We start from the raw sequence: 55,825 nt of genomic DNA on the forward strand, positions 1-55,825 counted from the left end.
AACGTCCCCCCATGAGGTCAGGTTGGGGGATTTGAGCAAAATTGCCCATCGCTGCGTCAAAAGGTCTTGAAATATTGATATATTCCTGCGCCCTTTCTCCTTGCGCTGAGCCATTTTGCTTCAAACCTCAATGGTGCCAGCAATGAGTCCTGAGCCTAAGGGCTTTCGCCCGGCGCCCGGCGGCGCTATGGGCGTGGCCATGCACCCTATGCCTTCCTTCGCAAATGCTGCGCCGCGCCGGTTTTCCGTGCGCGGCCGGGCGGCCTGGCGATGGCTTTGATCGCCTGACTCCGATTATTCTGCTGCGCCTGAGCGGCAGCTATTCACATTTGCGATTTATCCATTTTTCAAAGGCATAATTTCATGCGTATTGTTTCGGGCATTCAGCCCACCGGCAACCTGCACCTCGGCAACTATCTGGGCGCGATCCGCAACTGGGTTCGCATGCAGGACGATCTCGAACCCGGCAGCGAATGCCTGTTCTTCCTGGCCGATCTTCACGCCATCTCGATGCCGCACAGCCCGGCGGAACTGCGCCGCGCGACATTGGAAATGGTGGCTGCACTGGTCGCTTGCGGGATCGATCCGAACCGTTCGGTGCTGTTCAATCAGGCACAAGTGCCCGCCCACGCCGAACTGCAATGGTTGCTCAACGGCACGGCACGCATGGGCTGGTTGAACCGCATGACGCAGTTCAAGGACAAGTCCGGCAAGAACCGCGAAGGTGCCAGCGTTGCGCTGTTCACTTATCCCGTGCTGCAGGCGGCGGACGTGCTGCTCTATCAGGCGACACACGTTCCCGTCGGTGAAGATCAGAAACAGCACCTGGAACTGGCGCGCGACATCGCACAGAAATTCAATAACGATTTCTGTTCGGAAGACGCGCCGGTGTTCACTCTTCCCGAAGCGTTCATCCCCCCTGCCGCCGCCCGGATCATGAGCCTGCGCGACGGCACGAAGAAGATGAGCAAGTCGGACCCCAGCGAAATGAGCCGGATCGAACTGGCCGACGATGCCGACACGATCATGAAAAAGATCAAGAAGGCCAAGACCGATCCCGAACCGCTGCCCAGCGAGATGGCCGGTCTGGAAGGTCGGCCCGAAGCATTGAATCTGGTTTCGATCTACGCCGTTCTGACCGATGAGAAGCCCGAAGCAGTGCTGGCGCGCTTTGCCGGTCAGGGTTTCGGAGTGTTCAAACCGGCGCTGGGCGAAGTGCTGGTGGAAACGCTCAGCCCGATTTCGCAGCGATTCCGCGAACTGGTGGAAGACCGGGAAGCTCTGGACGCTATTCTCGCCAAGGGTGCGCTGCGGGCGCGCGAGATCGGCATCCCCACTCTCGACGCGACTTACAACGCGCTGGGTCTGGTGCGGGCCCGCGAACGCGGCTGAATATATGCGTGGCGAGGCTTGTACCTCTTGCAAGCCTCGCCATATTTCCCTGTGAACCGGCTTGATGTTCAAACTCGGTTCACCGCGCGTAGTTTACAACTCGCCGTACCAATGACAGCATGTGTGCTCATCGAAGGGGTAGGCAGCATCACGCGCAGGTCAGAACACAAGAGGACCGCTCTTATGAATACGCCCAATAAGTGGAGCCGCCGCATCAAGCTTCTCGCCGCGCCTTTGGCGCTTGGTGTGCTGGGAGCATGCGCCACACCCTTCAACGCGGATGTTTCGCGTTTCCAGACTCAGCTGCCTGCGCCGGAAGGGCAGACATTTGCTATCGTCACTTCGGACGCCGATCTTAAAGGCGGGCTCGAATTTTCGATGTACGCCAATCAGGTAGCGGCTCAGATGGAGAAGCTGGGCTATGCCCGTGCATCCTCGCCCGACGCGGCGACACTGCTGGTCGATTTCGATTATGGGGTCGACGATGGCCGCCAGCGGGTGCGCCGCACCGGCTTTTCCGATCCGTTCTACGATCCGTGGTACGGTTATGGCCGCTTCGGCTACAGCCGGTTCTATCGCCCTTATCCTAGCCGTTACTGGGGTGGTCCGTGGAGCTATGGCTTCTACGATCCGTTCTTTGACAACGGCTTAGACGTGTACACCGTGTACAAGAGCGGGATCGAACTGAAGATCAGCCGTGCATCCGATGGGGAACGTCTGTTCGAAGGTCGGGCAGAAGCGCTGTCGACTTCCAACCGGCTGCAATATCTGGTGCCCAACCTGATCGAAGCGATGTTCACCGATTTTCCTGGCGACAGCGGGAAGACCGTCCGCATCTCGGTCGCGCCGGAAAATATGCCAGCAAAGCGTCGCTGACAGCCATATCATTGACTTAACTGAAGGGCGGGTCCGATTTTCGGCTCCGCCCTTTCTCTTTTCGGTCGCTACATATGCAGGCACCGGCGCGGCGATGGCTATCAACTGCTCAGTTTCAGCCTGATGTGATCGAATGTCGGACCATACAGTTCATCACTAAATTGCACGCCGACATACCCGGCATCAACCCAGCGCACCGTTGCATCGAACGGACCAAGATTCTCAATTCGCAGAGTAATTTCATCGCCCGACTGCAGCCCGGTGAACCGATCGTAGAACTGGCATCCCGTTTCGGAGAGGTTTTTCAGCTGGATATCGCGACGAACACCGTTCTTTGACCGATAACGCCCCCATACAGACACATTGTGCCGCATTTTCGATCGCTGTTCATCGTTCATGGCGATCCCCTACCCAAATGGGTCAGATGGAGCCCCGGCGGGCCGCCGGACTTTTCGATACCCGCCCAAATACCCCCATCGGGAGACCCGATGCAAGCGAGCAGCGAGACGCGCCACGTCAGGAATGAACGCTGGGCCCGATCAGCGCGCAGGCCGAACCCGCGCCATAACGGCAGCTATACCAGCGCCGCGTGCCCGCCGGTCGAACCGAAGCCGCCAGCGCCGCGGTCGGTTTCATCCAGTTCATCCACTTCGCACCACCCGGCCTGTGTAACCGGCGCGAGAACGAGCTGCGCCACCCGATCCCCCCGCGCAATCGCGAACGGTTCCGCGCCGTGGTTGATAAGGATAACCTTCAATTCGCCGCGATAATCGGAATCGATCGTCCCCGGCGTATTGGGCACAGTGATGCCGTGCTTCAACGCCAGACCGGATCGCGGACGAACCTGAATTTCGTAACCCGCAGGGATTGCCACCGCCAACCCGGTGGCAACCGCATGGCGCGCACCCGGATCAATCGTCACATCTTCCGCCGCCAGAACATCCATCCCCGCCGCGCCCTGAGTGGCATAGGCAGGCAGGGGCAACCCTTCGCTGTGGGGCAGGCGTTTGAGCTTCACGGACACCATATCAGTCATCGCGCGGGTCGATCCGGTTGAGCGTTTCGGCAATGCGTTCGGCCAATGTCATCGCAACTTTCTCCTTGGGCATTTCGGGCAGGTTTTCGACACCATCGGCGGAAACGATGTGCACGGTATTGCTATCGCCGCCCATGACCCCGCCCGATACATCGTTGGCCACGATCCAGTCGGCGGTTTTGCGTTTCCGTTTCGCAGTCGCGTTTTCGATCACGTCCTGCGTTTCGGCTGCGAAGCCGATCAGCAGTCTGGGGCGCAACTTACCGGCGGCGACCGAGGCAAGGATATCGGGATTTTCCGCCAGCAACAGAGCCGGTGGGGCAGAGCCGCGCTTCTTCATCTTTTCCTGCGCGTAGTCCCGACTGCGCCAGTCAGCCACAGCGGCGACCATCACAGCGGCATCGGCGGGCAGAGCGTGTTTCACCGCATCGGCCATTTCACGCGCGGATTCGACATCGATCCGGTCCACACCGGCCGGCGTCTTCAGATGAACCGGCCCCGCCACCAGCGTGACCCGCGCACCCAGAGCTGCCGCTGCCGCAGCAATCGCGAAACCCTGTTTGCCGCTGGAGCGGTTGGCGATGTAGCGGACCGGGTCGATCGGTTCATGCGTCGGCCCGGCAGTGACCAGCACATGCCTGCCGAACAGCGGCCGGTGCGCCGGATCGCTGTCGAAATCGGGCTGCCCGTCCAGCGGGTCTTCTTCGACCAGCACTTCATCGGTGGCGGTTCTGGCAACAGTGCGGCCAATCGCAGCGGGATCGGTCGGCGGAACTGAGCGCGCTTGCCCCTTCTGTGCCATTAGCGGGCCGCTGAGGTCGGGTTCAGGCAGAGGTGCATCCTCCGCCTCGACCTCCGCTTCATGCTCAGACAGTTCTTCGATCTCGCGCTCTTCGACCGATTCTGCGCGGCGTGCGTGCGAACGCGGGATCAGTGCGGAGAGCAGACTGCCAAATCCGCCCCGGCCCGGCGGTTCGGGCACATCTTCCGCTTCCGCCTCTTCCTCCACTGGCGACGATGCCACGGGGGCCACAGACGGCAAAGGCAGATCATTGCCCGGATCGATGGCCAGACGGTTGGCAATCGCCGCCCATATCGCAGGCGGTTCGGGCAAACGCCCCGGTCCGAATTCGCCGCAAGCCATCGGCCCCTCCTCCGGGTCGATCACTGTCACACCTGCATCGCGCAGCCACGCGACATTGCGCTGCGTCGCCGCGTGGCCCCACATGCGGACATTCATCGCCGGAACCGCCATCACCGGCTTGTCGGTCGCTAGGATCAGCGTCGTCGCCAGATCATCGGCAATGCCCGCGGCCATCTTGGCCATCAGATCGGCTGTGGCGGGGCATACGACCACCAGATCGGCCTGACGCGACAACTGGATATGCCCCATCTCAACCTCGTCCTTCAGGTCGAACAGGCTGGTATAGACTTTGTTTTCGCTCAGTGCGGCGAGCGTCAGCGGGGTAACGAACTGGCTGCCGCCGTCGGTCAGCACGCAAGTCACCTCGCCCCCGTGTTTGCGGATCAGGCGCACCAGTTCGCACGATTTATACGCTGCAATACCCCCACCGACGATGAGCAGGATTTTCGGCCCGCTCATGTCAGTAACCCCACGCGCGGCTCGATATCCGGCGCGTGCATGACAAATTCCGTCGTTTCATGAATTCAGCCTAGCGCCCAGCGATACCAGTTGCCAATCCTCAACCCGCAATGCGGGCCGCTTTGCCCGCCGGTTTCGTGCCTGAAATGCATGGGCGACGGACACAGGCCGACACTGTCCCCGGTTTGAAACCGGATTTCGCCATCGCGGATCGTGCAATTTGCGGGATATGGCCCTAAGCACATCAGCGAAATCAGGAGAGATCACTCTATGCGCTTTATCGTCACGGCCCTGTTGTTCGCTATCGGCCTGCTGTTTCTGGTTCTGGGCGCGAACTTTCTGGTATTTCCCGCCGATGCGGGACTGGGCTTCGGATTGACCACCAGAGGGGCACAAGGTCTGGCTGTGCTGCGCGCCGATTTCCCCGCGCTGTTCTTCGTTGGCGGTGCCACGATGCTGTGGGGTGCGTGGAAGCGGAACGGGGAACTGCTGCTGGTGCCGGTGGCCATCTTCGGCATTGCCTTTGTCGGGCGTGTCGTATCGCTGGCCATCGATGGCACGTATGAAGCGTTTGCCTTCCCGATGATGGTGGAAGCCCTGGCGGTGGCTCTGTCGCTGATCGGCAGCCGGGTATTGCCGCACAAGGTCGTCTGAACAGCCTGAGCGTTCAGGCGAAGATGTCGGTATCGATTCTGCTGGTCAGTTGCGCGATGGCCGATTTGAGCATCGCGCGGTTGGCCCACGCCGCGCAGCCACCGGCAAAGGCGCCGAATGCCGCCACTGCGACAAACGATCCTACGGTGGAATCGCTGCCTTCCGCAGACAGCGCCCAGAATATCGAAACCACCACTATGCCAACCGGCGCACCCACCGCGATCCAATAGCGCCTCCGCGCCCAACGTGGGTTTCGGGCGATCTGGCGCAGCATCGTCGCTGAACAAAGCAACGAAAGCGGTGTCGCTATTATCAGGCCGAAAAGCACGGCAAAAACCGCGCCGATCGCCATGACAACAATCATCTCTGCTCCGTTATCGTTGAACAGCATCGCCACCAGCATGATCGCGAAGAACGTAGCGATTCCGCTGAACGGCCCGGCGATAAGTGCCGGGCGCAAGCTCCGCCGCAAGGCCTGCCCGAACGTCACGCCCGGCTAAAGATGGAGAAACCCGGTGGCGAGCGCACCCGCCACTGCCACGGCGCCAACGCCGAACCCGGCCAGCACCTGCAACCAACGCACGCCGCTCTGCCCGCGCCGTTCCCACATCAGCGGGACATCGGGCAGCGGCGGCTGTTCGGGCGCGCCGCCCTTGGGCGGGAAGCGTTCCTCCACCCGGCGCACAAGATCGGGCAGGCGCAGCAACGTTTCCAAATCGCTCTTGATCCGGCCCGCCAGCGCAGCCTCTGGCCCCAGTTCGTCGCGAATCCAGTTGCGGACAAATGGCGCGGACACATCCCACATGTTGATCTGCGGGTTGAGGCTGGTGGCAATCCCTTCGACCATCACCATTGTTTTTTGCAGCAGCAGCAAATGCGGCTGCGTCTCCATGTCGAAATCGCGGGTGATCGCGAACAGCCCGTCAAGCATTTGCCCGACCGACAGTTCGCTCACCGGCTTGCCGCGCATCGGTTCGCCCACCGCGCGCAGGGCCGTCGCGAATTCGTCGACCGAGTGGTAGCTGGGCACATATTGCGCTTCGAAATGGATTTCCGCCACGCGGCGATAATTGCCCGTAGTCAGCCCATAGAGGATTTCCGCAAGCCATTGACGCGCGCGCCGGTCGATCCGGCCCATGATGCCGAAATCGATGGCAGCAATCGTGCCGTCCGAACGCACGAACAGATTACCCTGATGCATATCGGCGTGGAAGAATCCGCCACTGATCGCTTGCCGCAAAAATGCCAGCACCAGCCGTTCGGCCAGTTCGGGCAAATCGTGCCCCGCTGCGATCAGCGCTTCGCGGTCGGATATCTTGATGCCATCGATCCAGTCGACAGTCATGACCCGGCCATTAGTCCGGTCCCAGTCGATGGCGGGGATGCAGTATCCTTCCATCCCCTTCATCGATTCCGCCAGTTCGCTGGCCGATGCCGCTTCGCGCCGCAAGTCCAGCTCGCGATTGGTCCAGCGTTTGAAATTGGCGATAGTCAGCCGGGGGCGCAGCCGACGGGCTTCTCCGCCCAAAGCCTCCAGATGGGCGGCAGCCCATTCGTAGGTCGCGATATCGCGTTCGAGCCGCTTACGAACACCGGGGCGGAGGACTTTGACCGCCACTTGCCGCCCGTCGGTCGTCACCGCCTTGTGGACCTGTGCGATCGATGCCGCGCCAACCGGGACAGGATCGATTTCAGCGAACAGATCGCTCACCGGTCTGCCGAAACTGGCGGCCATCGCCTGCTCGATCTCGCTGTAACGGACCGGCGGCAAATCGTCTTGCAGAGTGAGCAGGTTGGCCACTGCCGCTTCGCCCACCAGATCGGGCCGGGTGGCCAGCGATTGCCCCAGCTTGATCGCCGCCGGGCCGATATCCTGAAACGCCCCGGCATAATCGGGTTCGCGTGGCTGGATCGTGCCGAACCGGGCGATGCGCGCCAGCCGCTTTACCTGCGGCGGCGTGTTCGGATCGCGCTCGATCCCGCGCAAAGCTCCATGCCGCGCCAATGTGCGGCCCCATTTGAGCAGCCGGAAGATATGCGTGATCGGACGAGTCATAGGCGTGGGAGGGGCGCAGTGGCCCCGCTATCTCCGTGTCCGCAAAGGAAGCAGGCGACGCGCGGCACCGTCAGGCCTTCCATCCCGAATGGATCGCCACCAGCCCGCCCATAATCGGCTCTACCCGTGTGCGGGTGAAACCGGCATCGCGGATCATCGCTTCGAATTCGGGCATCGGCGGGAACCGGCGGATCGATTCGATCAGATAGCGATAGGATTCGGAATCGCCCGCGATCAGTTTACCCAGGTGTGGCACCAGCTTGTGCGAATAGGCATCGTACACTTCCTTGAATCCGGGCCATTCGGTGGTCGAGAATTCGAGACAGAAGAAACGTCCGCCATATTTGAGCACCCGGTGTGCTTCGGCCAGCGCCTTGTCGATATGGGTCACGTTGCGGATGCCGAACGCGATTGTGTACGCATCGAACAGGCGGCTGGGATACGTCAGTTCTTCCGCATTCTGGCGCGACCAGCTCAGGCCGTCGATCCCGCGATCCATTGCCCGCTCGATCCCGACATCCAGCATTTCCTGATTGATGTCGGCGACGGTCACTTCCGCACCGCGCGCGGCCATGCGAAACGCGATGTCGCCCGTGCCGCCTGCCATATCGAGAATCGCTTCGCCCGGCTGCGGCTTCACCCGGCGGACGAAGCGATCTTTCCATAGCCGGTGCATCCCGCCCGACATGGCATCGTTCATCACATCGTATTTCGCCGCGACATTGGAAAATACCGCGCCGACACGGCGGGTCTTTTCCTCTGGGGCAACGTCTTCGTATCCGAAGGAAACCTGCTCGTCTGCGTGTTGGGTCATGCAACGCGCCTTAGGGGAGTTTCAGGCGGGCGCAAACACTGTTAGCAGCCAATGCGATGCCAGAACTCCCTGAAGTCGAAACCACTGTGCGCGGGCTCGCGACATTCCTCGAAGGGGAAACGATTGCCCGTGTCGTGCTCAACCGGCCCGACCTGCGTCGCCCCTTCCCCGCCGATCTGGTGCAGGCGATGACCGGCGCCACGGTCAGCACACTGGGGCGGCGGGCGAAATACGGCCTGATCCACACCGACCGCGAGCGGACGCTGGTGTTCCATCTGGGGATGAGCGGCCGCTGGCGGATCGATCCCGATACGCCCGACAAGCACGATCACCTCATCATCGAAACCGCCAGCCACCGTTTCGCGCTGAACGATGCGCGGCGGTTCGGCTCGGTCGATCTGGTGGATACGCCTCTGCTTGGCGAATGGCCCGCTTTCGCTGCGATGGGGCCGGAACCGCTCGGCCCCGGCCTGACCGCCGCGCATCTCAAGGCAGCGTTTGCCGGACGCAAGCAAGCGATCAAGCTATTGCTGCTCGATCAACGGATCGTGGCGGGCCTCGGCAATATCTATGTGTGCGAGGCACTGTTCCGCGCCGGGATCGATCCGCGCAAACCCGCCGGGCGCGTCGGCATGGCCAAGCTGGAATTGCTGGTGCCCGCGATCCGCGCAGTGCTGGAACAATCGATTCTCGACGGGGGATCGACCTTGCGCGATTACGCCCGACCCGATGGCCAGCTAGGCTATTTCGCCACGCGCTTTGCCGTTTACGGCCGCGAAGGCGAAGCTTGCGTTCATGAAGACGGCGGCACTATCCGTCGCATCGCGCAAGGCGGGCGCAGCACGTGGTTCTGCCCGGTGTGTCAGCGATGATCGGATTTGCCGCGCTTTCCCTTGACGATTCGCCCCTCTCCCGCTAGGGGCGCCGCTTTCCGGCGGATACTCCGCCACTTATTGACATTTGACGCACAGGATTCCGGTCGCCCCGAGCGGGCGGCCCGCAGTAAGGACAGACATGGCCAACACGCCGCAAGCCAAGAAGCGTATCCGCCGCAACGATCGCCGGGCGGAAATCAACACCTCGCGCATGAGCCGCATCCGCAGCTACCTCAAGAAGGTTGAAACTGCGATCGCCGGTGGCGACAAGAAGGCCGCTGCCGAAGCGCTGAAGGAAGCACAACCGGAACTGATGCGCGGCGTTGCCCGCGGCGTGCTGCACAAGAACACCGCCAGCCGCAAGATGAGCCGGCTGAGCAAGCGAGTCGGCGCTCTCTGAGACGCGACTCGCGGGGGTCATAATCCCCCGCCAACCTGTCACATCAGGATCAACGCCGGTGCGATTGCGCCGGCGTTTTCGTGTGCGATGTAACCGAATCGTCAAAAAGCTAGGAAATCCGCCGATTCGCGAGGCTGTAATATTTAAGTCTTTTATTTTCAGTACTTTACATGCAGCGCTTAGGTTTTTGACGAGTCAACCGGGTTTATTTCAAAAATTTTGCGCCCCTGCCCTTGCCAGCAGGCCCGCGCTGTTGAATTGAAGAATGCATCAGCGGTTGGACAGCGCTGATTCACATCACTGGATCAGGCTTCCTAGCCCGGCGTCGGGGGATTCCGGGCAACGGCGAAGCTGTGTCCGAATTGAAGCTGATATGGGGCCGACATTCAGTCGGGCACCAATTTCGTGGGGGCTGAAACCAATGGCCGAATTGAATGGCGTTGCAGGCACGCCGCGTCGTAAAAAGGGTGAAGACGGAATGGAAGATCTGGAGGCAGTAAACCTTGCGGCTGATTGGGCAGACATCAGCCTGGGACTGCGGAAAGATCTTGGCCACCAGCTTCACAGCCAGTGGATCAAGCCGATTCAGGTCGGCGGCTTCGAAGAAGACACCGGCACGCTCAACCTGTACCTGCCCACCGAATTCTCGGCCAACTGGGTCAACGACCGATTCCATGATCGGCTTTCGCTCGCGTGGAAGATCGCCCGCAGCGAAGTGCGCCATGTGAAAATCGCGGTCCATCCGGGCCGCCGCAAATTGCCCGAGCTGAGCTTCGGCGAAGGGCATCGCGCTGCCAACGATGGCGGCGATCCCAACATGATCGCGGTTGCGGCCGGTACGATTGGCGATCGCGGCTTTACGTCGTCTGTCGGGCTCGACCCGTCACTGACTTTCGCAGCCTTCGTTACGGGCGAAGCCAACGTGCTCGCCTGCAATGCCGCTCAACGGATGGCGGCCATCGAACAGCCCCAGTTCAGCCCGCTTTATCTCAAGGCCGCGACAGGACAGGGCAAGACTCACCTGCTCCACGCCATTGGCCACGCCTATCTCTCCGCCCATCCGCGGGCGCGGATTTTCTACTGCAGCGCCGAACGGTTCATGGTCGAATTCGTGCAAGCGCTGAAATCGAACCAGACGATCGAATTCAAGGCGCGCCTGAGAAGCTTCGATCTGCTACTGGTGGACGATATTCAGTTCATCATAGGCAAGGCGAGCGCGCAGGAAGAACTGCTCTATACAATCGACGCACTGCTGGCCGAAGGCAAACGACTGGTCTTCGCCGCCGACCGTGCGCCACAGGCGCTCGACGGGGTCGAACCGCGCCTGCTCAGCCGCCTGTCGATGGGACTGGTCGCGGATATCCAGCCCGCCGACATGGAACTGCGGCGCAAGATTCTCGAATCCAAGCTGACCAAGTTCGCGCCGCTGGATGTGCCGGCGGACGTGATCGATTTCCTCGCTCGCACCGTCACGCGCAACGTGCGCGAACTGGTTGGCGGTCTTAACAAGCTGATCGCCTATGCTCAGCTGACCGGGCAGGAAGTGTCTCTCCAGCTTGCCGAGGAACAGCTTACCGATATCCTGTCGGCCAATCGCCGCCGGATCACGATCGATGAAATCCAGCGCACGGTTTGCCAGTTCTATCGCATCGACCGCGCAGAAATGGCCAGCAAGCGACGCGCCCGCGCTGTGGTTCGTCCACGACAGGTGGCGATGTATCTCTCCAAGGTACTGACTCCGCGCTCTTATCCTGAAATTGGCCGCAAGTTCGGCGGACGCGACCACTCGACAGTCATTCACGCGGTCCGCCTGATCGAAGACCTGCGGCAGCGCGATGCCGATATGGATGGCGACGTCCGCAGCTTGCTGAGACAACTGGAAAGCTGAGCGTATTGCGCTATGGGGGCTGAATGACCCCCACAGACTCCACGGCCATCGACCACGCCCATCCCGCCGAACTGCCTGCATCCTACTGGCAAGCAGCGCGGCGCGGGGCGAGCGGACATTGTCCACGCTGCGGCGGTGGGGAGCTGTTTCGCAAATGGTTGAAACCGGTGGATCGCTGCCGCGCTTGCGGGCAGGACTGGACCCTTGCGCGGGCGGACGACATTCCCGCCTATATCGCGATCTTCGCCACCGGGCATTTGCTGGCCCCGCTGATGATTATGCTGATCCTCGATTTCGACATGTCGTCGTGGGCGGCGTCGGCAATCATCATCCCACTGGCAACGGCAATGGTTCTGCTTGGCCTTCAACCGTCCAAAGGCGCTGTGATTGCCCTGCAATGGTGGCTGGGAATGCTTGGCTTTCAACGCGAACGCCCTGAAACCAACCCGCTGCCCGACCGGAAATGACCCTTAGCGCAGAGCGTCTGAGTCGCTTCGCGCGGCATATCGTCCTGCCGGAAATCGGCGGTGTCGGGCAGGTCGCGCTGGCAGACGCGCATGTTGTGATCGTCGGCCTTGGTGGCATCGGCAGCCCGGCCCTGCAATATCTTGCCGGGGCAGGCATCGGCAAGCTGACCCTGGTCGATGACGACACTGTCGATGCCAGCAATCTGCAACGCCAGACAATCTATGCCGAACGCGATGTCGGGCATGGCAAGGCCGTATCGGCGCGGCGATGGCTGGCCAATTTCGATCCAAAGATTGCAGTGGATCTGGACGACCGGCGGATCGATATCAACCGCGCGCCGCAAATCGTGGCCGGGGCCAGCATCGTGCTGGACGGCACCGATAACTTCGCCACCCGCCTCGCTGTGTCCGATGCCTGTGTCGCAATGAGCGTCCCGCTGCTGAGCGCGGCGGTCGGGCGGTTTCAGGGGCAAGTGGCCGCTTTCGCCGGGCACCTTGCCGACTCTCCATGTTACCGCTGTTTCGTAGGCGATGCGTTCGATGCGGAGGATTGCGATACTTGCGCGGACGATGGAATGCTGGGAGCGATGGCAGGCTGGGTCGGCACGTTCGCGGCGATGCAGGCGATCCGCGCCCTGCTGGCCCCTGTCGGCGCGATGGGGCCTGCACAGTGGGGCACCGTCCATCTGCTTGACGGTCTGCAGCCGGGAATGCGGTCGATGACCATCCCCAAAGACCCGCAGTGCAAGACATGCAGCGCAACTGCATAAGCCAGCCCACACGCAAAACTCATCGCAGTGCGCGATGACGATAGAGGGCTTCATCGCGCAATACGGGCTGCTGGCTGTTGGTCTGGGCGCAGCTTTCGAAGGCGAAGCTGTCGTCGCCACCGGCGGATTGCTGGCCCATCGCGGGCTGATGCCGCTCGATCAGGTGATGCTGGCCGCAGCAGCCGGTTCGTGCATGCTCGATCAGTTGTACTTCTTCCTTGGCCGCTATCTGCGCGATTCATGGCTGGTCCGTCGCGTTACCTCGCGCGCAACCTATGGCCGGGTGCTGGCCATGATCGAGCGTAACCCGACGCCCTTCATACTGGCGTTCCGCTTCATGTGGGGCTTGCGAACCGTCAGCCCGATAACGCTCGGCACCTCTCAGGTCGCGTGGCCACGCTTCGCCATCCTCAACGTGATCGCCGCCGCGCTCTGGGCAGTCATTGTCAGCTCAGCCGGATATTTGTTCGCAACCGGCCTAACTGCGGCGGGGGCGGAACTGCACCGGATAGAGCACCTCGCACTCGCAGTCGTGGCGATTACGGTGATCGGCGCGATTGTCGGCCTGGCTCTGCGCCGCATATTCATGCCAATGCCGTGATATACAGGCAGGCCAGCACTCAGTTCTGCTGGCTCAGTACTTCATCCACCCACGAAGGCACGAGCTCGCTCGCCGGGCCAAGCCGCGTTTCGTCGAACCAGCCGCTTCTCTGGCTGCGTTCGAGATTCAGTTCGAGCGTCTTCGCGCCCAAACTACGCGCATCGCGCACGAAACCTGCCGCTGGATAGACGGCCCCGCTGGTGCCGATAGACACAAACAGATGCGCCCCTCGCATCGCCGCGTAAATATCCTCCATGCGATAGGGCATTTCGCCAAACCACACGATGTCAGGGCGCAGGCACGGCTCGCCACAAGTGGGACAGTCAGGTCGGTCGATCAACGGACCGGTCCAGCGGCTGCGCGTATCGCAGGCGGTGCACCATGCGTTGAGGTGTTCCCCATGCATATGCAGCACTCGCTCCGCCCCGGCGCGTTCGTGCAGATCGTCGACATTCTGGGTCACGATCAACAGCCCCCCTTCCCATTCGCGATCAAGCCGCGCCAGCGCCCGATGCGCGGGATTGGGCGCTTTGGTCTGGATGGCCTCGCGCCGCATGTCGTAAAACCGCAGAACGAGGTCGGGATCCCGTGCGAACGCCTCTGGCGTGGCGACGTCTTCCACCCGGTGCTGTTCCCACAGGCCACCGGCGTCGCGAAAGGTATCGATGCCACTTTCGGCGCTTATCCCCGCACCGGTAAGGATGACGATGTTGCGGATGTCTGCCATGCCCGGCAATGAAGCACGAGCTATCGGGGACTGGCAATGGCACGAATTGGAATTATCGGCAGTGACGGCCGCATGGGTCACGCTTTGGTGAGTGCGGTGGAGGCCGCCGGCCACACAATGGCAGGCGGCGTGGATCGCGGCGGCGATACGGCAGAGCTGGCGGATGAGTGCGACGTGCTGGTCGATTTCTCCTCTCCCGCTGCGTTGGAGGGTAATCTGCACGCTGCAATCGGCGCGGGCGTTCCGATCCTGATCGGCACCACCGGTCTGGAAGAACGGCATCATGCCGCGATCGACGCGGCGTCGCAGGCGATTGCCGTGCTTCAGACAGGCAACACATCGCTTGGCGTTACGCTGCTCGCGCATCTGGTGCGCGAAGCGGCGGCGCGTCTCGGGCCGGATTGGGATATCGAAGTGCTGGAAATGCACCACCGGATGAAGGTGGATGCCCCGTCGGGAACTGCCTTGCTGCTGGGCGAAGCGGCGACCGAAGGGCGCGGGATCGATCTGGCGGGCCATTCCGAACGCGGTCGCGACGGACAGACCGGGGCCCGTGCCAAGGGGGCAATCGGTTTCGCATCGCTGCGCGGAGGCACTGTGGCCGGCGAACACAGCGTCATTCTGGCGGGGGAGGATGAGCGTATCACTCTGTCGCATAGTGCAGAGAACCGGATGATTTTCGCGCGCGGCGCGGTGAAGGGGGCCGTGTGGCTCGTGGATCGGGGTCCTGGGCGCTATACGATGCCACAAGTTCTGGGCCTGTGATCCGCAAGCGATGACCAAGGATCAGATTTTCGAATTTTTCCGCCGTCTGGCGGAGGATAACCCCGAACCGGAAACCGAACTGGAATATGGCAACGCCTACCAGCTTGTCGTCGCGGTGGCGTTGTCGGCACAGGCGACCGACGTTGGGGTGAACAAGGCGACACGGGCACTGTTCGCCAAAGTGAAGACTCCGCAAGAGATGCTGGAGCTAGGCGAAGACGGCCTGAAAGAGCATATCAAGACCATCGGCCTGTTCAATTCAAAGGCCAAAAATGTCATCGCGCTCAGCCAGTTGCTGGTGGACGAATATGGCAGCGAAGTTCCCGGTACGCGCGAAGATCTGGTCAGGCTCCCCGGTGTCGGGCGTAAGACGGCGAATGTCGTGCTTAATTGCTGGTTCGGGCAGGAAACCTTTGCCGTCGATACCCACATCTTCCGGGTGGGCAATCGTACCGGTCTGGCCAAGGGCAAAACCCCCGAAGCGGTCGAGGCGAAGCTGGAGAAGCGCGTACCCGGCCCCTTCAGGCTCGGCGCCCATCACTGGCTGATCCTGCATGGCCGCTATGTATGCAAGGCCCGCACCCCGGAATGCTGGCGCTGCACAGTCGCGGACCTGTGCAGCTATCGCAGCAAGGTACTGGAGAAGCCCAAGGGACGCTAGGCGCGTGGTGGCCTGCAAATGGTCACTTTCTGCATTACTCCGCTACACACCCATCCTTTCGTCATTGCGAACGCAGTGACACAATCCATGAATCGACGGGGCTGCCCGTCGCATCGGTTGCGGTGGAGATGACCCGCACACCCTGGATCGCCGCGTCGCCCCGCTCATCCCAATGACGAGGACGGCAGGGGGAAGCCCCAATCGCCAGCGATCTGTGACGGTCCACAAAGGCCAGCTTTGCCCCCCGCCACACCATCACCTGAAGGCGATTAGCCCTATCCTTTATTCGTTCGCCTGCGGATCGAGGTTCAGTCCCTTGCGCCCATCTTCGGGCGTATGGTGCGGTGCCACCGGATCGTCGAGATCGGGATCGCGCATCGGCTGCAGCATCCCTTCCCACTTGGTAATCACGCTCGTAGCGACAGCGTTACCCAGCACATTGGTTGCCGTGCGGCCCATGTCGAGGAAGTGATCGATCGCCAGAACCAGCGCGATGCCTTCGATCGGCAGATCGAACATCGCCAGCGTGGCCGCGATCACCACCAGACTGGCGCGCGGAACGGCGGCAATCCCCTTGGAACTGATCATCAATGTCAGCATGATGACGATCTGCGTGCCAATCGACAGATCGACCCCATATGCCTGCGCGATGAAGATCGTTGCGAAGCTGGCATACATCATCGATCCGTCGAGATTGAAGCTGTAGCCGAGCGGAATCATCAGTCCCGAAATGCGGCGAGGCACACCAAACCGATCGAGCTGTTCGAACAGCTTCGGCATCGCCGCTTCGCTGGATGCGGTTGAAAATGCGATCAGAACGGGTTGCCGCACGTATCGCACCAGAGAAATTGCGCGACCGCGCAGGAACACCCAACCGGCCAGCAGCAGCAACGTCCACAAGAGAGCCAAAGCGAAGTAGAATTCGCCAAGCAACCGTGCATAGACGCCAAGGATTCCCAGTCCGTTGGCCGCAACAACATTGGCCAGTGCACCGAACACCGCAAACGGGGCGAATCGCATAACGTAGCCGGTGATTTCCAGCATCAGATCCGACAGCGCTTCCGCCCCGCGGACAAGCGGCGCGCCGCGTTCGCCCAAGGCAGTCAGCCCGATCCCGGCGAACAGCGCGAAAACGAGGATTTGCAGAACATTATTATCCGCCATCGCGCCGATCACGTTCTTTGGAAAAACGTGTTCGATGAATTCGTAGAAATCGAGCTTCTTGACCTCGCCAACCGCATGTGTCGACGCGGTAACGTCAACCCCCACGCCAGGCTGGAACAGGTTGACCATCACCAGACCGAGACTGATCGAGATCAGGCTGGCGATAATGAACCACATGATTGCCCGGAATCCGATACGGCCAACCGCCGTGCTGTCCCCCATATGGGCAAGGCCTGACACAATTGTCGCCAGAACGAGCGGAGCGACCAGCATCTTGATGAGATTGAGGAAGATATTGGACAACATCTGGAAGCCACGCTCCCAGTGTTCAGTCGAAAGAATGCCGCTGAGGAATCCTTCATGGACAAGCCATCCTGCAAGCACGCCGAGCACAAGCCCGACCATGATGCACGCCGTCAGATGTTTGGTCAGCGCATGAAAAAACCAGCCCACTATGGATTTCGGTTTATCCGGCACAGGCGTGCTGGCTGGAGCGGCAGTGACCATGGTATTCCCCCGTTGCGATCCCGGCGCTTCGCGTAACAGCGGTTTTGCCGCTACACAATCAGCTTCGCAGAGCCGCCTGTGCAACCCGCGCATAAATCCGCGCCAGTGCCTCCAGATCGGCCATCGCCACCGCTTCGTCCCGCTTGTGCATCGTTGCATTGCACAGACCGAATTCGATCACCGGGCATACGTCTTTCAGGAAGCGCGCATCCGAGGTGCCGCCGCTGGTGGACAGTTCGGGTTCGATGCCGGTTTCGGCGCGGATCGCCTCTGTAATCATGGCGGAAAATGCGCCCGGCGGGGTCAGGAAGCTTTCGCCCGAAATCACGGGAATGGCTCTGCCGCCATGACGCGCCGCGATCTCGCTCACTGTCGCACCCAGTTCCGCGCCGGTGTGCATATCGTTGAAGCGGATAGAGATACGCGCCTTGGCCAGCGCGGGGATCACATTATGCGCCGGATTGCCGACTTCCAGATCGGTGATTTCGAGATTGGACGCCTGAAACCAGTCGGTGCCCTCATCGAGCACCAGTGCATCCAGTTCGGCCAGCATCGCCACCAGTCGGGGAATCGGATTATCGGCGTTGTGCGGATAGGCGACGTGGCCCTGCACGCCCTCCACCTCCAGCCAGATGTTGACCGATCCGCGCCGCCCGATCTTCACCATATCGCCCAGACGATTGACGGAGGTCGGCTCACCCACAAGACACAGATCCGGTGCAAGATCGCGCTCGCGCATCCGGTCGATCAGGGCGCGGGTGCCATAAACCGCCGGGCCCTCTTCGTCCCCGGTAATGATGAAGCTGATCGTGCCCGCGTCGGCAGGAACCTGCCCCAGCGCGGCAACCATCGACGCGATCGAACCCTTCATATCGACTGCGCCCCGGCCATATAGCAGATCGCCCCGCCGCTCTGGCGCGAACGGGGCGCTGGTCCACCCTTCCCCCGGCGGCACCACATCGAGATGCCCCGCGAATGCAAAGTGGCGGCTGCCCGCCGGGCCGGGTCGCACGGCCAGCATGTTTTCCACCGGACCATCGGGCGCCTCGCCCCGCACAAACCGGTCTATCTCGAACCCCAGCGGCACCAGCATCGCTTCCAGTGCATCAAACACCAGCCCCTGAGCAGGTGTCACGCTGGGGCAGGCAATCAGCCGCTCCGCAAGGTCGGTTGCTGTTTCGCAAGTGCTGGCGTCGGTCATCGGCAAAGCGCTATACCAACCGCAGCAGGCAATCCAGCAAGGTGAACTGTACCATGCCCAAGCTCGATCTCGACGCGATCCCGCAAACCAACCGCACCGGCTACCCCGCTCCGTTTGATGCGCCGGTGCAGGGGCGTTGGTATCGCCGTCTCGCCCCGGCTTCTGGTCTGACCCGAATGGGGGCAAGCCATGTCGTGCTCAGGCCTGGCGCATGGTCCTCTCAGCGGCATTGGCACCGGGAGGAGGATGAATTGCTCGTCATGCTCAGCGGAGAAGCTGTGCTGGTCGAAGACGATGGTGAAACCATGCTGTACCCCGGCGACATTGTCGCATGGCCAGCGGGGGTTGAGAACGGGCATCACCTGCAAAACCGCAGCGATGCCGACTGCGTGTTCGTGGCCATCAGCGCAGGCGACAAGTCGCGCGACAGCGGATCGTATCCCGATATCGACATGCAGTTCGATCCCGATGGGTATGCCCGCAGGGATGGCACTCGATACACGGCGAGACGCACTCCTTAGCCACTTAGCCGCGCGGCGTTTCAGGCAACGGCCCCGGTGCGAAGGCCTTGTCCAGAGATTGCGCCATGCGGATCCCTGCCTGTTCGATCCGCTTCTGGATCACCGACACCGATTCCGCGATAACCTCTTGAGTCAGCGCGGCATCCTTAGGCAGTGGAGCAGCGCCCGCCGCACAGGCATCGCGCCCGAACGCAGTGCGATAGGCAAAGTCGCGCGCCACCTGCCAGCTTTCGCGGCCCCAGTCGGCCGGCGTGCCGCCGCCCAGCGCCGCTTTCTCCGCCGGAGTATAGCGCCGCACCAGCGACGGCTGCGCGCTGCTGATCGCGCGTTCGGCCATCGGTCCGTCCCAGATCCAGTGCAGGTTCAGCCCCGGAACGATACCGTATTCGGCCTTCACATCGTTACCGCCACGGTCCTCGTGATCGCCCGAATGCAGCGGCTGGTGGATGTCCCCTATGAAGTGGACCAGAAACACCAGCGCCTGCAAGCGCACTGCATCGGGCAGGCTTTCATCGGCCAGTATCCGTTCGTTGCGGGTGATCTGCGCCGACACGCAGTTGCCTCCGCTACAGTTCTTGCGCGCCGAATACTCCTCGCAAATCGGTTCGGTCTGGTAATGCCACGCGAATGTGTAGCCATAGCGCCAGCTGTACTTGCGAACGCAGTCGGGCCACACTGCGGCATCTTCCAGACTGTGCACCGGGCAATCGGGGGTGCCAAGTTCCCCGCTTTTCGCCAGCAGCCGCGCAATCGCCTTGCGCGTGGCGGGGGAGACATTGTCCATCGCGATCGCGGCGGTGGTGCGGTGGCCATAGCTGCCCCATGCCAGCGCGCTTTGCGGCAACCAGCCAATTGCCAGCGCCGCCAGTGCCGCGATCAGGCGGCGGGAACAGTGTCCCATTGTTCGATCACCCATTGTTCGTCTTCCGCACCCTTGATCCATGTCTGCATCCAGTCATGTTCCCATACCGCCTGCATATAGGCCTGCGCGAATCCGGGAACGGCAATGCCATAGCTGACGAAGCGACTGACAACAGGGGCATAAAACACATCTGCCGCACCGAATGTGCCGAACAGGAACGGCCCGCCACGCCCGAAACGGGCACGCGCCTCTGCCCACAGTTGCAGGATGCGGACCACATCGGCCTTCACCGGGTCGGGCAGTTCCACCCCTTCATGCCGGGCGCGCACGTTCATCGGCAGCGCGCGGCGCAACGGCAGATAGCCGGAGTGCATTTCGGCCACCATCGAACGCGCCATCCCGCGCGCGACATCGTCTTTCGGCCAGAACCGGTCGCGACCGACCTTGTCCCCCAGGTATTCGAGAATCGCGAGGCTGTCCCACACCACCGTTTCGCCATCCCACAGGATCGGCACTTTGCCGCGGCTGGGCTGCACTTCGCCCATTGCGCGCTTGGCCTCTTCCCAGTCTTCGCCGCTGATGTTGACGGTCAGCTCTTCGAACCCGAGCCCCGATTGCTTGCAGGCGAGCCACCCGCGCAGCGACCAGCTTGAGTAATTGCGGTTCCCGATGATGAGCTTCACGCGACTTCCTTTTCCACCTGGATCGGGCGGTAGTCGTTCATCCCTGCGCTGTCGAGCCTGAACGGTGGGCCGCTTGTTACACTGTCCTGATCCAAAATTGTCGGCTTCCAGGAAACGGGCGAGCGCTTCTTCAAACAGAGCACGGGCTTCGGCGGCGGTGATACGTGTCATGGCGTGAATATGACGGATCGCCTGTGTGTAGGAAAATGCACCCGCACGCCGTATATGCACGACATGACCTTGCGCCCGTTCCACCTCGCCTTCCCAGTCCGCGATCTTGCGGAAGCCCGTGCATTCTACGGCGGTCTGCTGGGATGCGCGGAGGGGCGCAGCGCCGACAGCTGGATCGATTTCGACTTCTACGGCCACCAGATCGTCGCTCACCTCGCGCCGGATATGGGGGGCGACGCAGCAGCCAACCCGGTCGATGGCCACGACGTGCCCGTGCCGCATTTCGGCGTAGTGCTGACAATGCCTGACTGGCAGACGCTGGCCGACCGGCTGACTGCGGCAGGCATACAGTTCGGCATCGAACCGCATATCCGCTTCAAAGGGCAGCCGGGCGAACAGGCGACGATGTTCTTCCGCGACCCAAGCGGCAACGCGCTGGAGATGAAAGCATTTGCCGACGACGCGATGTTGTTTGCAACGTGATGGGGCTGGAGTGAATTGCTGTCACCCGACAAGCTCTGCGGAACGCGCATTTTGGGCAAAAGAGATTCTTCGGGGGACCGTTAACTTAACAGCACTTGTAACTTTACGGCCCATGCTGCGGATTTAAATGTGTCTGAGCGTCTTTTTCACAGGAGTTCTCCGTCACATGACATCCCGCCAATCTCTGGGGACGGTTCTGGCCTTTATGGCAATGATGCTACCTGCGACTGGCTGGGCTCAGAAATCGGAAAATTTGTCGGCGTCGGAGAATAAGCGATACCAGCTTTGGACGAATTGCGCCGGTCACATGCTATTCGTTCAGATGAATGGCAAAGCCTATGGTGCAGACGAAGCGGCAGGTGCAACGATCATGCGTCCAAAAATTGAGGCGTATATTCGCAGGACATGGCCACAAAAAGATGCCGATATTAGCGGTGATATAGATTCAGGCTTCAGGGCCGCAAAAGAGCGTGCCCAAATTTTAGCCGAACCTTCAAATCCCAATCACGCCGGGGCACTGAAGTTTATAGAAACTTGCAATAAAATTGGTGGGTTTGTTTCCCTGGGCAATTAACACACCTGATTTTACCAGAAGTTTGTTTATTACCGAACAAATACCTTACGCATTTTCATCAAATTGAATACACTATCGATTAAATCGATGTTCCCGCCTGCCTCCGCGACGTTTGTTTTGCGGCTGGGGCCTGGAGTGAGCGATCCGTTTTTTGAACTTCTTGGCTTGACCGGGAATGTCCGCAATGAGGTCGTTAGCCGAATTTCTGCTTCTGGCCAAAATAGGCGCGAAGCTGCCAGTCGGCTGATGGCGAAATCCGCGAAAGCTCGGAACGTCTGAGATTGGGGTGGTGAGCAGACATTCTCAGCGTAGTCGCGCGACTATCGAAACCGCAATGGAGTTGAATTGCCTGACCAGCGTGTCTCGGTTCTGATCTCGATACCCTCTTCCTCGGCTCGCAATACAACACACTTAATGGCATTCAGATTTTGCTTCACCAGTGGCAGGTCAGCGGTAGGTGCATGATCAGTATACAAGAACGTGGTCTCGAAATACGCCGCCTCGCAATCTCGCAATAGCTCCCCTGTCTGATAGGCGATAAATGCAGGGTCAAAACCCTTTTCTCCGGTGACTTCAGAGATTGGTTCCTCGAGAACTAAGTAACTGGCCGCCGCGTGATCAATCGCGGGGCCCGGTTGCATCAGTAGTGTCGCTGCAACGGAAAATGTGGAGGCTGAGAACGCCCCCAACGCATACCAGATCAGCTTCTGGCGCCGTGTCATAAGGTTCCGCGCATAGCTTTCACGCTATGGACTTTCATCGATGTCCGCAATGGAATCGTTTGCCGAACGACAGCTTTTCACCCGAAATGCCTCATAGCGGACACACCGGGCCGAAACTGAATTCGTGCACGCCGCCTAGTGATGGACAGGCGTTTTGATCGCAGAAATGCCCGAATATGCAGGCAGCGAAGAGGTTCGCCGCACGCAATTTCTTTGCTTCGCTGTGTCCCGTCACCCCGGACTTGATCCGGGGTCCAGCTAATCTTCCCGCGCGATGCCAGCAGAAGCGAGGCCCCGGATCAGGTCCGAGGTGACGAATTAGGAACCGAACTTCACATATATGCGGTGCGGTCAGGAACTGCTTACACCCCAACCATTCACCAACCCGAAACAGCCCGCGAAAGAGCCAGCCCGAATCAGCTCTCGGCATCCTCCAGCACGGCCGCTCTTAGCTCCGCGATACCCATGCCCTTCTCGCTGGAGGTGACATGGATCAGCGGGAATGCCGCGGGGTGCTTGCGCGCTTCCACCTCGACTGCGGCGCGCACTTTCTCCAGTTCGCTGGCTTTCACTTTATCCGCTTTGGTCAGGACGAGGCGATAGCCGACGGCGCTTTCGTCGAGCATCTTCATCATCTCGCGATCGACATCTTTCAGCCCGTGGCGGCAATCGACCAGCACCAGTGTGCGTTTCAATACCTGACGCCCGCGCAGGAAATCGCGCACCAGATGCTTCCACTTCTCGACGACTTTCACCGGTGCCTTGGCAAAGCCATAGCCCGGCATATCGACCAGCCGCATTTGCAGCGGATCGCCCACATCGAAGAAGTTCAGTTCCTGCGTACGGCCCGGCGTCACCGAGGTGCGCGCGATCGACTTGCGCCCGGTGAGCGCATTGAGCAGCGAGCTTTTGCCGACGTTGGACCGCCCGGCAAATGCCACCTCCGGCACCACCGGATCGGGCAGGAAATGAAGCTGGGGAGCCGAAAGCAGGAAATCGACCGGCCCGGCGAACAGTTTGCGCGCGCGCTCGACCAGCTCGGCCTGCCTGCTTTCTTCCTCGGTACTCACCCCTTGGCCTTGGTCGACCGTTCCTGGTCAACCTTGTCCTTATCCGCCTGCGCCTTGAGCTGCGGGTGCTTCGAATAGAGATAGCTTTGCTGTGCCACGGTCAGCAGGTTGCTGGTGATCCAGTACAGCAGGAGTCCGGCGGCAAACGGTGCCATCACGAACATCATGATCCACGGCATCAGGCTGAACATCTGGCGCTGGATCGGGTCCATCGCCGTGGGGTTGAGCCGGAACGTGGCCCACATCGTGATGCCCAGCAGCACCGCCAGCACACCGATCCCCAGGAAGCTGGGCGGCGTGAACGGCAGCAGACCGAACAGGTTGAGGATGTGCAGCGGATCGGGCGCGGACAAGTCCTTGATCCACAGAATGAACGGCTTGTGCCGCATGTCGATCGACAGCATCAGCACCTTGTACAGTCCGAAGAAGATCGGGATCTGCAACAGCATCGGCAGGCACCCGGCCAGCGGGTTCACGCCTTCTGCCTTGTACAGCGCCATGATTTCCTGCTGCTGCTTCTGCTTGTCGTCTTTATAGCGATCCTGCAGCGCCTTCATCTTCGGCTGGATCGCCTTCATCGCGGCCATGCTGGCAAACTGTTTCTGGGCAATCGGGAACATCAGCCCACGCACGATCAGCGTCAGCAGGATGATCGCCACACCGAAGTTGCCCGCAAAATCATACAAATGCTTGAGCAGCCAAAGGATCGGCTTCTCCACGATGCCAAACCAGCCCCAGTCGATCGCATTGCTGAACTGCGGGATACCGGCCTTCTGATAGGCGGTCAGCACATCGCTTTCCTTGGCCCCGGCAAACATCTGCGTGGTGCGCGAAATCTGGCGGCCGGAAGGAACCGTGAGGGCATCGTATATCACGTCGGCGCGGAAGATATCGTTGCCCAGCGCACGGAAATCGGCATCGACCGAAGCATTCGATTGCGGCACCAGCGCGGACAGCCAGTAGATATCGGTGAACCCGATCCATCCGGCCTTGCCATCGGGGGTGGTCGTGCCGGATTCGGCCACGTCCTTGTAATTCGTGCCGAAGTTCACCCCATCGCCGAATTCCCCGATCGGGCCTGAATGGATCGTCCACTGATCGATGCTGGCGGTCGTGCTGGTGCGATTAATCAGCGCGAACGGGCGGACGATCACGCTTTGCCCGCCGGTGTTGGCGACCGTTTGACGAGCGGTGATGAGGTATTTGTCATCGACCGACAACTCGATCTTGAATTGCTGACCGACGCCATTGTTCCACGTCAGCGTAACCGGATTATCGGGGGCGAGCGGGCCTTCGCTGGCCTGCCACACCGTCTTGGCATCGGGCACTTTCACACCCTGCCCGATCCAGCCGAACTGCGCGAAGTACTGCGCCGGGGTGCCATCGGGCGAGAACAGTCGGACCGGGCCACTATCCTTTTCCACGCTCTGGCTATGGCTGGTCAGCGTCAGATCGTCGATCTTCGCACCGACAAGATCAATCGAACCGGCGACTTCCGGCGCGGCAATCTTCACGCGGTTGGGATCGGCCAGCGCGGCTTTCAGATCGCGCGCCTCCAGCGCCTGCTGCGCGGGATCGGTCAGCCCACCTTCACGGGTGTGCTTGATGCTCTTGTCGTCGGCCGGTGTCGCGGACGAAGCGGCCTTGCCGTCCCCCGGAATGGCCGGCGCTGCAGCGGCGCTCTTCGCCGGTTGGTCCGGTTGCGGATACAGCCGCTGAACGATGGCTTCCCATCCGAATAGCAACAGGCCGCACAGCACCACGGCAAAAATGAGATTACGCTGATTGTTCAAGAGATCCGATCCCGTTTATGTTCATATCATCAGGGCCAAAAGGTTCAGGGTACAGGGTCATACCCGTGTCCGCCCCAGGGATGACAGCGCAATATACGCTTCAGCGCCATCCATCCACCCCTGATTGCACCGTATTTTTCCAGCGCCTCTATCGCATATTGCGAACACGATGGCGCATAGCGACAACTCGGCGGCAAAATGCGGCTCGGCCCCCACTGCCACAGGCGGGCGATCAGAATCAGCGGATATTTCATCGGGCGGGGGACCGCCGCCGACGTCGGGGCGGGTCGCCCTGCCCCTTCGCCGCGCGCGCCAGAGCCACGCCCAGATCTTCCCGCAAGGCCGCAAAATCGCGCTCTATCCCGCCATCGCGGCCAATCAACACGTGATCGTGATCCGCCAGCCCTTCGCCGGGCAGCGCGTCGCGCAGCAGTTCGCGAAACCGGCGTTTCATGCGGTTGCGGACCACAGCATTGCCGACCCGCTTGGTCACAGTGATACCGAACCGCTTGCCCCGCCCGCCATTCGGGTGCGCCAGCAGAATAAAACCCGGTCGCGCCACCCGCACCCCGCGATTGGCCGCGAGGAAATCGGGGCGTTTACGTATCGTCTGAACCGTCATGTCGAAAGAACAGATAGGCGCAGCCGCTTGTTGGTGCGAGTCGTTTTGTCGAATCGACGAACGACAGGGCATGGAGGCCCAGCCCGGCAGCGAAGGCATAGTCACCGAAGAGCACGCTTCCCGAGGAACTGGAAACGCACGTACGACAACGGGCCCCCTAATCGGGAGCCCGTCAGGTCCAGAGACCATTCGCCGCCAGCCGCAAAACGGGATGGAAACGAAAACACACGCCCCGCGGGGCGCAGGCCATCAGATCAGGCGGAAAGCTTCTTGCGACCGCGCGCACGACGGGCACGGAGCACATTACGGCCGCCAGGGGTCGCCTTGCGGGCAAAGAAACCGTGGCGACGGGCACGCACGAGATTGCTGGGCTGGAAAGTCCGCTTCATCGTATCCTCGAAATCAAAAACTGGCACCAATTGTAGCGCCAACAAAAAGGGCCGCCCGCAAAGGAGACCGCCTACAGGTGGGCGCGGTTAGGGTATGCTGCGGCCCAAGTCAAGATATGCGATTTTCGGAGCGGTGACTTGCGTCGTCACATCGGCATAGCGCACAGCGCGCTGCCGCTCGCTCCTCTGACCGATCCATCCGCGCATATCCTGCGCGGTCAGCCAGCGGGCATCGGCATTGGGCGTCGAATTGGTCATATCGTAAAACGCACGGGCCTGAGGCGCGCTCATCCCCATCGACTGATAATAATCGACGTATGCCCGATTGACCGGCGAATCGGCAGCAAAGTCCCGCGCTTCGCGTCCGTAGTTATCCTGCCAGGAATGGACGGCGAATTCCGCGCCATCGTCGATCCAGCGCTCCTTCCCCGCCAGAAACAGTTCGACGGCACCCGAACGCACCGATCCATGAGCGGGAACATGCGTTATCAATCCGGCGGCGCGGATCATCCGGCCAACCATCAGATTCGCAGTGTCGTCATCCGTGCCCGGACACTCCACCATTTCGAGCATGGTAATATGGGGATATGCCCGCATCATCGCCGCTAATGCCCGTGGTGAGCGAGCATCGGTTGCATCGACCAGCGCAGCCCGCCGTGGATCGATCACCCGGAAAGGGCCAAAACGGGCAATTCCCTGTGGGATAGGCGCCGGATCGACAGCTGTAAAACGGCCACCAGCATCGTCCACCCATTCTTCCACGATCGTGACACTGATGACCGTGCGCGCGTGGGCGGGCAGCGCGAAAAGGCTGACAATACAGACAATCAGGGAAATTACGCCACGCATAATCATCATTTCACCCCGCACACCCTGCCATTTACCCAATTAAAATGGTTGCAATATTATTAATTAATAAATATTAACCATACCGATTTGCTCTCGACTTCGCTGTTTATTACATTCATTACGTAGCAATACGCAAGTAGAGGGTATTCGTGGTCGCACTGGTTCGTACCGTTGCTTATCTTGGTCTGGAGGCGCGGGCGGTGGAGGTGCAGTGTCAGATCGCGCCCGGACTGCCGCGCTTCGCGATAGTCGGCCTGCCCGACAAAGCCGTGGGCGAGAGCCGCGAACGGGTGCAGTCCGCGCTCGCCGCGATGGGCCTAGCCCTGCCGCCCAAGCGGATCACTATCAACCTGTCCCCCGCCGATCTGCCGAAGGAAGGCAGCCATTACGATCTGCCTGTCGCGCTCGCTCTGCTGGCTGCGATGGGCGTGACCGACGCCGAGCAACTGGGAGACTGGGTCGCCGTGGGCGAACTGGCACTGGACGGGCGGATTGCGCCATCGCCGGGCGTTCTGCTGGCCGCGCTCCACGCCAGCGAACATGACGCAGGACTGATCTGCCCGGCGGCGCAGGGGCCGGAAGCGCGTTGGGCAAGTGGCATTCCGGTGATCGCCGCGCCCGATCTGATCAGCTTGCTCAACCACCTCAAGGGCACTCAGCAACTGCCGACGCCGCAGCCGGGCGAAATCGAAGAAGTCGGGCACATGCCCGATATCCGACAGGTGAAGGGGCAGGAAACCGCCAAGCGCGCGCTCGAAATAGCTGCAGCGGGCGGGCACAATCTGCTGATGATCGGCCCGCCCGGCGCGGGGAAGAGCCTGCTGGCAAGCTGTCTGCCAGGCATCCTTCCGCCCCTCACCGCATCGGAGGCACTGGAAGTCAGCATGGTGGCATCGGTGGCCGGTACGCTGGAAGGCGGGCGGATCAGTCGGGCGCGCCCGTTCCGCGCGCCCCATCACTCCGCCAGCATTGCCGCATTGACCGGCGGCGGCCTGAAGGTGCGCCCTGGCGAAATCAGCCTCGCCCATCTGGGGGTGCTGTTTCTTGATGAATTGCCGGAATTTCAACGCGCAGTGCTCGATTCTCTGCGGCAGCCGCTGGAAACAGGGAAGGTCGACATCGCCCGAGCCAATGCCCACGTCGCATTCCCCGCGCGTGTGCAACTGGTGGCAGCGATGAACCCCTGCCGCTGCGGCCATCTGGGCGACCCCGCGCTTGCCTGCAGCCGCGCACCGCGATGCGCCGCCGATTATCAGTCGCGGGTCTCCGGCCCGATGCTCGACCGGATCGATCTCCATGTCGAAGTACAGCCGGTCAGCGCCACCGATCTTGCTCTGCCGCCGGCGGAGGAGGGTAGCGCCGAGTTCGCCGCTCGCGTGGCGCAGGCCCGGGCACGACAAACCGATCGCTTCGCGCAAACGGGCGCGCGCACAAATGCAGAGCTGACCGGCGACGCATTGGATGAATTCGCTACACCCGACGAGGAGGGGCGCACCTTGTTGTTGCAGGCGGCGGAGCGGATGCGCCTGTCAGCCAGAGGCTACACCCGGATGCTGCGCGTAGCGCGGTCGATTGCTGATCTGGCCGGCGCCGAGCGCGTGGGCCGGATTCATGTAGCAGAGGCACTTTCTTACCGCCGCCAACCGCCACGGGCATAATCGAGCCGCACCTTCTCCTCTGTCGTCAGCCCTAGCCCTGCGCCCACGGAAACCGGGTCACTCCGTTGCTCACAATGACAATGGGCAGTGTGCGGTTAGAGACAGCAATGGTCGTGCCAACAAGCGCCAGGGCGAAGGCCAGGAACGACGGATTATACGGCGAACGTTGACTCCAGGCCTCTACCGCACAGCCTTCAATGCCGGAGCATTTGGCGCACCACTCACCCGGTCGAAACCGTCGGCAGCGGTTGCCTGTGTCCCGTCCGCCCGTTTGCCAAGGCTTTCAGGGGCGACGAAGCGCAGATCCTTGCCCGTCAGTCGCCGCCCATCATGCGATACGATCGCGATGGGGCCGATCGGCAAGCGATCCTGTTCGTCCACCAAAACCGGGTTTTCTATCACGTCGACGCCGTATTTCTGCCCCCACTGGCGCAAAGCGATCATCGCGGGCAGCAAATCGGCACCCTTGGCAGTAAGACGGTATTCGATTCGCCGGCGGTCGTCGGCGCACGGTTGCCGATCGAGAATCCCGTGGCTGACCAGCCGCGCAAGCCGGTTGGACAGGATATTGCGCGCGATACCCAGCTCGCTGAGGAATTCCTCGAAATGGTGCAAACCGTTGAAACTGGCGCGCAGGATCATAAATGACCAGCGCTCTCCCATCACTTCCAGCGCTTCGGGTAAGCCGCAGGCGGTCAGTTCGTGGAGTGGTTCGCGGATATCGCCCATAATCTTCTCGCTTTCACAGCTTCCCTAGCGTCTTTCGCGAATGTCACAAAAGCGAAAGTAAGTTTTCTATTGCAACTTACTTTCGAATCACATAGGTACTCATTCGCAACTGATATCGATTCGATGTCGGGTTTGACAAGTTGAAAAGGATGCTTCGGATGAACCTCTCCCTCACCCAATCCGCTCGCCCCATTGCAATTGTCGCCGCGCTTGGCTGGACCGCACTGACATTTGGCACCGCTCTGGCACCATCCCCTGCACAGGCGGCGCAAGGTCCGTTCTATCAGGCTGAGCTGGCTTCCGCCGCGGGCAATAAGGTTGTCGTCGCAGGCGGAGTGGCATGGCATTGCGCCGAAACCGCCTGCACCGCCGATCGCGCAACCAGTCGCCCGGAAATCGTGTGCGCGCGTCTGGCGAAGAAGGCAGGCGATGTCACGTCATTCTCTGCCGATGGCAAAGCGCTGGACGAAGCGAAACTGGCGCGTTGCAACGGCAAATAATTCCCGACCGTCCCCTCCTCTCCATAAAGCGGGACGTACATTACACCCCCGGTCAGCCAATGGCCGGGGGCTTTTTTGTGAAATCGCGGATCAGATCAACCCACGCGCGACCAGATCGGCCTCAAGCGCGTCTGCCGCGCCAAAATGGTGAACCTGCCAGCCCAGCGAGCGGGCACTGGCGATGTTGGCAGCATTGTCGTCGATAAACAGCATCGTTTGCGGATCCCGGTCGAACCGCTGCGCTGCCAGCTGGAATATGGCCGGGTCGGGCTTGGCCAGCTTTTCTTGCCCGGAAACGACGATGTCGCGCATCCGATCAAGCGGCGGGCATGTCGGCCGGAACATCTGCCAGAATTCCGCACCGAAGTTCGTAATCGCATAGAGCGGCACATCGCGCATGTGCAGCCGTTCGACGAGGGCAGCACTACCGGGCACCGGACCGGGCACGGTTTCGAGAAAGCGCGTGGCATATGCCGCGATCAGATCGGCATATTGCGGAAATTCCGCCTGCCGCGCAGGCACCATTTCCGCCAGCGGCACCCCGGCATCGTGCTGAAAGTGCCATTCCTCGGTAACGACATTGGCCAGAAACCAGTCGAGTTCTTCCGGATCGGCAATCAGCTTCGCAAACAGCGTCCGCAGATCCCATTGTATCAATACGCGGCCAACGTCGAACACGACGGCCTCGACCGGTGCGGAGGGGATATTCTCGTTCGTATCAGTCACGCAAAAAGCCCCCGCATACGCAGGGGCCCTCTGTCTTTGTTGCGCCGCGAACGAATCGCGGCGGCACTGTCATCAGCCCTGACGCGCCTTGAAACGACGGTTGGTCTTGTTGATGACATAAGTGCGCCCACGGCGACGGATCACGCGGCAATCGCGGTGACGGCCCTTGAGCGACTTGAGGCTGTTGCGGATCTTCATGGGTTGCGCTTTCCAAAAATTTCGGCACCGGAGATGCGCTCCGATGCCGCAAAATCAAGCCGCGCCCCTAAGGGTACGGCGGGGCAAAGTCAACCGCCACCACGGATTTCGCCAAGCTTTCGCTCCCACGCCAGCGCATGGCCGACAATCGTGTCCAGATCGGCATATTGCGGCTGCCACGGCAAAGTCTGGCGGATCAGCGTCGGATCGCTGACCAGCATGCCTGGATCGCCTGCCCGTCGCGGCTCCATCTGGCGCACGATCTTGCGATTGGTCACCCGGTCCACAGCGTCGAGCACTTCGAGTACGGAAAAGCCCCGACCATATCCGCAGTTCATCGTCAGCGACCGGTCGGGCTGCGCCACCAGCGCTTCCAGCGCCAGCACATGCGCTGCTGCCAGATCGGACACGTGGATGTAATCGCGCACTCCGGTGCCATCGGGCGTGTCGTAATCGGTGCCGAATACCGCAACGTGATCGCGCTTCCCCAATGCCGCTTCGACCGCGACCTTGATCAGGTGAGTCGCCCCGGCGGTCGATTGTCCGGTGCGGGCGCGGGGATCGGCACCGGCCACATTGAAATAACGCAGCGCGCAATAGTTCAGCGGGTGAGCAAAGGCGGTATCGGCCAGCATCCGCTCCGTCATCAGTTTCGACCAGCCATAGGGGTTGATCGGCACCGTGGGGGTCTGCTCGGTCACTGTATCGGTGCCCGGCATACCATATGTCGCCGCCGTGGAACTGAAGATCATATGCGGCACACCGGCATCGACCAGTGCCGCGATCAGTGCCCGGCTGCGGACAGTGTTGTTATCGTAATATTTGAGCGGATTCTCTACCGATTCGGGTACCACTACCGATCCGGCGAAATGCATCACGGCACCGATATCCTGCTCGGCAACAATGCGAGCAATCAGTCCGGCATCGGCGATGTCGCCTTCATAAAAGGCCACGTCATCGGGCACCGCAAAGCGAAAGCCGGTGACGAGATTATCAATCACCGCAACGCGATAACCGGCATCGCGCAAAGCGAGAACGGCATGGCTGCCGATATAGCCGGCACCGCCGGTGACGAGCGCGTTTGGCTTGATCATGACCGACGTGCTACCACAACTGCACAAAGATAGAGTTAAGCGAGCTCCATTCACCGCCGGGACAGGGCATTTGGTCCAAGCTTGTGCGTAAACCATTCAGGATTTTATCTGCCATGCGTTTCAAACCTGCTCTCTTCGCCATTCCGGCCCTGATGCTTTCACCGGCTCTGGCAGAGCCTGTGGCAGCGGCAGAAGTGGAAGTCACGCGCTTCCACACCCCCGAATCCCTCGCCGGGGCGCAACCGGGACCGATCGCGCTGGCCGTCGGCAATGGTTTCGAAGGCAGCGATCTGGAAGCGCGCGCCTGGCTCGATGCAGTAGGCGCTGCCTTAACCGAACAAGGGTTTACTATCGATCCCGAGGCCACGCGGATGGCCCGCGTCTCTCTCACGCAAAAGGTATTCAAGGACGATCAGTCCCGCAGCAAAAGCGGGGTGAGCGTGGGCGTCGGCGTCGGTTCCGGGGGCGGTTATTACGGTCGCGGCAGCGGAGTGAATCTTGGCGTCGGCCTCGGCTTCCTGCTGGGCAGCAAAAAATCGCGTGAGCGACTCGTCACGACTCTGGAAGTGGTGTTCGAAGATGCAGCAGGCAGTCATCTGTGGGAAGGTCGCGCGCAAACGAACCTGAAAGCCAGCGCGAAGGACGCGCAAACGGCAAAACTCGCCCCGGAAATGGCAGAAGCGCTGTTCACCGGGTTCCCAGGAGAATCTGGAGCGACTATCGAGGTCAAATGACCTCATCGCAAAACACCCCGCCCGCCATCCGCATCGATTCTCAATTCGATAGCGGTAATATCGAAGTTCTCAGCGTGGACGGTGCAACCGCCCGCCTCGCTATCCCGCATGACCATATGAGCGAATTTCGCCAGTGGTTTCATTTCCGCGTTTCAGGCGCGGCGGGGCGCGAGCTGGTGCTCAAGATCGTCGATCTCGAAACATCGGCTTACCCGGCAGGCTGGCCCGGCTATCGCGCCTGCGTAAGCGAAGACCGCGATTTCTGGGGCCGCGCCGACAGCGACTACGACGCGAAAGCCGATGGTGGCACGCTGACTATTCGCTATACCCCGGCCAGCGATCTGGTGTGGTTCGCTTATTTCGCGCCGTATTCGATGGAACGGCATCACGATCTGGTGTCGGAAGCGGCCGCCAGCGAAGGTGTTTCCTATCGCGCGCTCGGCACCACCCTCGATGGGCAGGTAATCGACTGCCTCGAACTGGGCGACGGTGACAAGCAGGTGTGGCTCTATGCCCGCCAGCACCCCGGCGAATCGATGGCCGAATGGTGGATGGAGGGCGCGCTCGAATGCCTGACCGATCCCGCCGATCCCATCGGCCGCGCGCTGCGCCAGCGTTGCCGGTTCCATATCGTGCCCAACTGCAACCCCGACGGCAGCCGCCGGGGCCATCTGCGGACCAATGCCGTGGGCACCAACCTGAACCGCGAATGGGAAAGCCCCAGCGCCGATAAATCGCCCGAAGTGCTGGCGATCCGCAATGCGATGGACGCCACCGGCGTCGATTTCGCAATGGACGTGCATGGGGACGAAGCGATCCCCGCTGTGTTTCTGGCCGGGTTCGAAGGCATCCCCAGCTGGACCGACGATCTGGGCGACAAATACTATCGCTATCGCGCGATCCTCGAACGACGCACCCCCGATTTCCAGACTGCCAAGGGCTATGCCGTGTCGAAGCCCGGCACGGCGAACCTGTCGATGAGCACCAACCAGCTAGCCGAACGTTTCGGTGCCTGTTCGATGACGCTGGAAATGCCATTCAAGGATAACGAAGACTTACCCGACGCCGAACAGGGGTGGAGCCCGGAACGCTGCCAGATTCTGGGTCGCGATTGTCTGGCCAGCCTGCTGGAATGGCTTGACGAAGGGCACTGAGCGTCAGGGCCTGCGGCGCATTCTCGCCGCGAACATTCTTCCTCTGCCGTCACCCCGGGCCCCATATCAGGTCCGGGGCGACGAATAGTGGGGTAAGGTCAGAGCCCCCGGCTTCCTAAGCGACAATCGGCTCCAGCAGCCGGATAGTCCGCGCATCGGCGTCCAGTTCCACTTGCCCGCCTGATGGCAAGCATAGCTGGTTACGAACGTGGCCAATATTGGCCCCTGTGAACGCCGGAATTCCCAGCGGGCCAAGATACTGATCGATCACCTGATCGAGTGTGAAGCCATCGTAATCGGCATCGCTCGTGCGGCAATCGGTACACTGGCCGAACACGATTCCGTTGATCCGCCCCAGTACGCCTGCCAGACGCAACTGCTGGAACATCCGATCGATCCGGTATTCCGATTCCCCGATATCTTCCAGAAACAGGATCGCACCGGTGAAATCGGGCACCCACGGGGTGCCCATCAAAGTCGACACGATCGTGAGGTTTCCGCCCAGTAGCTTGCCTCGCGCCTTGCCACCGTGGATCGTTCGGCCCGGTCGCCCCACGGCCTGTTCTTCCGCGATGCCGCCCAGCGTTGGCGTGTCGGCAGCAAAGGCGAGACGCCAGAAGCTCTCCCACTGTTCCTTCGGCCAGCTACTGGTCGCGTTGCCGCCGTGGATCGTCGGATATCCCGCTTTCGCCGCGAAGGACAGGTGCAGCGCGGTAATATCGCTGAAGCCCATGAACAGCTTGGGATTGGCGCGAATCGTGTTCCAATCCAGCAACGGCAACAGGCGGGCACCGCCCCAGCCACCACGGGCGCCGAACACCGCGCGCACTTCGGGGTCGGCATACATCGCATTGATATCGGCAGCACGGTGAGCATCGGTGCCCGCCAGATAGCCATCGCGATCGCCCGCGTGCGGGCCAACTTTCGGCACCAGCCCCATGCCGCGCAGCCAATGCTCCGCATTTTCGAGCTTGTCTTCCGAACTCAGCGCGCTCGACGGGGCAACAATGCCGACGACATCGCCCGCTTTCAGGCGCGGCGGCAGATTGCGGGTTTTCGCAGTAGCCCGCAGCGGCATTCCCGCCATCGCGGCGAGAGCGCCTGCCCCCGCAAGTGCACCGCGCCGGTCGATCATGACAGGCTCGCCGGGCCGAATGCGTCGGGCAACAGCGTGCTCAAAGTCACGCGCCGCACCTCACTTGCGCCCACGCACAATATCTGCGGGTCGGTGCCGCCCAGTTGCGCCAGTTCGTTGAGTACCTGTCGGCAGCGTCCACAAGGCGTAATCGGATCGTCGGTCGGCCCAGTCACCGCCACTTTAACCAGTCCGCCACGAACCCCATCGGCCATCGCTTTCGATACCGCCACTGTCTCTGCACAAAGCGCGAGGCCGTAGCTGGCGTTTTCGATATTGGTGCCCGTCACCACGCTGCCGTCGGCAAACAACAGCGCCGCGCCGACCGCAAATTGCGAATAAGGGGAGTATGAATGCGCGGCAGCGCCACGGGCGGCATCGATCAGATCGGCATCGGTCATCCCACCTGCTTACTATGCGTCTGCCGAGCTGGCGAGTGTCGAGAATAGCGCGGGGTTTAACCTGCGGTTATTGGCCGATAGCTTTGGGAAGCCTGTTCTCTGGCCGCACGCCGCGCGAAGCGGCAGGCAACGCCGCTATGGCTGTACCACCACCCAGCGCAATGGTTGATCCGCTGCCGGGCTATCGAGCCTGCGATTGGCCGTCCACAACAACCACGGACGCTTGGCATATGTCGGGCGGAAACGGGTGCCTTCTACCCACAGGTTACGCTCGAACCGTTCCGCCAAACCATAGCGCGCCTCGAATCCGCGCGAAATCTTGAGAATCGCGTGTTTGCCCGCGTGGGCCTCGATCTGGTTGATCAGCGTCATCAGCTCGCTTTCCACGGCCGCCTCGCTTACCCGTTCCGGGCAATCGTCCGCTGTCCGATCAAGTGCGATAGCCGGTGGCAAGAGCTTGCCTCCGCGCGGGACGATAGTGACGAAATTGGCCGACTGGCCATCGGCCAGCACGCACGGATCGAAGCGATGCACCGCACCGACTTTCAGGCCCGCTGCACTTGCTGCCGCGAAATCGGTGGCAAAGCGCCTGTTCGCCCCATCTTCCCCGTCGCTGGCGTCGATATAGGCGAACTTCGCACCCAACGCGCGCAGAGTGCGGAAATTGACCGCGCCATCGGCGGCACCGACCTCGACCCCCTGATCGGGATAATCTGCCACGGGCGGCGTCCAGTTTTGCAAGTGCCACCAGAACCAGCCCGCGCCGATCAGCCCGATCAGCACCAGCGCGCCAATTGCCCGCAACCGCCAGCCGGTTGCCGCCTTCCTTTTGCGCGCCATGCCCGCCTCAGCCCTTGATGTGGAGAACGCAGATCAGCGTGAACAGTCGCCGCGCCGTGGAGTGATCGGTTTCCACTTTTCCTTCGAGCCGGTCCATCAATAATGCCGCGGCATCGTTATGAATCGCCCGGCGCGCCATATCGATGGTTTCGATTTCCTGCGCGGTCGCCTTGCGGATGGCCTGATAATAGCTGTCGCAGATCGCAAAGTATTCGCGGATAGGGCGCCGAAAACGCGCCAGCCCCAGCAACAGGGTTTCCAGCGGCTGCCTATCTTCGGTGGAGATCGCCAGCGCAAGCCGCCCTTCCGGCACCGACAGCGCGAGATTGTACGGCCCGTTATGCCCCGCCTCCACAGCACGGATCGGTTTGAAGGCGTTTTCTTCGATCAGGTCGTAAATCGCCACGCGCCGTTCCTGTTCGACATCGGCATTGCGCCAGAGGATCGTATCCTCGTCGAGCGTGATGTGGGCGATGCGCCAGGTGGGCTTGAAATCGGACATGATCGAAAGCTGCCTTTCGCAGACCATCCGGGTATCCCGCAAGGCCAAACCTGCGCCATCCCCGCTATCCACAACCCGGTGTGGTATCGCAGCCCTTGCCAATGAAGGGGCCGGAAGCGCAAGACGCGCGAATGCCCGAACAAGACCTTATGCTGCGCCAGCCCGAAACCACCACCAATGGGGCCAGTGCGCCCGTCATCCGTGCGCTGCCCGCGAATATCGAAGCGGAGGCGGCATTCCTTGGCGCGATCCTGATCGACAATCGCGTGCTGGAAGAACTGGGCACTCCGATTCGCGCGCAGCATTTCTTCGAACCGGTCCACCAGCGGGTGTTCGAGCGGATCGTCAGCCTGCTCGATCGCAATGCCGTGGTCACGCCGGTCACGCTCAAACCCTATTTCGAAGCGGACGAGGCACTGAAAGAGCTGGGTGGAATCACCTATCTCGCCCAACTGACCGCCGATGGGCAGGGTCTGCTCGCCCCGCGTGAACTGGCCGAACAGATTTACGATCTGGCTCTGCTGCGCGAACTGGTGTCGGTGGGGCGCAATCTGGTGGAAGGCGCGCTGGACACCAGCGAATCGGTCGCCCCGCTCGAACAAATCGAACACGCGGAAGCAGCGCTGTTTCAGGTGGCCGAAGGCGCATCGAGCCAGAACGAAGCCTCCAGTTTCGGACAGGCAACGAACAAGGCGCTCGGCCAGATCGAGAAAGCGATCAATTCGGGCGGCCATATCGCAGGCAAGACCACCGGCTTCACATCGGTAAACGACAAGATCGGCGGTCTGCACGATTCCGACCTTGTGATCCTCGCCGGTCGTCCCGGCATGGGCAAGACCTCGCTGGCGACCAATATCGCCTTCAACTGCGCCAACCGTCTGTTACGCGACCGGGTGGACGGGATCGACGACAAGGCATCGGTGGGCGCAGGCGTCGCATTTTTCAGCCTGGAAATGAGCGCGGACCAGCTTGCCACGCGTATTCTGGCCGAAGTGGCCGAGATTTCCAGCGAAGCGCTGCGTATGGGGCGGCTGAGCCGGGAAGAATTCCAGCAGCTGTCATTCGCCAGCCAGAAACTGGCCGAACTGCCGCTGTTTATCGACGATACGCCTGCCCTCAGCATTGCCGCGCTTCGCGCCCGCGCCCGCCGGTTGAAGCGGCGGCACAATATCGGGCTGATCGTAGTCGACTATCTGCAACTGCTGCAGGGATCGGGCCGCGCCAACGACAACCGCGTAAACGAAATCTCGGAAATCAGCCGCGGCCTGAAAACGCTGGCGAAAGAACTGGAACTGCCAGTGATCGCGCTGTCCCAGCTCAGCCGTGCAGTCGAACAGCGTGACGATAAGCGCCCGATGCTGTCGGACTTGCGCGAATCCGGCTCGATCGAGCAGGACGCGGATATGGTCTGGTTCGTCTATCGCGAAGACTATTACATCGCCGCCAAGGAGCCCAAAGTTCCGCAGGCAGACGACGATGCCAATGTTCATGACACCCACAGCGCATGGGCAGCGGAAATGGAACGGGTGCACGGCATCGCAGAACTGATCGTGGCCAAGCAGCGCCACGGTGCCACCGGCAAAGTCCGCCTCAAATTCGAAGCGAAATATACCAAGTTCTCCGACCTGGCGCAGGACGACCGCAGCTACGGATACGAATAAGGTTTCGACCACGCATCCACCGGGGACATGCGGCGGCGCTGACGCCTACAGCTTAGGCAAAGTGACGCCGCGCTGCCCCATGTATTTGCCCGCCCGGTCCTTGTAACTCGTCTCGCATCGCTCGTTGCCTTGCAGGAACAGGAACTGACACGCGCCTTCGTTGGCGTAAATCTTCGCCGGGAGCGGGGTGGTGTTGGAAAACTCCAGTGTCACATGCCCTTCCCAGCCCGGTTCGAGCGGAGTGACATTCACGATAATGCCGCAACGGGCATAAGTGCTCTTGCCCAGACAGATCACCAGCACATCTTCCGGCACGCGGAAATATTCCACCGTGCGGGCCAGCGCAAAGCTGTTGGGCGGGATCACGCAGACATCGGTTTTGCGATCGACGAAGCTGTTGGACGCGAAATCCTTAGGATCGACAACCGCCGAATCGACATTGGTAAAGATCTTGAATTCGTCCGCCACGCGCGCGTCGTAGCCATAGGATGACAGGCCATACGATATACACCCATCGCGCCGCTGCGCCTCGACGAAAGGTTCGATCATGCCGTGGGTGGTGGCCGCGTCGCGGATCCATTTATCGGAGAGAATCGCCATGTCGTGGTGATTGACCAGCTATGCATTGCGGGCAAGCGGGCAGGCGCGCTTTTCCCCCCTTAGTGACGAGGCAGCGGGGTGGAGGGGGTGTGGGGGGAGCCGGAAACCCGGCTCCCCTGCCCTGGTCAGAAACGAACGCCGACCGTTACCTGCCAGGTCCGCGGATCGCCGTAATAAACGGTCTGGATATTGCCGACCGAGCTGAATTCCTGCCCGTCGGTTTTGTACAGAGAATCCGTCACGTTCTTCACCATGCCGCGGACATAGAATTTGTCGAAATCGATCTGCGCGTAAAGGTTGCCAAGGAAATAGCCGTCTTCCATCAGGCCTTCGCGGTTATCGACCGAGAGATACTGCTTGTCGACAAAGCGCGCATCGCCGCCAAAGCTCAGTGTCGCTGCGCCGATCGGCACAGTGTAATCCGCTCCCAGTCGCGCGGTAAGCGGCGGTGCAAACGCGGGCTTGCAAACGATTTTGCTACCGGTGGGGTTGCAACTGAAAGCAGGCGGACGACGGCCATCCTTGAATTCGGTGTATCGTGCATCGAGATATCCAACCGACGCGGACAGTGTCAGCGGGCGGGAAGGCCGCACCATCGCTTCGAATTCGACACCGTCGATCTTCAGCTGTCCGGCATTGATAACCGGAAAACTGCCCCCGGTAATCCCGGTGTTGCCGCCACCGACGCGCGCCTGAAAATCGGTGTAATCCGAATGGAAAGCGGCCAGCGACATTGTCACTTTGCCGTTCAACCAGCTTCCCTTGGCGCCTGCCTCGTAAGTCCAGACCTTTTCCGGGGCGAAGTACGGGACAACTACGGTCTGCCCGTCAACTTCCAGCGTCACGTCCGCCAGCCCGTTCACGCGGCCATTGAAGCCACCTGATTTGAACCCGCGGCTGGCCGAGGCATAGACCATGATATTCTCACTCGGCTTGTAGCTAAGCGAAGCCATCGGGGTCCACGCATCGAACGTCACTTCGTTCAGTGCATTGTACGGTGCCGGGAGATCGTCGGGGAAGACAAAACCGCTGGGCACCTGAACTGCCGGGAAAACCGGGCTCGACAGCAAAGCGGTGGTTTCGCGATGATACCGCTTCGTCTCACGGGTGTAACGCAGACCCGCCGTAAGCGAGAGCTGATCGGTGAGATTGTACGTCAGCTGACCGAACGCTGCGTAGCTATCGAGATTCTGGTCGTCGTCGATATAGCGGATGAAATCGAGCGGTGTGCCAACGTACCGCAGGTAATCGTTGGCATATGCCTCCTGATGCGAAGTCACCTTTTCGTTGAGATAATAGAGGCCGAATACACCCGCGAGCCGATCGGCATCGAGCTTGAGCTGGAGTTCCTGACTGAACTGGTGCTGATCGATACCGACGAAAACATCGCCCACCTGCGCGGCGGTCGCATCGATGTCGATATAGAGATCGGGGCGGAGTTTGCGATAGGCGGTGATGGAGGTCAGCGAGAACGGGCCGCCCAGTTCGACATTCACCGTGCCCGAAACACCCCAATGATCAAGCCGCTGCCCCTCGCCATTATGGAAGCTTGGCGTCGCCTTGTAGTCATAGGCCCCATATGTTGCCGCAGGCGCGATAACGAACGGCGTCAGAGCGGTGAAGGTGGCATTATAATCGAACCCGACCAGCGGCGCAGTGGGATACCCCAGTGTCAGAGAATTGCGCTGGCGGGTATAATCGCCCGACAGTAAAACCTCCACACCCTCACTTAGCTGGGCCCGCAGGATCGCACGGGCCGACAGATTGTTGCGGTCGTTGTATTTCTCGCCCGTTGTCGGATCGGTTACGATCCCGTCGCGGTTGTCGTAAAGCGCCGCAACCGACAGCGCCACACTGCCCGGCACCACCGGCAACGAGACATATCCCTTGGCCGTGGTTTCGTTGTAATCGCCGTATGTGAAAGCCGCCTCGCCCAGTGTGCGATCCAGATCGGGTTTTTTCGAAACGATATTGACTGCGCCGCCGATGGTGTTCTTGCCGTATAACGTGCCTTGCGGGCCGCGCAGCACCTCTACCCGTTGAACGTCGAACAGGTTGAGCAGAGCACCCTGAATACGGCTCATATACACGCCATCGACATACACGCCGACCGCCGGATCGAAGGTTTGCAGTGCATCAGGCTGACCGATGCCGCGAATGAAGAAGTTGGCCGAACTGGCCGATCCGCGGCCCTGCACGAGATTGACGTTGGGCACTGCGCCCTGAACGCCCGAGAGATCGTTCGCGCCCATTTTGTCGAGCGCGGCTTCGCCCAATGCAGTGATCGCGATGGGCACATCCAGCAGGCGTTCTTCCCGCTTACGCGCGATCACGACAATCGCATCGCCATCGGTAATGCCACTTTCGGCGGCCGCTGTATCAGCGTCGGCAGCAGGCGCGGCATCGGCGGCATCCTGTGCGAAAGCGGGCGCAGCGAACGCTCCGAACGCAAACGATGCGGCGAGCGCCAGACGGCTGGCATGAATGGTCGGACGGTTCATGGGTTTGTCTCTCCTCCAGGGCGCGCGGTTCGGGTGCCGCATCTGCCGTTCCCCGCTTCAATATTGAAACATGAACCACCTTTCAACTTTTTTCGTTGCGCGATCGATTTGATGGCCTTACGTCGTTGCCCGATGGCCACAGCCGATCGTATTGAAGAGACGGAAAAGAGCGTCGCCAGCCCCGGCAAACAGCCGCGCACTGCGCGTGGCCGCGAAACCATGCGTCGCCTGCTCGACGCGGCGGCAAAGGAATTCGGCGAACGCGGTTTTCATGAGGCATCGATCAGCGGGATCACTCGCCGTGCTGGCACCGCACTGGGCAGCTTCTACACTTATTTCGACAGCAAGGAGGCGATCTTCTCCGCGCTGGTCAAAGATATGAGCGAAGGCGTGGCCAAGGCCGCCGCCGCCGGGATGGCGGCCGATGCCAGCGGAGTGGAGCGCGAACGCGAAGCGCTGGCTGCATTTCTGGGCTTTGCGCGCCAGAACAAGGAAATCTACCGCATTATCGACGAGGCTGAATTTGCCGATCCGGCCAGCTATCGCGACCATTATGAAGGCGCAGCAAACCGCATCGCCGCCCGGCTGGACGCCGCCGTTGAGAATGGCGATATCGCACCGGGCGACAACGAAGTGCGCGCATGGGCGATCATGGGAATGAACGTGTTCCTAGGCCTCCGCTTCGGTGTGTGGGACGATACCCGACCGGTCGACGATATCACCGGCGCCGTGGCGGCGCTGCTGGGTGACGGGCTGGGCCGTTAAGCCAGCTCACCCCGCCAACACCAGCTATCATGGCGCGCCCATCGCGCTCAGCTGCTATAGCCCGGCCAGCAAGCTGGCATTGCCCCCCGCAGCCGTCGTGTCGATGCAGACCACCCGCTCGGTCGCGAAACGCGCGACATAGTGCGGGCCGCCAGCCTTGGGGCCGGTGCCGCTCATTCCTTCGCCGCCGAAGGGCTGGCTCTCGACCACTGCGCCGATCTGGTTACGATTGACGTAGAAATTGCCAACAGTTGCCAGCCGTTCGACCGTGCGTCGGGTGGATTCAATGCGACTATGCAGCCCTAACGTCAGCCCATAACCGGTGGCGTTGATATCGGCCACGACCTGCTCCAGATCGCTGGCCTTGAACCGCACGACATGCAGCACCGGGCCGAAGTTTTCCCGCCGCAGATCGAGGATCGAAGGGATCTCGATAATCGTCGGCGCGACGAAACAGCCTGCTGCCGTGCTGCGGGGCATTTTCTGACGCCACACGGCCTGCCCGCCTTTCTTGCGGCGCGCCACGTGGCGTTCCAAAGCGGCCTTGGCATCGGGATCGATCACCGGCCCCACGTCTGTTGCAAGGCTTTCGGGGTTGCCGACCACCAGCGCCTCGAATGCGCCGCGGATCATCGCCAGCATTTCATCCGCCACATCTTCCTGGATGTAGAGCGTGCGGAGCGCACTGCATCGCTGGCCCGCGCTCTGGAATGCACTGGCGACTACGTCGCGGGTCACCTGTTCGGGCAAAGCCGAACTATCGACGATCATCGCATTCTGCCCGCCGGTTTCCGCGATAAAGGTCGCGATCGGACCTTCCCGCGAGGCAAGGCTGCGATTGATCGCCTGCGCCGTGTCGGTCGATCCGGTAAAGGCCACCCCGGCGAGCCGGGGATCGGACGTAATGAATTGCCCGACATCGCCTGCACCGGGCAGCAACTGAAACACCTGTTCGGGAATGCCAGCTTCATGGCACAGACGGATCGCAAGCGCCGCGATCAATGGGGTCTGTTCGGCAGGCTTGGCCACAACCGTGTTGCCCGCCGCAAGCGCGGCTGCCGCCGGGCCAATGAAAATAGCCAGCGGGAAATTCCACGGACTGATCGTCGCGAACACACCGCGCCCGTTCAGAGTGAGGCGATTTTCCTCCCCTGTCGGGCCGGGTAGCATGATCGGCGCGGAAAACTGGCGGCGCGCTTCAAAAGCATAATACCGCAGGAAATCGACCGCCTCACGCAGTTCGAGCACCGAATCGACCAGCGTTTTTCCTGCTTCGCGCTGGCACAGGCTGATGAATTCATCGGTATGCGCTTCGAATGCATCCGCGGCCGCCTCCAGCAAGACCGCCCGCCTCTCGCCTCCAAGCGCGTTCCAGCCGTGCTGCACTTCGGCCGCCAAACCGATGGCGACACGCACTTCGGCCTCGGTCGCATCGCGCCGCGTGCCGACTTCATGCGCCAGATCGTGCGGCGAGGTGATCGGCGCAACTTCGCCCGATTCCTGTGCCGGGAAAGTCGGGCCTGCATCCCAATGGCGCGAATCGAGCGCGGCCAGTCGTTTCAGCAATGGTTCGCAGACCAGCGGATCGGCCAGATCGATACCGGCGCTGTTGCGGCGACCGGGGAAAATGTCCGCGGGCAACGTTATCGATGGGTCGCGCTTCGGCTCCAGCTCAGCCAGTTCGGCCACGGGATCGGTTGCCAGTTCGATTGCTGGCACTTCGGCATCGGCCATCCGGTTCACGAAGCTGGAATTCGCGCCATTTTCCAGCAATCGCCGTACCAGGTAGGCCAGCAGATCCTTGTGCACCCCAACCGGGGCATAGACCCGCACCGGGGTCCGCGCGTTGCCTTCCAGCTTGCCCAGTTCGGCATAGACTTCCTCGCCCATGCCATGCAGCCGCTGAAATTCGAATTCGCGTCCTTTCGACAGCGCTTTAATCGCGCCAATCGTATAGGCATTATGGGTCGCGAACGCTGGGTAAATGGCATCGCTTGCCTCAAACAGCTTTGCCGCACACGCGAGATAGGAAACGTCAGTTGCGACTTTCCGCGTAAATACAGGGAAATCGTTGTAGCCGCCGACCTGGCTCAGCTTGATTTCAGTGTCCCAGTAGGCCCCTTTTACCAGCCGCACAAACAACCGCCGCCCATAGCGGCGCGCCAGCCGCACAGCCCAGTCGCAAACATGCACCCCGCGCTTCTGATAGGCCTGAACTGCCAGCCCGAAACCGGTCCATTCACTGCCATCGGGGCGACGGAACAGATCGTCGTCCGCAACCAGCTCTTCGATGATGTCGAGCGACAGTTCGAGCCGCTCTGCTTCCTCCGCGTCGATCGTAAAGTGGATATCCGCATCGCGCGCCTTGCCCGCCAATTCCCGCAACATCGGGACCAGCGCCTTGGTCGCCGCTGCTGCATGAAGAAAATCGTATCGCGGATAAACCGCTGACAACTTGACCGAAATACCGGGGGAACGAACCACCCCGCCCTGCGCCTCTTTCGCGAGACGTTCGATAGCGCGTTCGTATGCCTGCCGATATCGTGCGGCATCGTCGAACGTCATTGCCGCTTCGCCCAGCATGTCGAACGAATGGGTTTCGCCTTTCGCGCGGGCGGGTGCAGCGCGCTTAAGCGCCTCCTCGATAGTCCGGCCAAACACGAATTGACCGCCAAGGATTTTCATCGCCTGCAATGTCGCCTTGCGGATCACCGGTTCGCCCAATCGCCCGATGGTGCGTTTGAGCGTGGCCCCCATGCCTTTCTGGTGGAGTTCCGGTTTTTCCAGCACCTCTCCGGTCAGCATTAGCGAAAATGTTGCTGCGTTGACGAAGGTCGAACTCGATTCGCCCAGATGCTCACTCCAGTCGATGTCACCGATCTTGTCTCTGATCAGCGCATCTGCGGTGGCGCTATCCGGCACGCGCAGCAGCGCCTCGGCCAGACACATCAGCGCCACACCTTCTTCGGTGGCGAGCCCGTAAGTATGGAGAAAGGCGTCTATTCCGCTGGCATTATGCTCGCGCGCGCCTTCCACCAGCTTCACTGCAAGTTTAGCCGCTTCGCCATGAACAGCCTGAGCAGGCGCCGCCTGCCTCAGACGTTCGGCAACACAGGCCTCCTCTGTCTGGCGATATGCGTGGCGAATCTGGCTACGGTCGATTGGTTGTTTCATGGGGCCCCTGTAGGAAAATCGGCGCGCCCATGCACCCGGTTTCGTATGTAATCAAACCATGTGATCGAGCGCTGCGGCCACGGCGGCCTTTTGCGACTTGACCATGTGCAGCCCCAGCTTGGTGCGCCGCATCAGGACGTCTTCAGCGGTCCGCGCCCATTCGTGTCCCACGAGATAGCGCAATTCCACTTCGCTCAACCCTGCTCCGAATTCCCGGCCCAGCGACTCGACGCTGTCGCAGCCATCCAGCAACACTGAAATTCTTTCGCCATATGCGCGCGCCATCCGTTCGGATCGCATATCGCCCAACCACGGCCAGCGCGTTCGCACCCGAACAAGGAAGGCAGGAAAATTGTCGGCCGAAATATCCCCTCCAGGCAGCGGCGCACTTTCCGTCCATTTGCCGCCCGGCACTGCGATATGGCGCGAGAGGCGCGCCAGCGCATGTTCTGCCAGCTTGCGATATGTCGTGATCTTGCCGCCAAACACGCTGAGCAACGGCGCCGCACCATCGGGGGCATCGATCACGAACTTGTAATCGCGTGTAACGGTTGCGTTCTTTTCCGCGTGATCTTCGTACAGCGGGCGAATTCCGGCATATGTAAAAACCACCTGATCCGGCGTAACCGGCTGGCGAAAATACTCGCTGGCCGCACCACAGAGGTATTGAGTCTCCTCCTGCGAAATCGCCACACTATCCCGGTCACCGGTGAACAGCTTGTCAGTCGTACCGATCAAAGTGAATTCGCGTTCGTAGGGGATCGCAAATACAATCCGGCCATCGCGATTCTGGAAAATATAGGCGTGCTCGCCATCATAAATGCGCGGCACGGCTATGTGGCTGCCCTTCACCAGTCGCAAATGATCGACGGCACGGCCTTCTGTGGCGAGATCGGCAATATCGTCCACCCACGGACCGGCAGCGTTGGCGACAGCGCGCGCTTCGATCACTTCGATCCCTGCCTCGCTTTCCAGCGTGGCTCGCCAGCCATCTCCCGCGCGTTCCAACGCCACGCAGCGGGTGCGGGTGCGAATATCCGCGCCGCGTTCGCGCGCATCCATCGCCGTCAGCACCACCAGCCGGGCATCGTCCACCCAGCAATCCGAGTATTCGAAACCGTGGGTGAATTGAGGGCGAAGAATGCCGCCTAGCGGCGTGGCACACAGATCCACTGCCTTGCTACCCGGCAGACTGCGATTGCCACCGATATGATCGTACAGGAACAGGCCCAGCCGCAGCATCCATTTGGGCCGCAGTCCCGGCTCGTGCGGGAGAACGAAACGCAGGGGTTTGACCAGATGCGGCGCGATCCGCAGCATAACCTCGCGTTCCTGCAAAGCTTCCCGAACCAGACGGAATTCGTAGTTTTCGAGATAGCGCAGGCCGCCGTGGATCAGCTTGGTACTGGCGGACGACGTGTGAGCGGCCAGATCGTCCTTCTCCACCAGCGTCACGGACATGCCGCGCCCGGCTGCATCGCGGGCGATCCCCGCGCCGTTGATTCCACCGCCGATGACAAGCAAATCACGCATTTGCACCGCGCTAACCGGGGTAACCGCGCTTGGGAAGGGGTTGCATACACCGGCCCACAGCGCGAAAGTTGTCGGTATGGATGAGAGGACACCCGTTATCGTTGGCGTGGGTCAGGTCGAAAACCGGCCCGATGATCCCTTCGCCGGGCTCGATTCCGCCGGATTGATGGCCGCTGCGCTGAACGCCGCAGAGCGCGATGCAGGCGGCGGCGACTGGCTGACATCTGCGGATTCTCTGGCGATTGTCAGCCAGATATCGTTTCCCGATCTCAACCCCGTGGCCCCGCACGTCGCCGCAGAGATCGGCGCCACCCCTGCTCACCTGTTCGAGACAGCGACGCCCAGTGGGGACAGCCCCATGCTGTTGCTGAACGAAGCAGCCAATCGCATCGCCCGCGGCGAAGCACTGATCTGCGCGATCACGGGCGGCGAAGCGCTCCGCACAGCCGCCAGGCGTGCTGCCGTGCAAGAGAAACGTCACGACGCCTTGCGTACTGCAGCACACCGGCAGCGATTGGGATACGCGCAAAGTCATGGACTGGTCGTGCCGACCGACGTTTATCCGCTCTATGAAAATGCGCTGCGTGCTCATCTCGGCCAGACTCTTGCGGAAGGGCAGGCGGAAAGCGGCGCGCTGTGGGCTGGCATGTCGCAAGTGGCAGCGCGAACCCCATCGGCATGGCTGCACGATGCGAGAACCAGTGCAGAAATCATCACCCCCAGCCCCACCAATCGTCCGATTGCCTTTCCCTACACCAAACTGCAGGTCGCCAACGCCAGCGTGAATCAGGGGGCCGGGTTTATCGTCACCAGCCTGGCAGAAGCCCGGCGGCGCGGTGTGCCCGAAAGCCACGTGATCTATGTCGGGATGGGAGCCGCCGCGCACGAGCCGGGCGATATATTGGCCAGAGCGGATTACTATTCATCGCCCGGAATGGCAGCGGCAATTTCCCACGTACTGGCATTCAACCGGTTGACGGCGGACATGCTCGATCATGTCGAATTGTATTCCTGCTTCCCGTGCGTGCCCAAAATGGCGCGCCGTGTACTCGGCTGGCCGGACGATCGCGATATCACTGTGTTCGGCGGCCTGACCTTCGGTGGCGGCCCGATCGGCAATTACATGAGCCATCCGCTCGCCTGTATGGTGGAGCGCTTACGCAGCGGGGGCGGTACAGGGCTGTTGTTCGCCAACGGTGGATATGCCACGCATAACCACGCCATCGCTGTGTCCTCCGACCCTCTGCCATCGGCCCGGTTCCCGCAGGAATTTTCGGTGCAGGAACAGGCCGATGCCCGACGTGGACCGGTTCCGCCGGTAAATACCGATCATCGCGGCGCAGCGACCATCGAAACATATACCGTGTTATATGGCCGCGATGGCCAGCCGGAGCGCGGAACAATCGTCGCCCGCTCAGGCGATGGTGCACGAACACTGGCGACTGTCGCGAAGGACGATACAGACACCATCGCGTTTCTGACGGACGGCTCGCGCGAACCCGTCGGCACAGCCGGAACCATCGTGGACGGCCCTGCCGAGCTGGCGCGCTGGCAGTGCGATTAGGCACCCCGCCGCCTTGTCGCCCTGATGATCGAACCCAGTCAGATCGCCGTACTGAACTTGCGCGTCGAAGCGATCCTGTAAGGATCGAACACCGCGGCAATACTGCGTGCATAGGGCACTGCGTGGTCCGCGATGGTCAGCGTTCGCCCCTCGATCCGGGCCAGATCACGTGCCAGAAACGGTTCAAGCCGTTCGCGTGTGTCGGGATCTAGCAAGCCACCGACATCCGCTCTGCCGTGGCAAAGCAATGCGACAATCGCATCGCCGCGCCGCATATCGGCAGTCGAACGATGCACGCCCAGCGTGGCCGGGTGGCGGCCTTGCGATAACATCATGCGATAGCGGCCAGTGTTCTTTTCATTCTGCGCCAACAGACCGGGGAAACTACTGATCGCAGATGCTCCGATACCCAGAAGCACTTCGGATGCGTCGTCGGTGAAGCCCTGAAAGTTGCGGTGCAACCGCCCCTCCTCAGCAGCCCGCGCCAGCGGATCGCCCGGCAAGGCAAAGTGGTCGAAGCCAACTGCGCGATAGCCCGCGCCCGTGAGGAAAGCATAGCCACGTTCCGCCATGTGGAACCGCGGTTCCTGACCCGGCAACCGGCTGTCATCGATGCGCCGCTGGCGCGGCAGCATATGCGGGACGTGAGCATATCCGAACAACGCGATCCGGTCGGCATGATGCTGAACGGTCAGAGCGAGGCTTTCAGCCAGATCGTCCCATGTTTGCCCCGGCAGGCCATACATCAGATCGAAGTTGAGCGAAGTAATCCCTGCATCCCGCAGCAGCTCTACACTGCGGGAGATGGTTTCCTGCGGCTGCACCCGGCCAATCGCTTCCTGCAAATGCGGTGCAAAGGTCTGCACACCCAGGCTGGCGTGAGTGGCACCGATGTGGCGTAACGTATCGCCCCAGTCGTTTGTCAGCGAGCGGGGGTCGAGCTCGATGGACACCACCGGATCGGCCACCAGCGGCAAATGCTCGCGAAGCTGCGCGAACAGGTGTTCGAACTGAGCCGGTGCCAAGGCATTCGGGCTGCCACCGCCGAAGGCGATCCGCGCAATCCGCACATCAGCGGGCAACATAGTACCGACCAACGCGATTTCGGCGTGTAACGCTTCCATATAGCTCGCCAGCCGCTGCGCGCGGTTGGCGGCGGCGGTGTTGCAACCGCAGTACCAGCAAATCTTTTCGCAAAACGGGATATGCACATACAGCGAGATGTCGCCACGCGCATTGCCGATCGCTTCCGCTATATCGGCCGGACCAATGCCGGGTCGAAACTCCGCCGCGGTGGGGAAGCTGGTGTAGCGCGGGACCGGAGTCGCGAGCAGTTCGGGATAATGGGGCCAATACATGCTGCCCCGTTATGCGATTCGATCAGTCGTTACTTTGCGCTGGATCAAATTGCTTGCGCTTGCGCTCGCTCGAATGGCACCCCTTGGCGCAGCATGGCTGGGTCGTGGGCGGCAGTGGCTGGCCGTTCACCGGGATCGAAATCGTGCCGCCATTGCACAATTGCGCGATCAGCCCGCCGCTGGCCGCTTCCCCATCCGCCGGCGCCGGGCCGACGATGGCCGGGATCAACGCAACGATAGCAGTAATGGCAAGCTGACCGCTCATTTGATCTCGTCCCCATCGTCGTCGAACAGAATACGGGCTGCGGAACCATCCGGGTCGTCAAACTGACCATTCCGCAATGCCCAGAAAAAGGCACCCAGTCCGATTAGACCAAGAAACAGCGCAATCGGGATCAGGATCAGCAGCCCGTTCATCGCGCCGCCCTCGCCAGTCGCAGCGAGTTGCCGATCACCAGCAGCGAACTGCCCGACATGGCGACCGCAGCGATCAGTGGTGTAACCATCCCGGCCATCGCCAGCGGCACAGCAAAAACATTGTAGGTGATCGCCAGCGCAAAGTTCTGTTTGACCACCCGCATCGTTGCCCGTGCTGTCTTCACTGCGCGCGGGACAGCCAGCAGCGAATCCTGCACGAACACGAAATCGGCGGCCTGCAGCCCGACTTCGCTGGCCCCGCCCGGCGCCATAGAGACATCGGCCGCAGCCAGTGCAGGCCCGTCGTTCAGCCCGTCGCCCACCATCAGCACCGTATGTCCCGATGCCCGCTGGCGGCCGATCGCCTCCTGCTTGTCCTGCGGCGAAGCCTTCGCCTGTGCTGTCAGCGTCAGCTCGCGGGCCACCTCTGCGACAGCGGCGGCGTTGTCGCCCGACAGGATCGAACTGACCACGCCATCTTGCGACAGACGGTCGAGCGCGACGCGTGCATCGGGGCGCAACCGGTCTGCGAACGGAATCAATACCGCTGGCCGCGATCCGATCTGCAGTTCGACCGCACTGCCCCCCGCATCCTGCGGACGGCGCAGCGCCACCGGCTCACCTTCGAACGTGCCGAACACTCCTTCTCCCGGTCGTTCGGCAACCTGTTCAATCGTAACGGCGGATGCGCGCGATGCCAGAGCTCGCACAATGCCGCGCGACAACGGATGGCGGCTGTGGCTTGCAAGAGCATAGGCAATGTTGGCGGCATCGTCAGGCAAGCTGGCCATTACCGCCGGATCGGGCAGAGCCTGTCCGCACGTAAGCGTACCCGTCTTATCGAACAACGCACGATCGATCTTGGCCAGACGTTCGAATGCCGATCCGTCCTTCACCATCACACCCGCGCGCAGCAGCGATCCGCTGGCAACGACTTGCGCCACCGGCACCGCCAGCCCCAGAGCACAGGGGCACGTGATAATCAGCACGGCAACGCCATAGACCAGCGCATGATAGACCCCCGCACCGGCAATCAGCCAGCCGATCACCGTCAATGCGGCCAGCGAATGCACCGCCGGTGCATACAGGCGAGCGGCCCGGTCCGCGAGGCGGACGTATTTGCTGCGGTCCTGCGCGCTGGCTTCCATCAACCGGGCGATTTCCGCCAGTGTCGTATCCTGCCCGGTGCCTGTCACCACGACATCGACCGGACTGTCGAGATTGAGCGTACCGGCAAATACACCGTCGCCGCTGGCCGCTGCGACAGGCGCGCTTTCGCCAGTAAGGAGCGACTGGTCGAACCGACTACCCCCGGCGATAATGTCGCCATCGGCCGCCAGCCGCTCCCCAGCCGCGACGCGGATCGTCATCCCCACTTCGATCGCGTCAGCAGCCATCCATTGAGGCGTCCCATCCGCCCCGATTACCATTGCTCCCTGAGGTGCCTGCGCCAGCAGAGCATCGACCCCGCGCCGCGCCCGGTCGCGCATCATCGCGTCGAGCACCCGTCCTGCCAGCAGGAAAGTGAGCAACATCAAAGCGCCATCGAACCACGCATCGGCGCCGCCAACGACGGTTTCGTAAACGCTCAGCCCGGTAGCGATCACCACACCGATAGAAATCGGCACGTCCATATTGGTGCGCCGTTTGCGTAGCGCGCTCCATGCAGACGAGAAGAACGGACGCCCGGCGAAGGCAACCGCAGGCACGGCAATCGCCGCACTGATCCAGTGAAACAGCTCGCGTGTGCTGCCTTCCGCGCCAGACCATACGCTGACCGACAGCAGCATCACGTTCATCGCCGCAAATGCCGCCACCGCCAGCGGCGCCAGCAGCGGTTTTACTGCCGATGGGTTGCGTTCGAATTCGTTATGGCGTGGCTGCGCTTCGAATCCGATATTCTCCAGTGCGCCGACAAGATCGCGGTCGCTCATCTTTCGGTCATGATCGACCGTAACCATCCGCGCCGAGAGATTTACCCGTGCCGAAGCGATCCCCGGAACATCGGCCAGACCGCGCTCGATCTTGCTCATGCATCCTGCACAATGCATCCCCGGCACGGCAAGCACCGTGCGTTCGCAAGTCTGCGGAGCGATCTGGCGATGCACGTTCATTGCAGCGCGATTTCCTCGCGCCACATATCACCGCCCTGTTCAACCTTGAGACGCAGCGTCCAACGCCCTGCAGGCAGAGCTTCACGCGACAGGAAGTGGCCGTCACTGGCGAGATCGAATGCCACCATCCGGTCAGCTTCGCGGCCCAGGGGGTGCCATGCCTCCGCAGTTACGATTGCGCCATCGCCCGGACCAGCCAGCGTTATTTCCAGCCGCCCGTCTTCCCGACGTACGACATCGGCGGACCATCCCAGCGCCTTCTCCTTCGCCGCTTCGTCCAGCCAGCGATTGAAATGCTGGCTGGCGACATAGGAGTTTTCGACGGTGACCCCGCCGAACGTAGATAGTGCGAAACGGGCCATCAGCACGTTCACTCCAACCACGACTCCGAAAAAAACCACAAGGATCGCGAAGATGTGCCAGCCGGTGAACTGGCCGCGCACACGTTCCTGTTTCTGCTGTGTCATTCGGAGTCTCCCGGCGCGGTAAAGCGTGCCTCTGCCTGATCGGTTTCCTTTTGCGGATCGAGCGATGTGACGCCGAAATGGAAATCCTGCGCCTTCGTATCGGGCGGAGCGATCACGTAGACGCGCAGCGCCTTCGTTTCATCCGGCGGAACGTCGATGACAAGTTTCCGTTTGGCATCGGCATAATCCATTGTGCCGGTCCACATTTTCGCACCAGCCAGCCCGTCGATCTCGACTTCCATCTTGCGCGGACGGCTTTCCATATTCCGCAGCTTCACTGTGTACGAGTTGCGAAGCGCCCCGTCACTCATCAGCATATATGGAGGGTTCCGGTCGGGCGCAGCGGAAATAGAAGTATGGCTGCGCGTGCCGAGCAGGAACAACATGCCTAGCCCGATTGCCGCCCAGATGCCGAAGTAGATCACCGTGCGCGGATGAAGCAGCGTTTTCCAGGCAGGGCGCGGCGTCTCGCCGGCAGCTTCGCGCTTGCAGTCTTCCAGCGTCGCATAATCGATCAGGCCGCGCGGTCGGCCGATATCCTTCATCACTTTGTCGCACGCGTCGATACACAGCGCGCAGGTGATACAGCCAATCTGCGGCCCTTCGCGAATGTCGATTCCGGTCGGGCATACCTGCACACATTGCGTACAATCGATGCAGTCCCCGAACTCACCGGGGTTTTTAGCCGCTTTCTTCACACTGCCACGCGGTTCGCCGCGCCAGTCCTTGTACGTGACGATGAGCGATTTTTCGTCGAGCATCGCCGTCTGGATACGCGGCCAGGGGCACATATAAATGCACACCTGTTCGCGCATGAAACCGCCCAACACGAATGTCGTCGCGGTAAGGATGGCGACAGTGACATACGCCACCGGAGCAGCCTGGCCGGTCCAGAAATCATGTGTCAGCGTCGGTGCATCGGCAAAATACATGATCCATGCGCCGCCGGTCCAGAATGCGATGGCGAGATAGATCGTCCATTTGAATCCGCGGCGCAAAACCTTGCCCCACGTCCACGGTGCGGCATCGAGCCGCATCCGGGCATTGCGATCGCCATCGACGAACCTGTCGATATGCTGGAACAGATCGGTCCACACGGTTTGCGGGCAGGCATAGCCACACCACGCGCGGCCCACGGCACTGGTGACCAGGAACAGCCCGATCCCCGCCATAATCAGCAGGCCTGCGACGAAATAGAATTCCTGCGGCCAGATTTCGATGCCGAACATATAGAAGCGACGATTGGCCAGATCGATCAAGACCGCCTGGTTCGGCGCATAAGGTCCACGATCCCACCGTATCCACGGTGTGATGTAATAGATGCCCAGCGTGACGAGCATCACGAACCATTTGAAACGACGGAAAGGCCCATCGATCCGCTTATTGTGGACCGCCCGTCGTTTCTCATAGAGCTTTACCGGCGCAGGTTCGCGCGGCGGGTCGTGCCGCTTCGTGAAGTCCGAAGGCTTCGCTGAAGCGGCGCTTACCGGTTGTTCGACCGTGTCGGTGCTATTGTTGGGGCTGTCCATCGTCCTGCTTCACTGGTTCAGGGGTTGTGGTCTGTGCGATTTTCTCCCCGCCCCCCAGCGAGTAGACGTATGCGGCCAGCATCTTGATCGTTACCGGATCGAGGCGACCACCCCAATGCGGCATCTGACCCATACGTGGATTCAGGATCTGCTTTTCAATGTCGGCTTTAGTGCCGCCATAGAGCCAGATCGCATCGGCCAGACGCGGCGCGCCCACAGTGCGGTCACCCTGCCCCTTGTCGCCGTGACAGACGACGCAGTTATCGGCGTAGATCTGTGCACCCTGTGCGTTGGGCTTCGCCTTGCCGCTCAGCGACAGGACATGGGTGGCCAGTGCATCGAGCTGTTGCGGTTCGAACACCCCGGCGAAGGGTGGCATCGCGCTCTGACGCAGGTCATCGTCATTCGCCTGACGGATGCCGTGAGTGATCGTGTATTCGATCGTCTTGATGTCACCGCCCCACAGCCAGTCGTCGTCGTTCAGGTTGGGATATCCAAGAGTCTGGCTGCCCGCTGCGCCCGAACCGTGACACTGTACGCAATTGACCTTGAAAGCCGCCGCACCGCCCGCGACGGCCTGCGCCATCAGGTCGGGCTGCTCAGGCAGCTTGACGATATCGACGGCAGCGATCTTGGCACGCACTGTGCTACGCGCGGCATCTGCCTCTTTCATTTCCTCCGCCAGTTGCCCGCGGCTCGACCAGCCAAGGGTGCCCTCGGTCGCCTTGTGAACCATCGGAATTGCCGGATAGACGATCATATAACCGATCGCGAAAGCGATACAGCCATAGAAGGACCACAACCACCAGCGCGGCAGCGGCGTGTTGAGCTCTTCGATCCCGTCCCATTCGTGGCCAACGGTTTCGGTCTGTGTGGCTTCGTCGATACGCTTATTCGCCATCGGTCTCGTCCTTGAAGATGAGGTTGGCCGCTTCGTCGTTGCTATGCTTGGCACCGGGCCGGAACGGCCAGGCACACAGGAAAGCAAACACGAAGAACATCGCTATCAGGCCCCAGCTATCCGCCAGATGCCGCAGCGCTTCATAGGTGGAGTGCGGGTTCATCGGCCCTTCTCCTTCGCCAGTTCTTCCTGTGCCGCCGGTGCGTTGACGTCGACCAGCGTGCCCAGCACCTGAAGATAGGCAATCAGCGCATCCATTTCGGTCACCCGGTCAGGATTGCCGTCGAAATCGCGGATCTGCGCCTTGGGATACCGCTTCTCCAGATCGCCGGCATCGGCGTTCGGATCGGCCTGCGCCATCAGATCGGCATCGG

At 61.3% G+C, this 55,825-nt stretch carries 60 protein-coding genes (1 of these 60 cut by a window edge); 21 read left to right on the forward strand and 39 right to left on the reverse strand.

From position 1 onward, the window contains the following. Positions 1-363 precede the first annotated feature (363 nt). Positions 364-1,392, forward strand: coding sequence for a tryptophan--tRNA ligase (gene trpS, locus CV013_RS01800; RefSeq protein ID WP_102153578.1), 1,029 nt, complete (start codon positions 364-366; stop codon positions 1,390-1,392). Between the two features lie 183 nt (positions 1,393-1,575). Next, entirely contained in the window at positions 1,576-2,268 is a 693-nt protein-coding gene (locus CV013_RS01805; protein ID WP_102153579.1) for a DUF4136 domain-containing protein, read from the forward strand. 101 nt (positions 2,269-2,369) lie between these two features. Here CV013_RS01805 and CV013_RS01810 read toward each other — a convergent pair whose 3' ends face one another. From CV013_RS01810 to CV013_RS01820, 3 genes are all read right to left on the reverse strand, one after another. Next, positions 2,370-2,666, reverse strand: a complete 297-nt coding sequence (locus CV013_RS01810; RefSeq protein WP_102153580.1) for a PilZ domain-containing protein — start codon at positions 2,664-2,666, stop codon at positions 2,370-2,372. A 176-nt stretch (positions 2,667-2,842) separates the two neighbouring features. Further along, positions 2,843-3,304, reverse strand: coding sequence for a dUTP diphosphatase (gene dut / locus CV013_RS01815; protein ID WP_102153581.1), 462 nt, complete (start codon positions 3,302-3,304; stop codon positions 2,843-2,845). Continuing rightward, a complete protein-coding gene (locus CV013_RS01820) occupies positions 3,297-4,907 on the reverse strand; it encodes a bifunctional phosphopantothenoylcysteine decarboxylase/phosphopantothenate synthase (RefSeq protein WP_102153582.1) in 1,611 nt (536 codons plus the stop codon). Before CV013_RS01820 ends, dut begins: the two co-directional genes overlap by 8 nt. 270 nt (positions 4,908-5,177) lie before the next feature. On the opposite strand from CV013_RS01820, the gene CV013_RS01825 reads away from it, so the two are divergent. Continuing rightward, on the forward strand, positions 5,178-5,561 hold the full coding sequence (locus tag CV013_RS01825; RefSeq protein ID WP_102153583.1) for a hypothetical protein: 384 nt from the start codon (positions 5,178-5,180) through the stop codon (positions 5,559-5,561). Between the two features lie 13 nt (positions 5,562-5,574). On the opposite strand, the gene CV013_RS01830 is transcribed toward CV013_RS01825, so the two are convergent. The 3 genes from CV013_RS01830 to CV013_RS01840 form a co-directional block, all read right to left on the reverse strand. Further along, positions 5,575-6,051, reverse strand: a complete 477-nt coding sequence (locus tag CV013_RS01830) for a hypothetical protein (protein ID WP_102153584.1) — start codon at positions 6,049-6,051, stop codon at positions 5,575-5,577. A gap of 6 nt (positions 6,052-6,057) precedes the next feature. Continuing rightward, positions 6,058-7,617 (reverse strand): 2-polyprenylphenol 6-hydroxylase, encoded by a 1,560-nt coding sequence (gene ubiB / locus CV013_RS01835; RefSeq protein WP_102153585.1) that lies wholly within the window; start codon positions 7,615-7,617, stop codon positions 6,058-6,060. A 70-nt stretch (positions 7,618-7,687) separates the two neighbouring features. Further along, positions 7,688-8,431, reverse strand: coding sequence for a class I SAM-dependent methyltransferase (locus tag CV013_RS01840; protein WP_102153586.1), 744 nt, complete (start codon positions 8,429-8,431; stop codon positions 7,688-7,690). Between the two features lie 56 nt (positions 8,432-8,487). Between CV013_RS01840 and mutM the strand changes: the two genes are divergently transcribed. The 6 genes from mutM to CV013_RS01870 all read left to right on the forward strand — a co-directional run bounded on the left by mutM (position 8,488) and on the right by CV013_RS01870 (position 13,432). Beyond that, a complete protein-coding gene (gene mutM / locus CV013_RS01845; RefSeq protein WP_102153587.1) occupies positions 8,488-9,303 on the forward strand; it encodes a bifunctional DNA-formamidopyrimidine glycosylase/DNA-(apurinic or apyrimidinic site) lyase in 816 nt (271 codons plus the stop codon). A 142-nt stretch (positions 9,304-9,445) separates the two neighbouring features. Continuing rightward, the gene (gene rpsT, locus CV013_RS01850) at positions 9,446-9,706 is read left to right on the forward strand and encodes a 30S ribosomal protein S20 (RefSeq protein WP_102153588.1); all 261 of its coding nucleotides are present in this window, start codon (positions 9,446-9,448) and stop codon (positions 9,704-9,706) included. Positions 9,707-10,127: 421 nt separating this feature from the next. After that, a complete protein-coding gene (gene dnaA / locus CV013_RS01855) occupies positions 10,128-11,594 on the forward strand; it encodes a chromosomal replication initiator protein DnaA (protein WP_102153589.1) in 1,467 nt (488 codons plus the stop codon). A 23-nt stretch (positions 11,595-11,617) separates the two neighbouring features. Then, complete coding sequence (locus tag CV013_RS01860; protein ID WP_102153590.1) at positions 11,618-12,061, forward strand: DUF983 domain-containing protein; 444 nt, start codon at positions 11,618-11,620, stop codon at positions 12,059-12,061. Then, positions 12,058-12,831, forward strand: coding sequence for a HesA/MoeB/ThiF family protein (locus CV013_RS01865; RefSeq protein WP_102153591.1), 774 nt, complete (start codon positions 12,058-12,060; stop codon positions 12,829-12,831). The genes CV013_RS01860 and CV013_RS01865 overlap by 4 nt, the downstream gene beginning before the upstream one ends. A 34-nt stretch (positions 12,832-12,865) precedes the next feature. Next, entirely contained in the window at positions 12,866-13,432 is a 567-nt protein-coding gene (locus CV013_RS01870) for a DedA family protein (protein WP_102153592.1), read from the forward strand. 19 nt (positions 13,433-13,451) lie between these two features. Here CV013_RS01870 and CV013_RS01875 read toward each other — a convergent pair whose 3' ends face one another. Further along, positions 13,452-14,159, reverse strand: a complete 708-nt coding sequence (locus CV013_RS01875; protein WP_102153593.1) for an NAD-dependent deacylase — start codon at positions 14,157-14,159, stop codon at positions 13,452-13,454. A 36-nt stretch (positions 14,160-14,195) separates the two neighbouring features. On the opposite strand from CV013_RS01875, the gene dapB reads away from it, so the two are divergent. Next, complete coding sequence (gene dapB, locus CV013_RS01880) at positions 14,196-14,924, forward strand: 4-hydroxy-tetrahydrodipicolinate reductase (RefSeq protein ID WP_102153594.1); 729 nt, start codon at positions 14,196-14,198, stop codon at positions 14,922-14,924. A 10-nt stretch (positions 14,925-14,934) separates the two neighbouring features. Next, positions 14,935-15,585, forward strand: coding sequence for an endonuclease III (gene nth, locus CV013_RS01885; protein WP_102153595.1), 651 nt, complete (start codon positions 14,935-14,937; stop codon positions 15,583-15,585). A 282-nt stretch (positions 15,586-15,867) separates the two neighbouring features. Here the strand turns inward: nth and CV013_RS01895 are convergent, their stop codons facing one another. Beyond that, positions 15,868-17,181 carry a dicarboxylate/amino acid:cation symporter gene (locus tag CV013_RS01895; protein ID WP_102153706.1) on the reverse strand — a complete coding sequence of 438 codons (1,314 nt, stop codon included), beginning with the start codon at positions 17,179-17,181 and terminating at the stop codon, positions 15,868-15,870. A gap of 133 nt (positions 17,182-17,314) precedes the next feature. Further along, positions 17,315-18,457 carry a succinyl-diaminopimelate desuccinylase gene (gene dapE / locus CV013_RS01900; protein WP_102153597.1) on the reverse strand — a complete coding sequence of 381 codons (1,143 nt, stop codon included), beginning with the start codon at positions 18,455-18,457 and terminating at the stop codon, positions 17,315-17,317. A 53-nt stretch (positions 18,458-18,510) separates the two neighbouring features. Between dapE and CV013_RS01905 the strand changes: the two genes are divergently transcribed. Then, a complete protein-coding gene (locus tag CV013_RS01905) occupies positions 18,511-18,978 on the forward strand; it encodes a cupin domain-containing protein (RefSeq protein ID WP_102153598.1) in 468 nt (155 codons plus the stop codon). Positions 18,979-18,982: 4 nt separating this feature from the next. On the opposite strand, the gene CV013_RS01910 is transcribed toward CV013_RS01905, so the two are convergent. Continuing rightward, positions 18,983-19,879: a S1/P1 nuclease gene (locus CV013_RS01910; protein WP_223805348.1), complete on the reverse strand. Its 897-nt coding sequence runs from the start codon at positions 19,877-19,879 to the stop codon at positions 18,983-18,985. After that, on the reverse strand, positions 19,855-20,523 hold the full coding sequence (locus tag CV013_RS01915; protein WP_102153707.1) for a glutathione S-transferase family protein: 669 nt from the start codon (positions 20,521-20,523) through the stop codon (positions 19,855-19,857). Before CV013_RS01915 ends, CV013_RS01910 begins: the two co-directional genes overlap by 25 nt. A 234-nt stretch (positions 20,524-20,757) precedes the next feature. On the opposite strand from CV013_RS01915, the gene CV013_RS01920 reads away from it, so the two are divergent. Both CV013_RS01920 and CV013_RS01925 read left to right on the forward strand, forming a co-directional pair. Further along, entirely contained in the window at positions 20,758-21,177 is a 420-nt protein-coding gene (locus tag CV013_RS01920; protein WP_102153708.1) for a VOC family protein, read from the forward strand. Positions 21,178-21,343: 166 nt separating this feature from the next. After that, the gene (locus CV013_RS01925; protein ID WP_102153600.1) at positions 21,344-21,751 is read left to right on the forward strand and encodes a hypothetical protein; all 408 of its coding nucleotides are present in this window, start codon (positions 21,344-21,346) and stop codon (positions 21,749-21,751) included. Positions 21,752-22,071: 320 nt separating this feature from the next. Here the strand turns inward: CV013_RS01925 and CV013_RS01930 are convergent, their stop codons facing one another. The 7 genes from CV013_RS01930 to CV013_RS01960 form a co-directional block, all read right to left on the reverse strand. Further along, positions 22,072-22,473, reverse strand: a complete 402-nt coding sequence (locus tag CV013_RS01930) for a hypothetical protein (RefSeq protein ID WP_102153601.1) — start codon at positions 22,471-22,473, stop codon at positions 22,072-22,074. A gap of 416 nt (positions 22,474-22,889) precedes the next feature. Beyond that, positions 22,890-23,543 (reverse strand): ribosome biogenesis GTP-binding protein YihA/YsxC, encoded by a 654-nt coding sequence (gene yihA, locus CV013_RS01935; RefSeq protein ID WP_102153602.1) that lies wholly within the window; start codon positions 23,541-23,543, stop codon positions 22,890-22,892. Next, the gene (yidC, locus tag CV013_RS01940; RefSeq protein WP_102153603.1) at positions 23,540-25,336 is read right to left on the reverse strand and encodes a membrane protein insertase YidC; all 1,797 of its coding nucleotides are present in this window, start codon (positions 25,334-25,336) and stop codon (positions 23,540-23,542) included. Before yidC ends, yihA begins: the two co-directional genes overlap by 4 nt. A 44-nt stretch (positions 25,337-25,380) precedes the next feature. Beyond that, a complete protein-coding gene (yidD, locus tag CV013_RS01945; RefSeq protein ID WP_102153604.1) occupies positions 25,381-25,590 on the reverse strand; it encodes a membrane protein insertion efficiency factor YidD in 210 nt (69 codons plus the stop codon). Beyond that, positions 25,587-25,958 (reverse strand): ribonuclease P protein component, encoded by a 372-nt coding sequence (gene rnpA / locus CV013_RS01950; protein ID WP_102153605.1) that lies wholly within the window; start codon positions 25,956-25,958, stop codon positions 25,587-25,589. Before rnpA ends, yidD begins: the two co-directional genes overlap by 4 nt. A 254-nt stretch (positions 25,959-26,212) precedes the next feature. Further along, positions 26,213-26,347 (reverse strand): 50S ribosomal protein L34, encoded by a 135-nt coding sequence (gene rpmH, locus CV013_RS01955; RefSeq protein ID WP_102153709.1) that lies wholly within the window; start codon positions 26,345-26,347, stop codon positions 26,213-26,215. A gap of 87 nt (positions 26,348-26,434) precedes the next feature. After that, a complete protein-coding gene (locus tag CV013_RS01960; protein ID WP_223805347.1) occupies positions 26,435-27,205 on the reverse strand; it encodes an alpha/beta hydrolase in 771 nt (256 codons plus the stop codon). Positions 27,206-27,345: 140 nt separating this feature from the next. On the opposite strand from CV013_RS01960, the gene CV013_RS01965 reads away from it, so the two are divergent. Next, the gene (locus CV013_RS01965; protein WP_102153606.1) at positions 27,346-28,854 is read left to right on the forward strand and encodes a YifB family Mg chelatase-like AAA ATPase; all 1,509 of its coding nucleotides are present in this window, start codon (positions 27,346-27,348) and stop codon (positions 28,852-28,854) included. Positions 28,855-29,034: 180 nt separating this feature from the next. Here the strand turns inward: CV013_RS01965 and CV013_RS01970 are convergent, their stop codons facing one another. After that, a complete protein-coding gene (locus CV013_RS01970) occupies positions 29,035-29,583 on the reverse strand; it encodes a winged helix-turn-helix transcriptional regulator (protein WP_190276551.1) in 549 nt (182 codons plus the stop codon). A 158-nt stretch (positions 29,584-29,741) separates the two neighbouring features. Between CV013_RS01970 and CV013_RS01975 the strand changes: the two genes are divergently transcribed. Then, on the forward strand, positions 29,742-30,083 hold the full coding sequence (locus tag CV013_RS01975; RefSeq protein ID WP_102153608.1) for a CC_3452 family protein: 342 nt from the start codon (positions 29,742-29,744) through the stop codon (positions 30,081-30,083). Positions 30,084-30,173: 90 nt separating this feature from the next. Here the strand turns inward: CV013_RS01975 and CV013_RS01980 are convergent, their stop codons facing one another. The 3 genes from CV013_RS01980 to galE all read right to left on the reverse strand — a co-directional run bounded on the left by CV013_RS01980 (position 30,174) and on the right by galE (position 32,101). Beyond that, the gene (locus CV013_RS01980) at positions 30,174-30,809 is read right to left on the reverse strand and encodes an HAD family hydrolase (protein ID WP_102153609.1); all 636 of its coding nucleotides are present in this window, start codon (positions 30,807-30,809) and stop codon (positions 30,174-30,176) included. A 72-nt stretch (positions 30,810-30,881) separates the two neighbouring features. Then, a complete protein-coding gene (gene ykgO / locus CV013_RS01985; RefSeq protein ID WP_050599643.1) occupies positions 30,882-31,007 on the reverse strand; it encodes a type B 50S ribosomal protein L36 in 126 nt (41 codons plus the stop codon). Positions 31,008-31,096: 89 nt separating this feature from the next. Continuing rightward, on the reverse strand, positions 31,097-32,101 hold the full coding sequence (gene galE, locus CV013_RS01990; protein ID WP_102153610.1) for a UDP-glucose 4-epimerase GalE: 1,005 nt from the start codon (positions 32,099-32,101) through the stop codon (positions 31,097-31,099). A gap of 113 nt (positions 32,102-32,214) precedes the next feature. Here galE and CV013_RS01995 point away from each other — a divergent pair, with 113 nt between their 5' ends. Then, a complete protein-coding gene (locus tag CV013_RS01995; protein WP_102153611.1) occupies positions 32,215-32,835 on the forward strand; it encodes a DUF4136 domain-containing protein in 621 nt (206 codons plus the stop codon). After that, the gene (locus tag CV013_RS02000; protein ID WP_102153612.1) at positions 32,832-33,989 is read left to right on the forward strand and encodes a M14 family metallopeptidase; all 1,158 of its coding nucleotides are present in this window, start codon (positions 32,832-32,834) and stop codon (positions 33,987-33,989) included. The genes CV013_RS01995 and CV013_RS02000 overlap by 4 nt, the downstream gene beginning before the upstream one ends. A 115-nt stretch (positions 33,990-34,104) precedes the next feature. Here the strand turns inward: CV013_RS02000 and CV013_RS02005 are convergent, their stop codons facing one another. The 4 genes from CV013_RS02005 to CV013_RS02020 form a co-directional block, all read right to left on the reverse strand. After that, positions 34,105-35,124 (reverse strand): S66 peptidase family protein, encoded by a 1,020-nt coding sequence (locus tag CV013_RS02005; RefSeq protein ID WP_102153613.1) that lies wholly within the window; start codon positions 35,122-35,124, stop codon positions 34,105-34,107. After that, on the reverse strand, positions 35,121-35,525 hold the full coding sequence (locus CV013_RS02010; RefSeq protein ID WP_102153614.1) for a cytidine deaminase: 405 nt from the start codon (positions 35,523-35,525) through the stop codon (positions 35,121-35,123). The genes CV013_RS02005 and CV013_RS02010 overlap by 4 nt, the downstream gene beginning before the upstream one ends. Positions 35,526-35,660: 135 nt before the next feature. After that, on the reverse strand, positions 35,661-36,365 hold the full coding sequence (locus tag CV013_RS02015) for a glycoside hydrolase family 25 protein (protein WP_102153615.1): 705 nt from the start codon (positions 36,363-36,365) through the stop codon (positions 35,661-35,663). A gap of 7 nt (positions 36,366-36,372) precedes the next feature. Beyond that, on the reverse strand, positions 36,373-36,867 hold the full coding sequence (locus tag CV013_RS02020; RefSeq protein WP_102153711.1) for a UPF0262 family protein: 495 nt from the start codon (positions 36,865-36,867) through the stop codon (positions 36,373-36,375). Positions 36,868-37,016: 149 nt separating this feature from the next. On the opposite strand from CV013_RS02020, the gene CV013_RS02025 reads away from it, so the two are divergent. Next, entirely contained in the window at positions 37,017-38,528 is a 1,512-nt protein-coding gene (locus CV013_RS02025) for a replicative DNA helicase (protein ID WP_408056999.1), read from the forward strand. A 45-nt stretch (positions 38,529-38,573) separates the two neighbouring features. Here CV013_RS02025 and dcd read toward each other — a convergent pair whose 3' ends face one another. Both dcd and CV013_RS02035 read right to left on the reverse strand, forming a co-directional pair. Further along, positions 38,574-39,128, reverse strand: coding sequence for a dCTP deaminase (gene dcd, locus CV013_RS02030; protein ID WP_102153617.1), 555 nt, complete (start codon positions 39,126-39,128; stop codon positions 38,574-38,576). 125 nt (positions 39,129-39,253) lie between these two features. Next, positions 39,254-41,629: a TonB-dependent receptor gene (locus CV013_RS02035; protein ID WP_102153618.1), complete on the reverse strand. Its 2,376-nt coding sequence runs from the start codon at positions 41,627-41,629 to the stop codon at positions 39,254-39,256. 132 nt (positions 41,630-41,761) lie between these two features. Between CV013_RS02035 and CV013_RS02040 the strand changes: the two genes are divergently transcribed. Next, a complete protein-coding gene (locus CV013_RS02040; protein ID WP_223805391.1) occupies positions 41,762-42,394 on the forward strand; it encodes a TetR/AcrR family transcriptional regulator in 633 nt (210 codons plus the stop codon). Between the two features lie 54 nt (positions 42,395-42,448). Here CV013_RS02040 and putA read toward each other — a convergent pair whose 3' ends face one another. Continuing rightward, on the reverse strand, positions 42,449-45,568 hold the full coding sequence (putA, locus tag CV013_RS02045) for a bifunctional proline dehydrogenase/L-glutamate gamma-semialdehyde dehydrogenase PutA (RefSeq protein ID WP_102153620.1): 3,120 nt from the start codon (positions 45,566-45,568) through the stop codon (positions 42,449-42,451). Between the two features lie 51 nt (positions 45,569-45,619). Beyond that, the gene (glpD, locus tag CV013_RS02050) at positions 45,620-47,101 is read right to left on the reverse strand and encodes a glycerol-3-phosphate dehydrogenase (protein WP_102153621.1); all 1,482 of its coding nucleotides are present in this window, start codon (positions 47,099-47,101) and stop codon (positions 45,620-45,622) included. Between glpD and CV013_RS02055 the strand changes: the two genes are divergently transcribed. Beyond that, on the forward strand, positions 47,082-48,665 hold the full coding sequence (locus CV013_RS02055) for an acetyl-CoA acetyltransferase (RefSeq protein ID WP_223805346.1): 1,584 nt from the start codon (positions 47,082-47,084) through the stop codon (positions 48,663-48,665). The genes glpD and CV013_RS02055 overlap by 20 nt on opposite strands. A 38-nt stretch (positions 48,666-48,703) precedes the next feature. On the opposite strand, the gene hemN is transcribed toward CV013_RS02055, so the two are convergent. The 9 genes in view from hemN to ccoO are tightly spaced (at most 22 nt apart) and all read right to left on the reverse strand, a layout consistent with a single transcriptional unit that may run on beyond the window. Continuing rightward, entirely contained in the window at positions 48,704-50,023 is a 1,320-nt protein-coding gene (gene hemN / locus CV013_RS02060) for an oxygen-independent coproporphyrinogen III oxidase (RefSeq protein WP_102153623.1), read from the reverse strand. 22 nt (positions 50,024-50,045) lie between these two features. Further along, positions 50,046-50,288: a hypothetical protein gene (locus CV013_RS02065; protein WP_102153624.1), complete on the reverse strand. Its 243-nt coding sequence runs from the start codon at positions 50,286-50,288 to the stop codon at positions 50,046-50,048. Beyond that, a complete protein-coding gene (gene ccoS / locus CV013_RS02070; protein WP_102153625.1) occupies positions 50,285-50,440 on the reverse strand; it encodes a cbb3-type cytochrome oxidase assembly protein CcoS in 156 nt (51 codons plus the stop codon). Before ccoS ends, CV013_RS02065 begins: the two co-directional genes overlap by 4 nt. Continuing rightward, entirely contained in the window at positions 50,437-52,554 is a 2,118-nt protein-coding gene (locus CV013_RS02075) for a heavy metal translocating P-type ATPase (RefSeq protein WP_102153626.1), read from the reverse strand. The genes ccoS and CV013_RS02075 overlap by 4 nt, the downstream gene beginning before the upstream one ends. Beyond that, positions 52,551-53,021 (reverse strand): FixH family protein, encoded by a 471-nt coding sequence (locus tag CV013_RS02080; RefSeq protein ID WP_102153627.1) that lies wholly within the window; start codon positions 53,019-53,021, stop codon positions 52,551-52,553. Before CV013_RS02080 ends, CV013_RS02075 begins: the two co-directional genes overlap by 4 nt. Next, a complete protein-coding gene (gene ccoG / locus CV013_RS02085) occupies positions 53,018-54,550 on the reverse strand; it encodes a cytochrome c oxidase accessory protein CcoG (protein WP_102153628.1) in 1,533 nt (510 codons plus the stop codon). Before ccoG ends, CV013_RS02080 begins: the two co-directional genes overlap by 4 nt. Further along, the gene (gene ccoP / locus CV013_RS02090) at positions 54,531-55,451 is read right to left on the reverse strand and encodes a cytochrome-c oxidase, cbb3-type subunit III (RefSeq protein WP_102153629.1); all 921 of its coding nucleotides are present in this window, start codon (positions 55,449-55,451) and stop codon (positions 54,531-54,533) included. The genes ccoG and ccoP overlap by 20 nt, the downstream gene beginning before the upstream one ends. Further along, positions 55,441-55,614 carry a cbb3-type cytochrome c oxidase subunit 3 gene (locus tag CV013_RS02095; RefSeq protein ID WP_102153630.1) on the reverse strand — a complete coding sequence of 58 codons (174 nt, stop codon included), beginning with the start codon at positions 55,612-55,614 and terminating at the stop codon, positions 55,441-55,443. The genes ccoP and CV013_RS02095 overlap by 11 nt, the downstream gene beginning before the upstream one ends. Next, positions 55,611-55,825, reverse strand: partial view of a cytochrome-c oxidase, cbb3-type subunit II gene (gene ccoO / locus CV013_RS02100; RefSeq protein ID WP_102153631.1) — the final stretch only. It continues 532 nt past the right edge of the window; only the last 215 of its 747 coding nucleotides appear in the window; its start codon lies off the right edge, out of view; the stop codon is at positions 55,611-55,613. Before ccoO ends, CV013_RS02095 begins: the two co-directional genes overlap by 4 nt.

This window comes from Tsuneonella flava (assembly GCF_002870965.1).
GTDB classification, from domain to species: Bacteria; Pseudomonadota; Alphaproteobacteria; order Sphingomonadales; family Sphingomonadaceae; genus Tsuneonella; species Tsuneonella flava.

Coding starts and splice junctions, on each gene's coding strand:
- CV013_RS02065 (WP_102153624.1), bottom strand. CDS start 50,288: ATGAGCGGTCAGCTTGCCATTACTGCTATCGTTGCGTTGATCCCGGCC.
- CV013_RS02025 (WP_408056999.1), top strand. CDS start 37,017: ATGCTGCGCCAGCCCGAAACCACCACCAATGGGGCCAGTGCGCCCGTC.
- CV013_RS02005 (WP_102153613.1), bottom strand. CDS start 35,124: ATGATCGACCGGCGCGGTGCACTTGCGGGGGCAGGCGCTCTCGCCGCG.
- glpD (WP_102153621.1), bottom strand. CDS start 47,101: ATGCGTGATTTGCTTGTCATCGGCGGTGGAATCAACGGCGCGGGGATC.
- dnaA (WP_102153589.1), top strand. CDS start 10,128: ATGGCCGAATTGAATGGCGTTGCAGGCACGCCGCGTCGTAAAAAGGGT.
- CV013_RS01805 (WP_102153579.1), top strand. CDS start 1,576: ATGAATACGCCCAATAAGTGGAGCCGCCGCATCAAGCTTCTCGCCGCG.
- CV013_RS01995 (WP_102153611.1), top strand. CDS start 32,215: ATGCGTTTCAAACCTGCTCTCTTCGCCATTCCGGCCCTGATGCTTTCA.
- nth (WP_102153595.1), top strand. CDS start 14,935: ATGACCAAGGATCAGATTTTCGAATTTTTCCGCCGTCTGGCGGAGGAT.
- ccoS (WP_102153625.1), bottom strand. CDS start 50,440: ATGAACGGGCTGCTGATCCTGATCCCGATTGCGCTGTTTCTTGGTCTA.
- CV013_RS02020 (WP_102153711.1), bottom strand. CDS start 36,867: ATGTCCGATTTCAAGCCCACCTGGCGCATCGCCCACATCACGCTCGAC.
- CV013_RS02040 (WP_223805391.1), top strand. CDS start 41,762: ATGGCCACAGCCGATCGTATTGAAGAGACGGAAAAGAGCGTCGCCAGC.
- galE (WP_102153610.1), bottom strand. CDS start 32,101: ATGATCAAGCCAAACGCGCTCGTCACCGGCGGTGCCGGCTATATCGGC.
- ykgO (WP_050599643.1), bottom strand. CDS start 31,007: ATGAAGATCCGCAACAGCCTCAAGTCGCTCAAGGGCCGTCACCGCGAT.
- CV013_RS01925 (WP_102153600.1), top strand. CDS start 21,344: ATGACATCCCGCCAATCTCTGGGGACGGTTCTGGCCTTTATGGCAATG.
- CV013_RS01920 (WP_102153708.1), top strand. CDS start 20,758: ATGACCTTGCGCCCGTTCCACCTCGCCTTCCCAGTCCGCGATCTTGCG.
- dapB (WP_102153594.1), top strand. CDS start 14,196: ATGGCACGAATTGGAATTATCGGCAGTGACGGCCGCATGGGTCACGCT.
- CV013_RS01820 (WP_102153582.1), bottom strand. CDS start 4,907: ATGAGCGGGCCGAAAATCCTGCTCATCGTCGGTGGGGGTATTGCAGCG.
- CV013_RS02075 (WP_102153626.1), bottom strand. CDS start 52,554: ATGAACGTGCATCGCCAGATCGCTCCGCAGACTTGCGAACGCACGGTG.
- CV013_RS01960 (WP_223805347.1), bottom strand. CDS start 27,205: ATGATGATTATGCGTGGCGTAATTTCCCTGATTGTCTGTATTGTCAGC.
- CV013_RS02015 (WP_102153615.1), bottom strand. CDS start 36,365: ATGGCGCGCAAAAGGAAGGCGGCAACCGGCTGGCGGTTGCGGGCAATT.
- CV013_RS02095 (WP_102153630.1), bottom strand. CDS start 55,614: ATGAACCCGCACTCCACCTATGAAGCGCTGCGGCATCTGGCGGATAGC.
- mutM (WP_102153587.1), top strand. CDS start 8,488: ATGCCAGAACTCCCTGAAGTCGAAACCACTGTGCGCGGGCTCGCGACA.
- CV013_RS01865 (WP_102153591.1), top strand. CDS start 12,058: ATGACCCTTAGCGCAGAGCGTCTGAGTCGCTTCGCGCGGCATATCGTC.
- CV013_RS02035 (WP_102153618.1), bottom strand. CDS start 41,629: ATGAACCGTCCGACCATTCATGCCAGCCGTCTGGCGCTCGCCGCATCG.
- CV013_RS02010 (WP_102153614.1), bottom strand. CDS start 35,525: ATGACCGATGCCGATCTGATCGATGCCGCCCGTGGCGCTGCCGCGCAT.
- trpS (WP_102153578.1), top strand. CDS start 364: ATGCGTATTGTTTCGGGCATTCAGCCCACCGGCAACCTGCACCTCGGC.
- ccoP (WP_102153629.1), bottom strand. CDS start 55,451: ATGGCGAATAAGCGTATCGACGAAGCCACACAGACCGAAACCGTTGGC.
- CV013_RS01825 (WP_102153583.1), top strand. CDS start 5,178: ATGCGCTTTATCGTCACGGCCCTGTTGTTCGCTATCGGCCTGCTGTTT.
- CV013_RS01840 (WP_102153586.1), bottom strand. CDS start 8,431: ATGACCCAACACGCAGACGAGCAGGTTTCCTTCGGATACGAAGACGTT.
- CV013_RS01860 (WP_102153590.1), top strand. CDS start 11,618: ATGACCCCCACAGACTCCACGGCCATCGACCACGCCCATCCCGCCGAA.
- putA (WP_102153620.1), bottom strand. CDS start 45,568: ATGAAACAACCAATCGACCGTAGCCAGATTCGCCACGCATATCGCCAG.
- CV013_RS01970 (WP_190276551.1), bottom strand. CDS start 29,583: ATGGGCGATATCCGCGAACCACTCCACGAACTGACCGCCTGCGGCTTA.
- ccoG (WP_102153628.1), bottom strand. CDS start 54,550: ATGGACAGCCCCAACAATAGCACCGACACGGTCGAACAACCGGTAAGC.
- CV013_RS02055 (WP_223805346.1), top strand. CDS start 47,082: ATGACAAGCAAATCACGCATTTGCACCGCGCTAACCGGGGTAACCGCG.
- dut (WP_102153581.1), bottom strand. CDS start 3,304: ATGACTGATATGGTGTCCGTGAAGCTCAAACGCCTGCCCCACAGCGAA.
- CV013_RS02080 (WP_102153627.1), bottom strand. CDS start 53,021: ATGACACAGCAGAAACAGGAACGTGTGCGCGGCCAGTTCACCGGCTGG.
- CV013_RS01810 (WP_102153580.1), bottom strand. CDS start 2,666: ATGAACGATGAACAGCGATCGAAAATGCGGCACAATGTGTCTGTATGG.
- yidD (WP_102153604.1), bottom strand. CDS start 25,590: ATGAAATATCCGCTGATTCTGATCGCCCGCCTGTGGCAGTGGGGGCCG.
- CV013_RS02000 (WP_102153612.1), top strand. CDS start 32,832: ATGACCTCATCGCAAAACACCCCGCCCGCCATCCGCATCGATTCTCAA.
- hemN (WP_102153623.1), bottom strand. CDS start 50,023: ATGTATTGGCCCCATTATCCCGAACTGCTCGCGACTCCGGTCCCGCGC.
- CV013_RS01930 (WP_102153601.1), bottom strand. CDS start 22,473: ATGACACGGCGCCAGAAGCTGATCTGGTATGCGTTGGGGGCGTTCTCA.
- dapE (WP_102153597.1), bottom strand. CDS start 18,457: ATGACCGACGCCAGCACTTGCGAAACAGCAACCGACCTTGCGGAGCGG.
- CV013_RS01870 (WP_102153592.1), top strand. CDS start 12,866: ATGACGATAGAGGGCTTCATCGCGCAATACGGGCTGCTGGCTGTTGGT.
- CV013_RS01905 (WP_102153598.1), top strand. CDS start 18,511: ATGCCCAAGCTCGATCTCGACGCGATCCCGCAAACCAACCGCACCGGC.
- rnpA (WP_102153605.1), bottom strand. CDS start 25,958: ATGACGGTTCAGACGATACGTAAACGCCCCGATTTCCTCGCGGCCAAT.
- rpsT (WP_102153588.1), top strand. CDS start 9,446: ATGGCCAACACGCCGCAAGCCAAGAAGCGTATCCGCCGCAACGATCGC.
- CV013_RS01875 (WP_102153593.1), bottom strand. CDS start 14,159: ATGGCAGACATCCGCAACATCGTCATCCTTACCGGTGCGGGGATAAGC.
- rpmH (WP_102153709.1), bottom strand. CDS start 26,347: ATGAAGCGGACTTTCCAGCCCAGCAATCTCGTGCGTGCCCGTCGCCAC.
- CV013_RS01910 (WP_223805348.1), bottom strand. CDS start 19,879: ATGGGACACTGTTCCCGCCGCCTGATCGCGGCACTGGCGGCGCTGGCA.
- CV013_RS01975 (WP_102153608.1), top strand. CDS start 29,742: ATGAACCTCTCCCTCACCCAATCCGCTCGCCCCATTGCAATTGTCGCC.
- dcd (WP_102153617.1), bottom strand. CDS start 39,128: ATGGCGATTCTCTCCGATAAATGGATCCGCGACGCGGCCACCACCCAC.
- ubiB (WP_102153585.1), bottom strand. CDS start 7,617: ATGACTCGTCCGATCACGCATATCTTCCGGCTGCTCAAATGGGGCCGC.